This is a genomic window from Phytobacter cepae (genome assembly GCF_054165735.1).
Genome location: NZ_CM135107.1, coordinates 686506 through 744176, shown reverse-complemented (window position 1 = coordinate 744176; position 57671 = coordinate 686506). Strand labels below are relative to the sequence as shown.

44 protein-coding genes and 1 tRNA gene (1 of these 45 running past the window's edge) are annotated in these 57671 nt (G+C 51.1%); 22 read left to right on the top strand and 23 right to left on the bottom strand.

Annotated elements, in window-relative coordinates; genetic code table 11:
* Both ACUY4Q_RS03570 and ACUY4Q_RS03565 read left to right on the top strand, forming a co-directional pair.
* Nucleotides 1-39: the 3' portion of a TIGR04211 family SH3 domain-containing protein gene (locus ACUY4Q_RS03570; RefSeq protein WP_458045717.1), read on the top strand. Its footprint begins 582 nt before the window's first position; the window shows 39 of its 621 coding nt (coding positions 583-621); the start codon falls outside the window, past its left edge; its stop codon occupies nt 37-39.
* A gap of 113 nt (nt 40-152) precedes the next feature.
* On the top strand, nt 153-1394 hold the full coding sequence (locus tag ACUY4Q_RS03565) for a multifunctional CCA addition/repair protein (RefSeq protein ID WP_458045716.1): 1242 nt from the start codon (nt 153-155) through the stop codon (nt 1392-1394).
* Between the two features lie 11 nt (nt 1395-1405).
* Here ACUY4Q_RS03565 and bacA read toward each other — a convergent pair whose 3' ends face one another.
* The gene (bacA, locus tag ACUY4Q_RS03560) at nt 1406-2224 is read right to left on the bottom strand and encodes an undecaprenyl-diphosphate phosphatase (protein ID WP_458045715.1); all 819 of its coding nucleotides are present in this window, start codon (nt 2222-2224) and stop codon (nt 1406-1408) included.
* 101 nt (nt 2225-2325) lie between these two features.
* A complete protein-coding gene (gene folB, locus ACUY4Q_RS03555; protein WP_458045714.1) occupies nt 2326-2694 on the bottom strand; it encodes a bifunctional dihydroneopterin aldolase/7,8-dihydroneopterin epimerase in 369 nt (122 codons plus the stop codon).
* Nucleotides 2695-2801: 107 nt separating this feature from the next.
* Here folB and plsY point away from each other — a divergent pair, with 107 nt between their 5' ends.
* A complete protein-coding gene (plsY, locus tag ACUY4Q_RS03550; RefSeq protein WP_458045713.1) occupies nt 2802-3419 on the top strand; it encodes a glycerol-3-phosphate 1-O-acyltransferase PlsY in 618 nt (205 codons plus the stop codon).
* A 45-nt stretch (nt 3420-3464) separates the two neighbouring features.
* On the opposite strand, the gene tsaD is transcribed toward plsY, so the two are convergent.
* Complete coding sequence (gene tsaD, locus ACUY4Q_RS03545; protein WP_458045712.1) at nt 3465-4478, bottom strand: tRNA (adenosine(37)-N6)-threonylcarbamoyltransferase complex transferase subunit TsaD; 1014 nt, start codon at nt 4476-4478, stop codon at nt 3465-3467.
* 236 nt (nt 4479-4714) lie between these two features.
* Here tsaD and rpsU point away from each other — a divergent pair, with 236 nt between their 5' ends.
* The 8 genes from rpsU to ACUY4Q_RS03505 all read left to right on the top strand — a co-directional run bounded on the left by rpsU (nt 4715) and on the right by ACUY4Q_RS03505 (nt 16778).
* Nucleotides 4715-4930 carry a 30S ribosomal protein S21 gene (gene rpsU / locus ACUY4Q_RS03540; protein WP_001144069.1) on the top strand — a complete coding sequence of 72 codons (216 nt, stop codon included), beginning with the start codon at nt 4715-4717 and terminating at the stop codon, nt 4928-4930.
* A gap of 233 nt (nt 4931-5163) precedes the next feature.
* A complete protein-coding gene (gene dnaG / locus ACUY4Q_RS03535; RefSeq protein WP_458045711.1) occupies nt 5164-6909 on the top strand; it encodes a DNA primase in 1746 nt (581 codons plus the stop codon).
* Nucleotides 6910-7067: 158 nt separating this feature from the next.
* Nucleotides 7068-8906: an RNA polymerase sigma factor RpoD gene (gene rpoD / locus ACUY4Q_RS03530; RefSeq protein ID WP_458045710.1), complete on the top strand. Its 1839-nt coding sequence runs from the start codon at nt 7068-7070 to the stop codon at nt 8904-8906.
* Between the two features lie 568 nt (nt 8907-9474).
* Nucleotides 9475-10443, top strand: coding sequence for a KpsF/GutQ family sugar-phosphate isomerase (locus ACUY4Q_RS03525; RefSeq protein ID WP_248180742.1), 969 nt, complete (start codon nt 9475-9477; stop codon nt 10441-10443).
* 74 nt (nt 10444-10517) lie between these two features.
* Nucleotides 10518-11669: a capsule biosynthesis protein gene (locus ACUY4Q_RS03520; RefSeq protein WP_248180744.1), complete on the top strand. Its 1152-nt coding sequence runs from the start codon at nt 10518-10520 to the stop codon at nt 11667-11669.
* A gap of 33 nt (nt 11670-11702) precedes the next feature.
* Nucleotides 11703-13379, top strand: a complete 1677-nt coding sequence (locus ACUY4Q_RS03515) for a polysaccharide biosynthesis/export family protein (protein ID WP_458045709.1) — start codon at nt 11703-11705, stop codon at nt 13377-13379.
* 107 nt (nt 13380-13486) lie between these two features.
* Nucleotides 13487-15511 (top strand): capsule polysaccharide biogenesis protein, encoded by a 2025-nt coding sequence (locus tag ACUY4Q_RS03510; RefSeq protein ID WP_458047252.1) that lies wholly within the window; start codon nt 13487-13489, stop codon nt 15509-15511.
* Nucleotides 15512-15527: 16 nt separating this feature from the next.
* Complete coding sequence (locus tag ACUY4Q_RS03505) at nt 15528-16778, top strand: capsule polysaccharide biogenesis protein (RefSeq protein ID WP_458047251.1); 1251 nt, start codon at nt 15528-15530, stop codon at nt 16776-16778.
* A 16-nt stretch (nt 16779-16794) separates the two neighbouring features.
* On the opposite strand, the gene ACUY4Q_RS03500 is transcribed toward ACUY4Q_RS03505, so the two are convergent.
* The 5 genes from ACUY4Q_RS03500 to mug all read right to left on the bottom strand — a co-directional run bounded on the left by ACUY4Q_RS03500 (nt 16795) and on the right by mug (nt 23537).
* Nucleotides 16795-17460 (bottom strand): acyltransferase, encoded by a 666-nt coding sequence (locus ACUY4Q_RS03500; RefSeq protein WP_458045708.1) that lies wholly within the window; start codon nt 17458-17460, stop codon nt 16795-16797.
* Between the two features lie 14 nt (nt 17461-17474).
* Nucleotides 17475-20963, bottom strand: a complete 3489-nt coding sequence (locus tag ACUY4Q_RS03495) for an HAD family hydrolase (RefSeq protein ID WP_458045707.1) — start codon at nt 20961-20963, stop codon at nt 17475-17477.
* A 65-nt stretch (nt 20964-21028) separates the two neighbouring features.
* Nucleotides 21029-21703 (bottom strand): ABC transporter ATP-binding protein, encoded by a 675-nt coding sequence (locus ACUY4Q_RS03490; RefSeq protein WP_458045706.1) that lies wholly within the window; start codon nt 21701-21703, stop codon nt 21029-21031.
* Nucleotides 21700-22476, bottom strand: coding sequence for an ABC transporter permease (locus ACUY4Q_RS03485; protein WP_458047250.1), 777 nt, complete (start codon nt 22474-22476; stop codon nt 21700-21702). Before ACUY4Q_RS03485 ends, ACUY4Q_RS03490 begins: the two co-directional genes overlap by 4 nt.
* A 554-nt stretch (nt 22477-23030) precedes the next feature.
* Nucleotides 23031-23537 (bottom strand): G/U mismatch-specific DNA glycosylase, encoded by a 507-nt coding sequence (gene mug, locus ACUY4Q_RS03480; RefSeq protein WP_458045705.1) that lies wholly within the window; start codon nt 23535-23537, stop codon nt 23031-23033.
* 126 nt (nt 23538-23663) lie between these two features.
* On the opposite strand from mug, the gene ACUY4Q_RS03475 reads away from it, so the two are divergent.
* Nucleotides 23664-23739: transfer RNA gene (locus tag ACUY4Q_RS03475), tRNA-Ile, on the top strand.
* Nucleotides 23740-24109: 370 nt separating this feature from the next.
* Nucleotides 24110-24712, top strand: a complete 603-nt coding sequence (locus tag ACUY4Q_RS03470; protein ID WP_458045704.1) for an acyltransferase — start codon at nt 24110-24112, stop codon at nt 24710-24712.
* Nucleotides 24713-24868: 156 nt separating this feature from the next.
* On the opposite strand, the gene ACUY4Q_RS03465 is transcribed toward ACUY4Q_RS03470, so the two are convergent.
* Nucleotides 24869-27205 carry a peptidase G2 autoproteolytic cleavage domain-containing protein gene (locus ACUY4Q_RS03465; protein ID WP_458045703.1) on the bottom strand — a complete coding sequence of 779 codons (2337 nt, stop codon included), beginning with the start codon at nt 27203-27205 and terminating at the stop codon, nt 24869-24871.
* 582 nt (nt 27206-27787) lie between these two features.
* Here ACUY4Q_RS03465 and ACUY4Q_RS03460 point away from each other — a divergent pair.
* Entirely contained in the window at nt 27788-29440 is a 1653-nt protein-coding gene (locus tag ACUY4Q_RS03460) for a phosphoethanolamine transferase (RefSeq protein WP_458045702.1), read from the top strand.
* Between the two features lie 342 nt (nt 29441-29782).
* Complete coding sequence (locus ACUY4Q_RS03455) at nt 29783-30697, top strand: helix-turn-helix transcriptional regulator (protein ID WP_458047249.1); 915 nt, start codon at nt 29783-29785, stop codon at nt 30695-30697.
* 300 nt (nt 30698-30997) lie between these two features.
* Here the strand turns inward: ACUY4Q_RS03455 and ACUY4Q_RS03450 are convergent, their stop codons facing one another.
* The 4 genes from ACUY4Q_RS03450 to ACUY4Q_RS03435 form a co-directional block, all read right to left on the bottom strand.
* On the bottom strand, nt 30998-31321 hold the full coding sequence (locus ACUY4Q_RS03450; protein ID WP_458045701.1) for a DUF1889 family protein: 324 nt from the start codon (nt 31319-31321) through the stop codon (nt 30998-31000).
* A 203-nt stretch (nt 31322-31524) separates the two neighbouring features.
* Nucleotides 31525-31785, bottom strand: coding sequence for a SemiSWEET family transporter (locus ACUY4Q_RS03445; RefSeq protein ID WP_437432382.1), 261 nt, complete (start codon nt 31783-31785; stop codon nt 31525-31527).
* 11 nt (nt 31786-31796) lie between these two features.
* The gene (locus ACUY4Q_RS03440; RefSeq protein WP_458045700.1) at nt 31797-32816 is read right to left on the bottom strand and encodes a LacI family DNA-binding transcriptional regulator; all 1020 of its coding nucleotides are present in this window, start codon (nt 32814-32816) and stop codon (nt 31797-31799) included.
* Between the two features lie 153 nt (nt 32817-32969).
* A complete protein-coding gene (locus ACUY4Q_RS03435; RefSeq protein ID WP_458045699.1) occupies nt 32970-34856 on the bottom strand; it encodes a beta-glucoside-specific PTS transporter subunit IIABC in 1887 nt (628 codons plus the stop codon).
* Nucleotides 34857-35574: 718 nt separating this feature from the next.
* Here ACUY4Q_RS03435 and ACUY4Q_RS03430 point away from each other — a divergent pair.
* On the top strand, nt 35575-36744 hold the full coding sequence (locus ACUY4Q_RS03430) for a coiled-coil domain-containing protein (protein ID WP_458045698.1): 1170 nt from the start codon (nt 35575-35577) through the stop codon (nt 36742-36744).
* A 54-nt stretch (nt 36745-36798) separates the two neighbouring features.
* On the opposite strand, the gene ACUY4Q_RS03425 is transcribed toward ACUY4Q_RS03430, so the two are convergent.
* Nucleotides 36799-37563 (bottom strand): siderophore-interacting protein, encoded by a 765-nt coding sequence (locus ACUY4Q_RS03425; protein ID WP_458047248.1) that lies wholly within the window; start codon nt 37561-37563, stop codon nt 36799-36801.
* Nucleotides 37564-37808: 245 nt separating this feature from the next.
* Between ACUY4Q_RS03425 and ACUY4Q_RS03420 the strand changes: the two genes are divergently transcribed.
* Nucleotides 37809-38366 carry a PadR family transcriptional regulator gene (locus ACUY4Q_RS03420; protein ID WP_458045697.1) on the top strand — a complete coding sequence of 186 codons (558 nt, stop codon included), beginning with the start codon at nt 37809-37811 and terminating at the stop codon, nt 38364-38366.
* Here the strand turns inward: ACUY4Q_RS03420 and ACUY4Q_RS03415 are convergent.
* Nucleotides 38363-39925: a methyl-accepting chemotaxis protein gene (locus ACUY4Q_RS03415; protein ID WP_458045696.1), complete on the bottom strand. Its 1563-nt coding sequence runs from the start codon at nt 39923-39925 to the stop codon at nt 38363-38365. The genes ACUY4Q_RS03420 and ACUY4Q_RS03415 overlap by 4 nt on opposite strands.
* 434 nt (nt 39926-40359) lie before the next feature.
* A complete protein-coding gene (locus ACUY4Q_RS03410) occupies nt 40360-41880 on the bottom strand; it encodes a methyl-accepting chemotaxis protein (protein WP_458045695.1) in 1521 nt (506 codons plus the stop codon).
* A gap of 430 nt (nt 41881-42310) precedes the next feature.
* On the opposite strand from ACUY4Q_RS03410, the gene ygjG reads away from it, so the two are divergent.
* Complete coding sequence (gene ygjG / locus ACUY4Q_RS03405) at nt 42311-43690, top strand: putrescine aminotransferase (RefSeq protein WP_458045694.1); 1380 nt, start codon at nt 42311-42313, stop codon at nt 43688-43690.
* Nucleotides 43691-44335: 645 nt separating this feature from the next.
* Here ygjG and lsrG read toward each other — a convergent pair.
* From lsrG to lsrA, 6 genes are read right to left on the bottom strand one after another with little or no spacing between them, the layout of a single operon-like run.
* Nucleotides 44336-44629: a (4S)-4-hydroxy-5-phosphonooxypentane-2,3-dione isomerase gene (gene lsrG, locus ACUY4Q_RS03400; protein ID WP_458045693.1), complete on the bottom strand. Its 294-nt coding sequence runs from the start codon at nt 44627-44629 to the stop codon at nt 44336-44338.
* Nucleotides 44626-45513, bottom strand: a complete 888-nt coding sequence (gene lsrF / locus ACUY4Q_RS03395) for a 3-hydroxy-5-phosphonooxypentane-2,4-dione thiolase (protein WP_458045692.1) — start codon at nt 45511-45513, stop codon at nt 44626-44628. Before lsrF ends, lsrG begins: the two co-directional genes overlap by 4 nt.
* An 11-nt stretch (nt 45514-45524) precedes the next feature.
* Nucleotides 45525-46538, bottom strand: a complete 1014-nt coding sequence (lsrB, locus tag ACUY4Q_RS03390; RefSeq protein WP_458045691.1) for an autoinducer 2 ABC transporter substrate-binding protein LsrB — start codon at nt 46536-46538, stop codon at nt 45525-45527.
* Nucleotides 46539-46554: 16 nt separating this feature from the next.
* Nucleotides 46555-47532, bottom strand: a complete 978-nt coding sequence (gene lsrD, locus ACUY4Q_RS03385) for an autoinducer 2 ABC transporter permease LsrD (protein WP_458045690.1) — start codon at nt 47530-47532, stop codon at nt 46555-46557.
* On the bottom strand, nt 47533-48567 hold the full coding sequence (gene lsrC, locus ACUY4Q_RS03380; RefSeq protein WP_458045689.1) for an autoinducer 2 ABC transporter permease LsrC: 1035 nt from the start codon (nt 48565-48567) through the stop codon (nt 47533-47535).
* On the bottom strand, nt 48564-50054 hold the full coding sequence (gene lsrA, locus ACUY4Q_RS03375) for an autoinducer 2 ABC transporter ATP-binding protein LsrA (RefSeq protein WP_458045688.1): 1491 nt from the start codon (nt 50052-50054) through the stop codon (nt 48564-48566). The genes lsrC and lsrA overlap by 4 nt, the downstream gene beginning before the upstream one ends.
* 216 nt (nt 50055-50270) lie before the next feature.
* On the opposite strand from lsrA, the gene lsrR reads away from it, so the two are divergent.
* The 3 genes from lsrR (at nt 50271) to ACUY4Q_RS03360 (ending at nt 55151) form a co-directional block, all read left to right on the top strand.
* Nucleotides 50271-51242, top strand: a complete 972-nt coding sequence (gene lsrR / locus ACUY4Q_RS03370) for a transcriptional regulator LsrR (RefSeq protein ID WP_458045687.1) — start codon at nt 50271-50273, stop codon at nt 51240-51242.
* Between the two features lie 43 nt (nt 51243-51285).
* On the top strand, nt 51286-52878 hold the full coding sequence (gene lsrK, locus ACUY4Q_RS03365) for an autoinducer-2 kinase (protein ID WP_458045686.1): 1593 nt from the start codon (nt 51286-51288) through the stop codon (nt 52876-52878).
* 251 nt (nt 52879-53129) lie between these two features.
* Entirely contained in the window at nt 53130-55151 is a 2022-nt protein-coding gene (locus ACUY4Q_RS03360; protein WP_458045685.1) for an oxidoreductase, read from the top strand.
* A gap of 584 nt (nt 55152-55735) precedes the next feature.
* Here the strand turns inward: ACUY4Q_RS03360 and rlmG are convergent.
* Nucleotides 55736-56866, bottom strand: coding sequence for a 23S rRNA (guanine(1835)-N(2))-methyltransferase RlmG (gene rlmG, locus ACUY4Q_RS03355; RefSeq protein WP_458045684.1), 1131 nt, complete (start codon nt 56864-56866; stop codon nt 55736-55738).
* Between the two features lie 68 nt (nt 56867-56934).
* On the opposite strand from rlmG, the gene ACUY4Q_RS03350 reads away from it, so the two are divergent.
* Entirely contained in the window at nt 56935-57432 is a 498-nt protein-coding gene (locus ACUY4Q_RS03350; RefSeq protein ID WP_458045683.1) for a M48 metallopeptidase family protein, read from the top strand.
* The last annotated feature ends 239 nt before the right edge of the window (nt 57433-57671 follow it).

The following is a 57671-nucleotide window of genomic DNA, read 5'->3' as shown; positions in this document are numbered from 1 at the left end:
ATCCCCACTCGCAAGCGTAAAGATCGCTGGATGAACTAAGCTAATTAGCCATCTTCTATTCTCTTACGTATTATCTGTCGGCTAAATGAGAACCTGTCGCCATTGCGTGACAGGTTCAGTTAACGGTCAGACGGGGTGAGGAGCGAGACGGCGTGAAGAGTTATCTGGTCGGCGGGGCAGTACGCGATGCGTTATTAGGGCTGCCGGTCAAAGACAAAGATTGGGTGGTTGTTGGCGCAACCCCCGCAGAAATGCTCGACGCGGGCTACCAGCAGGTAGGCCGCGACTTTCCCGTGTTCCTCCATCCCCAAAGCCGTGAAGAGTATGCCCTCGCCCGCACTGAGCGAAAATCTGGCTTCGGCTATACCGGTTTTACCTGCTATGCGGCAGCGGACGTCACGCTTGAGCAAGATTTGCTGCGTCGTGATCTGACCGTCAATGCTCTCGCACAGGACAGCGATGGCCAGATTATCGACCCCTACGGCGGGCAGAGTGACCTGCACAACCGGCTGCTGCGTCATGTCTCTCCTGCTTTTGCTGAGGACCCCCTGCGCGTACTGCGTGTGGCTCGTTTTGCAGCCCGTTACGCCCATTTGAGTTTCCGCATTGCGGATGAAACCCTGACCCTGATGCGTGACATGACCGCCGCAGGCGAACTGGCGCATCTGACCCCAGAACGCGTCTGGAAAGAAATGGAGAATGCCCTCAGAAGCCACAATCCTCAGGTCTTTTTCCAGGTCCTGCGCGACTGCGGCGCGCTGAAGGTGCTCTTCCCGGAGGTGGATGTGCTGTTTGGCATTCCGGCACCGGCAAAATGGCACCCGGAAATTGACACCGGGGTGCATACGTTGATGACCGTCTCCATGGCCGCCATGCTCAGCCCGGACGTTGACGTGCGGTTTGCCACGCTGTGCCACGATCTGGGTAAAGGGCTCACGCCGCCTGAACTTTGGCCTCGTCATCACGGGCATGGGCCTGCCGGGGTCCGTCTGGTAGAGGGGGTTTGCCAGCGTTTTCGCGTCCCGAACGATATTCGCGATCTGGCGAAGCTGGTGGCTGAATTCCACGATCTCATTCATACCTTCCCTGTCCTGCAGCCCAAAACCATCGTCAAACTGTTTGATTCCATCGATGCCTGGCGCAAGCCGGAGCGCGTAGAGCAAATTGCGCTGACCAGCGAAGCCGATGTGCGCGGCCGTGCGGGTTTTGAAGCCTGTGACTACCCGCAGGGGCGTCTGTTACGTGAGGCCTGGGAAATCGCGCGCAATGTGCCAACCAAAGCGGTCATAGAGGCAGGTTTCAAAGGAATAGAAGTGCGGGAAGAGCTCACGCGTCGCCGCATTGCCGCGGTCGCCGCCTGGAAGGAACAGCGTTGCCCTCAGCCTAAAGACTGAGGGCATGGGCCTTACATGAAGACCATGTAAACAGCTGCAGCGACGATAAAGCGGTAGATCGCAAAAGGAATGAACGAAATACGTTTGATCAGTTGCAGGAAGGTTTTGATCGCCACCAGCGCAACGATGAACGCCGTGGCAAAACCGACGGCAAACATCGGGATATCACCCACGGTGAGGAACGCAATACTCTTATAGAGATCCAGCGCCGTCGCCCCCATCATCATCGGTACCGCCAGCAGGAACGAGAACTCCGACGCGGCATAACGGCTTACGCCCACCAGCATCCCGCCGGAGATGGTTGCCCCCGAACGCGAGAAACCGGGCCAGAGCGCCAGACACTGGAAGCAGCCAATCATAAAGGCCTGGCGGTAGGTCATATCATCCAGACCCGGCGCACGTGGCTCTTTCGGCTTCAGCACTTCTGCGGCAATCAGCAGAACACCACCGACGACCAGCGCATACATCACATTAATGGGATTAAAGAGCGATTTAATCGCGTCGTGGAGGAGCAGACCCAACACCACTGCCGGAATCATCCCTAACAGGATGTGGATAAGCGAAAGGCGTCCTTTACCTGTTCCTTCATGGGGAGGATGGCCGAAATGAATGCCAATCAATCCAAAAAGACGCCGCCAGAACATCACGACCACGGCCAAAATTGAACCTAACTGAATCACTACCTCAAAGGTCTTTGCCGTTTCTCCTTCAAATCCCAGCAGGTGCCCCACAATGATCATGTGGCCCGTACTGGAGACCGGCAAAAACTCCGTCAATCCCTCGACAACACCCAAAATTGCTGCCACCAGCAGCGAGTGCATATCGCTCATCAAAATCCCCTAAACATAAAAAACGGCTACCCCACCGGGAAGCCGAAAATCGGTCATCACGTATGACCAGAAGACTAACGTTTGGTTTAACGATTATGAATTTAAATAATTTTTTTCGGATTATTGCCACGCTCAATGATAACGCCGACATTTGCCGCACGCGCAACCGCGCCTGGTTTGCTCAGTTTGATTCGTACCCACGGTGAGTTAAAGCGGGTCAGCAGTAAGTCTGCGACCTCTTCTGCCACCCTTTCCACTAATGCGAACCGCGCACCTTCCACATGTTCCACGACCGTTTCGGCGATGTCGGCATAGCTCAGACAATCGCTGACATCATCGCTTTTCGCTGCCTGTCGGTTGTCCCACGCCATTTCGATATCGAACACCAGCTTTTGTTCGATAGTTTGTTCCCAGTCATACACACCAATAGTGGTGATTACCGAAAGTTGCTCTATAAATACAATGTCCATCACGCCCCGCCTGCTTTTTGGCTAACCTGGATACCACTTTCCACAAATTGTGCGTATTATCCACTGATGCAGATAATAAAACGACATTTTCACAATGGAACAGCGTTATGAGTGCAATCGCGCCTGGAATGATTCTCCTTGCGTACCTTTGTGGCTCAATATCCAGCGCCATTCTGGTCTGCCGCATCGCCGGTCTGCCCGACCCTCGCGAAAGTGGCTCCGGTAATCCCGGCGCGACCAACGTTTTAAGAATTGGCGGCAAGGGAGCAGCCGTAACGGTACTGATTTTCGACGTGCTTAAAGGCATGTTACCCGTCTGGGGCGCTTATGCTCTGGGCATCACCCCCTTCTGGCTGGGGCTTATCGCCATTGCGGCGTGTCTTGGTCATATCTGGCCCGTTTTCTTTCATTTTCGTGGCGGTAAAGGCGTGGCGACCGCATTTGGAGCCATTGCCCCTATCGGCTGGGATTTAACCGGCGTGATGGCGGGCACCTGGCTACTGTCGGTGCTGTTGAGTGGCTATTCATCGCTGGGTGCGATTGTCAGTGCGCTGATCGCTCCGTTCTACGTCTGGTGGTTTAAGCCGCAGTTTACCTTTCCGGTGGCGATGCTCTCCTGCCTGATACTCATCCGCCACCACGATAATATTCAGCGGCTCTGGCGACGTCAGGAAACCAAAATCTGGCACAAGCTGAAGAAGAAAAAAGAGGCAGATAAGCAGTAAGGCGAAGAACGAAGGCCCGGTAAGCAAATGCCACCGGGCAATCAGTCAGGCAGCTGGCAGTTCAGACAGCGGCCAGCGTGGACGCACCGTCACACCCAATCCCGCAGGTTCACCCACTTTCAGACGCACCATGCCAGCATAGGCAATCATCGCGCCGTTATCGGTACAAAACTCAGGGCGAGCATAGAACACTTCGCCGCGACGTTTTTTCATCATGTCAGCAAGCTTCGCGCGCAATGTACGGTTAGCACTGACGCCACCGGCCATCACCAGGCGGGAAAAACCGGTCTGATCCAGCGCACGCTTGCACTTAATCATCAACGTATCCACCACCGCATCTTCAAACGCGCGGGCGATATTGGCACGGGTCTGGTCGTCATTGCCGTTGTTACGAATGGTGTTGGCGGCAAAGGTTTTCAGACCGGAGAAGCTGAAATCCAGCCCCGGGCGATCGGTCATCGGACGCGGGAAAACATAGTGGCCCTCTTCACCCTGCGAAGCCAGTTTGGAAAGCATCGGGCCGCCGGGGTAATCCAGCCCTAACAGTTTTGCCGTTTTATCGAAGGCTTCACCGGCCGCATCATCAATAGATTCACCAAGCAGTTCATACTGACCAATGCCGGTCACGCTAATCAGTTGGGTATGGCCACCTGAAACCAGTAGCGCGACAAAGGGGAAATCAGGCGGATTCTTTTCCAGCATCGGTGCCAGCAGATGGCCTTCCATATGATGCACCGGAATGGCGGGTACGTTCCAGGCGAAGGCCAGTGAACGACCGACCGTCGCCCCTACCAGCAACGCACCGACCAGGCCAGGACCTGCGGTATAGGCGACCGCATCAATCTCTTTTGCCGTCAGGCCTGCTTCTTTAAGCGCCGCCTGAATCAGTGGCACGGTTTTGCGAACATGATCGCGGGAAGCCAGTTCCGGCACCACACCGCCGTAGTCAGCATGCAGTTTTACCTGACTATACAGTTGGTTGGCGATCAGCCCATTTTCGTCGTCATAAATCGCGATGCCAGTTTCATCGCAGGATGTTTCAATGCCCAATACACGCATGGCTATTTTTACCTCGCTTCAATGCCGCGCAGTGTAGGTCCAATGGGCCTTGTTGTAAAACTTTACTCTCCCCTTGAAAGGAGTTCGTGTATACTCCCCTCCCTTACAAAAGTCCCTTTCAAAAACGGTAGTGGTGCTTTACAAAGCAGCAACTGTTGAAGTAAAATTCCGCACCATTTTGAAATAAGCTGGCGTTGATGCCAGCGGCAAACCGAATTTATTAAGGTGAGAGTTACATGCCGGTAATTAAAGTACGTGAAAACGAGCCGTTCGACGTAGCACTGCGTCGCTTCAAACGTTCCTGCGAGAAAGCAGGTGTTCTGGCGGAAGTTCGTCGTCGTGAGTTCTATGAAAAACCGACTACCGAACGTAAACGCGCCAAAGCATCCGCAGTGAAACGTCACGCGAAGAAACTGGCTCGCGAAAACGCACGCCGTACTCGTCTGTACTAATTTCTTGAGGGCTTAAGCTCTCAGAACAGACCGAGTTGTAGTTGAAAGGCCGTGCTTCCGAAAGGAATGCGCGGCTTATTTTCGTTTATGAATTGGCATATACACAAAATCATTCGTGATGCATCACGGCGGCAAGGGAGTGAGCTCCGGAGCTTACATAAGTAAGTGACAGGGGTGAGCGAGCGTAGCCAACACCGAGGCAGCGTGAAGGATGAAGTGTATAAAAGGGGCCTATGGCTGGACGAATCCCACGCGTATTCATCAATGACCTGTTGGCGCGCACGGACATCATCGATCTGATCGATGCGCGTGTGAAGCTGAAAAAACAGGGCAAAAACTGGCACGCGTGCTGCCCTTTTCATAACGAAAAAAGCCCTTCCTTCACCGTAAACGGTGAAAAACAGTTTTATCACTGCTTCGGCTGTGGTGTGCACGGCAACGCTATTGATTTTCTCATGAACTACGACAAGCTCGAGTTTGTGGAGACAGTTGAAGAACTGGCGGCCATGCACAATCTGGAAGTGCCTTATGAGGCAGGCAGCGGGCCAAGTCAGATAGAGCGCCATCAGCGGCAAAGTCTTTATCAGTTGATGGATGGCCTGAATGCGTTTTATCAGCAATCTCTGACGCTCTCTGCGGCTGAACCGGCACGCCAGTATCTGGAAAAGCGCGGTTTAAGCAGCGATGTCATCGCCCGTTTTGCGATTGGTTTTGCCCCTCCCGGCTGGGACAACGTGTTAAAGCGTTTTGGTGGAAATCAAGAAAATCGTCAATCTCTGATTGATGCGGGCATGCTAGTCACTAACGATCAGGGACGCAGTTACGATCGCTTCCGCGAAAGGGTGATGTTCCCCATCCGCGATAAACGGGGTCGGGTGATAGGTTTTGGTGGCCGTGTATTGGGTAATGACACCCCCAAATACCTCAACTCACCGGAAACAGAGATTTTCCATAAGGGCCGTCAGCTATATGGCCTTTATGAAGCGCAGCAAAGCAGTGACGAACCTCAGAGGCTGCTGGTCGTTGAAGGTTATATGGACGTCGTCGCACTGGCGCAGTACGACATCAACTATGCGGTGGCGTCATTGGGCACCTCGACAACAGCGGATCATATCCAGCTGTTGTTCCGGGCGACCAAAAACGTCATCTGCTGTTATGACGGCGATCGCGCGGGGCGTGACGCTGCATGGCGTGCGCTGGAAACGGCGCTACCGTACATGAATGACGGCAGACAGCTGCGTTTTATGTTCCTGCCGGATGGCGAAGACCCAGATACGCTGGTGCGTAAAGAGGGCAAGGCGGCGTTTGAAGCGAGGATGGAGCAGGCTCTGCCGCTCTCCACGTTTTTGTTTAACAGCCTGCTGCCACAAGCGGATTTAAGCACACCAGATGGCACCACGCAGCTCGCTGCACTGGCATTACCGTTAATAGGCCAGGTACCCGGTGAAACACTGCGCATTCAGTTGCGTCAGCTGTTAGGAAACAAAATTGGCATTTTTGATGATGCGCAGCTTGATCGTTTAATGCCAAAACAGGCGGAAAATGCCGCGCCACGCCCCGGTCCTCAGCTAAAACGCACAACCATGCGTATACTGATAGGACTGTTGGTGCAGAGTCCGGAACTGGCTCCACTGGTGCCGTCATTGGCGGGTCTGGATGACTCAAAAATGCCCGGACTTGGCTTATTTGCAGAACTGGTCAACACTTGTTTGTCACAACCTGGTCTAACCACCGGGCAGCTCCTGGAGCAATATCGTGGCACAAAAGAAGCAGCGACCCTTGAAAAACTGGCCACGTGGGACGATATAGCAGATAAGGACATTGCAGAAAAAACGTTCACCGATGCGCTCAACCATATGTTTGACTCGATGCTTGAACGGCGGCAGGAAGAGTTGATAGCCCGCGACCGCACACACGGTTTAAGCAACGAAGAACGCCGGGAACTCTGGCAACTCAACCAGGAACTGGCGAAGAAATAAATTCAACGGCTTAAGTGCCGATAATCGTTCGGGAAGCGCCCGACAGCCGCACTGAGAGGCAGCGGCAAAAATATAAGTAAGCCCTCGTTACACCAAGTTGGCGGTTTCATTTCGCTGACCGACACCAACCCTCTTGAATTAAGTGTGGATACCGTCTTATGGAGCAAAACCCGCAGTCACAGCTGAAACTTCTTGTCCAACGTGGTAAGGAGCAAGGCTATCTGACCTATGCCGAGGTCAATGACCATCTGCCGGAAGATATCGTCGACTCCGATCAGATCGAAGACATCATCCAAATGATCAACGACATGGGCATTCAGGTGATGGAAGAAGCACCGGATGCCGATGATCTGCTGCTTGCCGAAACCTCCAACAACACTGATGAAGATGCAGAAGAAGCTGCTGCGCAGGTGCTTTCCAGTGTTGAATCTGAAATCGGTCGTACTACCGATCCGGTGCGCATGTACATGCGCGAAATGGGTACCGTTGAACTGTTGACCCGTGAAGGCGAAATCGACATCGCTAAACGTATCGAAGACGGGATCAATCAGGTTCAGTGTTCCGTTGCCGAGTACCCGGAAGCCATCACTTACCTGCTGGAACAGTACGATCGCGTAGAAGCAGAAGAAGCCCGTCTGTCTGACCTTATCACTGGCTTTGTCGATCCTAACGCCGAAGAAGATTTAGCGCCGACGGCAACACACGTCGGTTCTGAACTCTCCCAGGAAGAAAGGGATGATGACGAAGACGAAGATGAAGACGAAGAAGAAGAGGAAGACGACAACAGCATCGACCCTGAGCTGGCGCGTGAGAAATTTGGCGAACTGCGTACGCAGTACGAAAAAGCCCGCGACACCATTAAAGCGAAAGGCCGTAGCCATGCTGATGCCGCAGCCGAAATTCTGCAGCTTTCTGAAGTCTTCAAACAGTTCCGCCTGGTACCAAAGCAGTTTGATTACCTGGTAAACAGCATGCGTGTCATGATGGACCGCGTTCGTACCCAGGAACGTATCATCATGAAGCTGTGCGTTGAACAGTGCAAAATGCCGAAGAAAAACTTCATTACGCTTTTCACCGGCAACGAAACCAGCGAAACCTGGTTCAATGCGGCACTGGCAATGAACAAGCCATGGTCTGAAAAACTGCACGACGTAGCGGAAGATGTGCAGCGCGGCCTGCAGAAACTGCAGCAGATTGAAGAAGAGACCGGCCTGACCATCGAGCAGGTTAAAGATATCAACCGTCGTATGTCTATCGGTGAAGCGAAAGCGCGCCGTGCGAAGAAAGAGATGGTTGAAGCAAACTTGCGTCTGGTTATCTCTATCGCGAAAAAATACACCAACCGTGGTTTGCAGTTCCTGGATCTGATTCAGGAAGGCAACATCGGTCTGATGAAAGCGGTAGATAAGTTTGAATACCGTCGCGGTTACAAGTTCTCCACCTACGCAACCTGGTGGATCCGTCAGGCAATTACTCGCTCTATCGCAGACCAGGCGCGCACCATCCGTATTCCGGTGCATATGATTGAGACCATCAACAAGCTCAACCGTATTTCTCGCCAGATGCTGCAAGAGATGGGTCGCGAGCCGACGCCGGAAGAGCTGGCTGAGCGCATGCTGATGCCGGAAGACAAAATCCGCAAAGTGCTGAAAATCGCTAAAGAGCCTATCTCCATGGAAACACCAATCGGTGACGATGAAGATTCGCATCTGGGTGATTTCATCGAGGATACCACCCTCGAGCTGCCGCTGGATTCTGCCACCACCGAGAGCCTGCGTGCTGCAACGCACGACGTTCTGGCTGGCCTGACCGCCCGTGAAGCAAAAGTGCTACGTATGCGTTTCGGTATCGATATGAATACCGACCACACGCTGGAAGAAGTGGGTAAACAGTTTGATGTTACCCGTGAACGTATCCGTCAGATCGAAGCGAAGGCGTTGCGTAAACTGCGCCACCCAAGCCGCTCTGAAGTGCTGCGTAGCTTCCTCGACGATTAATCGTCCCTTGCTGAACGCATAACGCCACCCCCTGCGGTGGCGTTTTTTTTGCCCGAAGAAAGGCCCTGAGGCACTCTCATGCATAGTTTCAGCGCTAAACTATTGAATCTTTGTTCATGTATATAAATTTTCTATATATATAAATTTGATCAAGTAAAAGAAATAAACATTTAACATTGCCGAACATATTTAATTAAGTGGCTGTAATTACAGCGAAGATATTGAGAACAGTTATTCTCACCATTTCCAACGGTATTCATCCCTGCCCGTCAGGGCATTATCACTCCTGGAATAGTTACACAAGCTATTAATTCTGGTAACGCATATCTCGTTGAGGTTGTGTATAAATGCCGCTTGTGCTAAAAAGCATGGCAAATAGAAACAGTCCCCAATTTCCATAGCGTCAATGTACCCCAACAACGGTCACCCTCGGTGGCAGGGTATTTTTTTGCATTTCTTTAAAACGACTGGCAACTGATAAGTAGACTCTGAATCAGTTGTTGTGACGGCGCGCCTGTTAGCAGTGATTGGGTTACCGTCACGTTGAATAAATCAACAGGAAAAAAAGATGGATTTTAATGTGAAAACGGAAACAGGTGAGCAGGCGCTTATTGCCAGCGTTCGCAACACGTTAGCCGAACAAGGCAATGCGTTACGTCATCTTTCTGAGGTTATCGATGCGGAACAGTACAATACCGCATTGCGCCTGATGGTCGGTTGTAAAGGGCATGTCATCGTCTCCGGGATGGGTAAATCCGGGCACGTCGGGCGTAAAATGTCTGCCACCCTCGCCTCTACCGGCACTCCGAGCTTCTTTATACATCCGGCCGAAGCGTTTCACGGCGACCTGGGGATGATCACCCCTTACGATGTGCTGATCCTTATCTCGGCCAGCGGTGAAACCGATGAAGTGCTTAAATTAGTCCCTTCATTACAGAATTTCGGCAATAAAATCATTGCCATTACCAATAATGCGCACTCCACGCTGGCAAAACATGCCGATGCAACGCTTGAGCTGAATATGGCCAGCGAAACGTGCCCGAATAATCTGGCGCCGACCACCTCCACCACCTTAACGATGGCGATTGGTGATGCACTGGCGATTGCACTGATTCGCGAGCGTCATTTTAAACCCGATGACTTTGCTCGCTACCATCCTGGTGGTTCGCTGGGTCGCCGTTTGCTTACCCGAGTCACCGATGTGATGCAGGCGCATGTACCCAATGTGGACATTAACGCCACTTTCCGCCAGATCATTCAGGAATTGACCAGCGGTTGCCAGGGTATGGTAGCGGTAAAAGCAGAGGGCAGACTGGCCGGCATCATTACCGACGGCGACTTACGCCGGTACATGGAAAAATGCGAAGATTTTGTTAACGCAACCGCCGAAGCCATGATGACGCGTAATCCGATTACTCTGCAACAGAACGCGATGATCACCGAAGCTGAAGAGAAAATGACTAAACACCGTATCTCCACGCTGCTGATCACCGATGATAGCCAGGATGTGATTGGTTTAGTGCGAATTTTCGACTAATACACGCCTGATCATAAAGATCTAATCAGTACCCCCTGGCAGAGCTCTGCCGGGGGCTAAACGTTGAAAGTGACATGTCTACACAAAAAGTAAAGCTGCTGGCTTCCTCGTTACGTGCGCGCACAGCCAAAATTAACCTTGCCTGGATCCAGCAACACCTTGCCTGGATTGTGATTGGTGCCCCGATGGCGCTGTTAATCATCTATCTGGTGATCTTCAGTCAGCCCCGTTACATGAGTGAATCCAAGGTCGCCGTTAAGCGCCCCAGTGATATTGAAGGCGCAAGCCTGAACGTGGGCTTGCTGTTAGGTGCATCTAACCCCAGTTCTGCCGAGGACTCACTCTATTTAAAAGAGTACGTCAACTCAGCGGATATGCTGAAAGTGCTCGATAAGCAGCTTAATTTCCACGAAGCCTGGAGTAAAAGCGGGCTGGATTTTATCTATCATCTGCCCAAAGACACCACCGCAGAGCAGTACCTGAACTATTATCGCGATCGGATCTCCGTCACCTTTGATGACAAAACCGGTCTGCTGGCGATTCAGACACAGGGCTTTGATCCGGAATTTGCTCAGCGCTTTAACAAAGCGGTATTGAAAGAGTCCGAGCGTTTTATTAACGAACTTTCTCACAGTATTGCGCGCGATCAGCTGAATTTTGCCCAGGAAGAGCTGTTACAGGCCCGTGCCCGGCTGGATAAAAGCAAAAAAGAGTTACTGACCTACCAGAACCAGAACAACATTCTGGATCCAGAGGCCTCTGCAACGGCAGCAAGCTCATTGATTATGACCTTGCAGGGCAAGAAAATTGAGATGGAAGCTCAGTTGCGTAACCTGCTGAGCTATTTACGTGAAGATGCGCCTCAGGTGATCAGCACGCAAAACGCCATTAAAGCGTTGCAGGCACAGATCGATGCTGAACAGAGCAAAATCACCGCACCGGGTGAGAACAAACTCAACAGCATGGCGGCAGATTTTGAAGAAATAAAAGCCCGAGTTACCTTCGACACCGAGATGTACACCATGGCGATTAAAGCCATTGAGAAAACGCGTCTCGAAAGCGCCCGTAAGCTGAAAGTCCTGTCTGTCATCAGTTCACCGCAGCGCCCGGAAGAGTCCACCTTCCCGAATACAGGCTACCTGCTGGCAAGCTGGCTTTTAGTCTGCTGCTTACTCTTCGGCACCATTAAATTGCTGCTGGCTGTGATTGAAGATCATAAAGATTAATTTTGACGCATCATTGAGTTTACAGAGTTGAAAATGAAATTATTGAAATCGGTACTGCTCCTTTTGGCCTGCCAGGCAGCATATGCGGCTGGCCCAACTGACATCACCGCCGATCCAAGCCTGACCGGGGCCGCCCCGCTGCCATCGATCATCTCAGGAAAAACGGACGAGACGCCGGTCGCATCCGGTTTCGATGATACGCCGCCCCCTGTCGCGGTAGGTTTACCGAGCCGCATGTTTGGTGCTCAGCTGTTCACCTCTATCAGCGCCGCGTCTGGTGCTGGACTGGGCTTTAACCCAGGCTATGTGATCGGTCTTGGCGACACCATTCAGGTGCGTCTCTGGGGTGCGTTTGAGTACGATGGTGCACTGACCGTTGACCCGAAAGGCAACATCTTCCTGCCGAACATTGGTCCGCTGAAAGTCGCAGGGATGACCAACGCCCAGCTTAACAACGCCGTCACCACCCGCATCAAGCAGGTCTATACCTCCAACGTGAACGTCTATGCCTCGCTGCTTCAGGCACAACCGGTGAAGGTCTTTGTGACCGGCTACGTTCGCAGCCCTGGCCTTTATGGCGGCGTTGCTTCTGACTCCCTGCTCTCTTACCTGAGCAAAGCAGGCGGCGTTGACAGCGAACGTGGCAGCTACGTCGATATCACCGTGAAGCGTGGCAAGAGCGTACGCTCACGCGTGAACCTGTATGACTTCCTGCTTAACGGCCAGCTCGGGTTAACGCAGTTTGTGGATGGCGACACCATCGTTGTCGGCCCGCGCCAGCACACCTTCAGCGTGGAAGGCGATGTCTTCAACAGCTATGACTTTGAGTTTGCCAACAGCTCCATTCCGATCACCGAAGCGCTGAGCTGGGCTCGTCCGAAACCGGGTGCCACACACATGACGATTATTCGTCAGCAAGGCACCATGAAGCGCAGCGAATACTATCCGTTGAGCTCCGCACCGGGCCGCTCGCTGCAGGATGGCGACCGTTTGATCGTCAGCTCCGATCGCTACGCAGGGACGATTCAGGTACGTGTAGATGGTGCGCATTCAGGTGAACACGCTGTCGTGCTGCCGTATGGCTCCACCATGCGCCAGGTGCTGGCACAGATTCGCCCGAACAGCATGTCGCAGATGAACGCGATTCAACTGTACAGAACCTCGGTCGCGACTCGCCAGAAAGAGATGCTGAACCTGTCGCTGCAAAAACTTGAAGAAGCGTCGCTGTCAGCGCAATCATCCACTCAGGAAGAAGCCCGCTTACGTATCCAGGAAGCGCAACTGGTTAGCCGTTTCGTTGCTAAAGCGCGTACCGTGGTGCCGAAAGGTGAAGTGGTGCTCAACGAGAGCAACATTGATTCCGTACTGCTGGAAGATGGCGACGTCATCATGATTCCTGAGAAGACCTCGCTGGTTATGGTTCACGGCGAAGTTCTGTTCCCCAATGCCGTCAGCTGGCAGAAAGGGATGGATGCAGACGACTACATTAAGAAATGTGGTGGCCTGACGCAGAAGTCGGGTAATGCGAAAATCATCGTTATACGTCAGAACGGTGAATCGGTTGATGCAGATGATGCCGGTGATTTGCGTGCTGGCGATGAAATCATGGTTCTGCCGAAGTACGAATCGAAAAACATCGAAGTCACTCGCGGTATTTCCACCATTCTGTACCAACTGGCCGTTGCTGCCAAAGTTGTGCTGACGCTGTAATCACCAGACAACGCCCGCTTCCCCTGGGCACACCAGGGGAAGCCTGATAACCCAGCCTGGGTTATTTCCTGAAACGAAAAGACGAATAAATGGAGCGGATGAGCAGCGTGCTGGGCATTTTTTCTGGGGGTATCTGGCGCATTCCTTACCTGGGGAGTTTTCTGCCCGGTGAACGGGTGCGCTTATCGACGTTGAAGGCTATTCCTGAAAGTGTCAGTGCCGTTGCTGTCTGGGGTTATCGCCCTAGCGCAGAGAAGCCCGCCGCGCTGGCAGAAGCCGCTGGCGTGCCGGTTGTGCGTCTGGAGGATGGATTTATTCGTTCACTGGGCCTGGGCGTGCAGGGGTGCCCTCCTCTGTCGATGGTCATCGACCATTTGGGTATGTATTACGATGCCTCCACCCCCAGCACCCTTGAGCAACTGATTCAGGATAGCGCAGGCAATCAGGCCTTCTCAGACGAAGCGAAAGCCATGATGCGCGCCATCGTGGATGAGGATCTGTCGAAGTATAATCAGGCGCCTCCCTTTGTGGCTCCAGAACCAATGCCGAATGCCGTGCTGGTTGTGGATCAGACTTTTGGCGACGTCTCTGTGACCAAAGGAAATGCCAGCGCCGACAGTTTTCAGCAGATGCTGGAAGCCGCGAAGCGAGAAAACCCGCATGCTGAAGTCTGGGTAAAGGTCCATCCTGATGTGCTGTGCGGCAAAAAAAGCGGCTATTTCACCTCGATAAAAAATGACCCGCGGGTACGCTGGTTTGCCGAAGACGTCAGCCCTCAGTCGCTGCTGCGCCATATGCAAAAAGTGTATGTCGTGACGTCACAGTACGGTTTTGAAGCGCTGATGGCAGGTAAACCGGTGGTCACATTTGGTCAGCCCTGGTATGCCGGTTGGGGACTGACGGATGACCGCCATCCGCAGGCCGATGCGCTGGCGGCGCGCCGTCTGCATGCCTCGCTTGTCGATTTGTTCACTGCGGCTTATTTACGCTATACGCAGTACCGACACCCGGTTACCGGAGAACCTGCTTCCCTGGGCTGCGTGGTGGACTGGCTCAGCTTGCAACGCCGCCACACGCTTGCACGACATGGAACCCTGTGGGCGCCAGGTCTGAGTCTGTGGAAAACAGCGATCCTTAAGCCGTACCTGAAGACGTCAACCAACGAGGTTCGATTTGCCAGGAAATGCCCCCACGCCACCACCCTGATCGCCTGGGGAACGCGTGGAGAAGCGAAATGGCAGGCTCAGGCTAACGCGCAGGGCATTAATTTATGGCGCATGGAAGATGGATTTATCCGCTCTTCAGGACTAGGCTCAGATTTGCTCGCGCCGTTGTCACTGGTTCTCGACAAAAGCGGCATCTATTACGATGCGACACGCCCCAGTGACCTCGAAAATTTACTCAACGCAAGCCAGCTGTCAGAGCGACAGATTGCCCGTGCCAGTGCGCTACGTTTGCAACTGGTACGTAACAAAGTAAGCAAGTACAATCTCGGGCTTGACTGGCAACTCCCCACAGAGGCTGCAGGAAAGAAAGTCATTCTGGTCCCGGGTCAGGTTGAGGACGATGCCTCTATCGCCACCGGCGCGCTCTCGATTAATACCAACAGCGATTTGCTGCGTACGGTGCGCGAACGCAATCCAGACGCTTTTATTGTGTTCAAACCACACCCTGATGTTCTGGTGGGCAACCGTAAAGGTCAGATTCCTGCTGAAGATGCGGCTCGCTGGGCTGACTGCCAGGCGTTGGATGCTGACATTATCCAGTGCATTCAGCATGCAGACGAATTACATACCATGACCTCTTTGTCTGGTTTTGAAGCACTGATGCACGGTAAGAAAGTCTTTTGCTACGGCATGCCTTTTTATGCCGGCTGGGGATTAACGCAGGACGAGCACACCCTCTCCCGCCGTCATCGCCAGCTCAGCCTGGATGACCTGGTCTGGCAGACATTAATTGCCTACCCAACCTATATTCATCCGCAGCGTTTAACGCCAATGTCAGCCGAAGAAGCAGCACAATGGCTCAGTTCCGCCCCTCGCGGCGAAATGAAAATTACGAAAAAGAATATTGGCCGCTTAGCCAGGCAGTACCGTAAATTAAAAATGTTCTACAAAGTCAGATTTGGATAGGGCGCAACGGAAGATGATGCAAAATAACACCGTTAAGACATTGCTCGCAGGGAAGAAATATCTGCTGCTGCAGGGGCCAATGGGGCCTTTCTTTAATGATGTCGCTAACTGGCTGGAAACGCTTGAGCGCGAAGCGGTGAACGTCGTGTTTAACGGTGGGGATCGATTCTATTGCCGCAACCGCCCCTATCTAACCTATACCGAAACCCCGAAGGAATTTCCGGGCTGGCTGAAAGAGACCTGGAAAGACTACGCGTTCGATACGATTTTATGCTTTGGCGATTGCCGCCCGCTGCATCAGGCCGCCCGCGCCTGGGCTAAATCCAAAGGCATCCGCTTTTTGGCCTTTGAAGAGGGCTACTTGCGCCCACACTTTATTACTGTCGAAGAAGGTGGCGTTAACGCCTTTTCTCCGCTGCCGCGCGACCCGGAGTTTTATCGCAACCTACCGGAGATTCCTCCTGCAAATATTCAGGAACTGAAACCCTCAGCGCGTAAGCGTTATTTCCATGCTATCTGGTATTACCTGGTGGGCTGGAATTATCGGCATGAGTTTGCGAAATATCGCCACCATAAATCGTTCTCTCCGTGGTACGAGGGGAAATGTTGGGTGCGCGCATCGTGGCGTAAGTACTGGTATGGCTTTAAGCAACGTAATGTCCTGGAGACACTGCGTACCACCCTGGATCAACGTTACTACCTCGCTATTCTGCAGGTTTATAACGATAGCCAAATCCGCAACCATAGCCCTTATGCCGACGTGCGTGATTACATCAACGATGTGATGTTCTCTTTCTCACGTAAAGCGCCGCTGGGCCATGTTCTGGTGATTAAGCACCATCCGATGGATCGTGGTCACCGTCTTTACGGCCCTTTGATTAAGAAATTGGGTAAAAAGTATGGTATTAGCAGCCGCGTAATCTACGTGCATGACGTATCAATGCCTGAGCTTTTGACTCATGCCAAAGCGGTGGTGACGATTAATAGTACTGCGGGGATTTCAGCGCTGATTCACAACAAACCGCTGAAGGTGATGGGCAACGCCTTGTACGACATCAAGGGGATGACGTATCAAGGCCATTTGCACCAGTTCTGGACGGCGGATTTCGCACCGGATATGAAGTTATTCAAGAAGTTTCGTGGGTATTTGTTGGCAAATACCCAGATTAATGCGGTGTATTATGGGGATACGTTGTCTTACAGGAATCTTGTAACTAATCCTAATATCGACAATAAAAGTATTCAGGAGCTAGCTCATAGAAACTGAGCTAGTTTTGATTTCTTTATTCTGAAACAAACAAATAGTTTTTGATTAGTGCTTCAAAGTGACTTTCAGGGATTTCTTCGCTATGACTACGCCTGTCCCAAATAACATTTGATTTTACAATTTTCGCTGGTACACCAGCAATAATCGCATTGCCTTCAGTAAATGCTTTATTGACGTAGCTCCCCATTCCCACAATTGAATTCTGCTGGATGACAGCTCCTTTGCCAATATTTACTCCATACCCCATCCATACGTGCTTTCCAATACTGAGACTTTTGGGAGTATTAATTCTCTTCCCTGTAGATAAATCAATAATAGAATGGCTATCACCTGAGCGGATTACAATGTCTCTTGAAAACATACAATCCTCTCCAATCGAAATGGTAGTGCCATATTCACACTCTATTCTTGCTCCTCCGATTGTTGTGAATTTACCTATAGAAACGGTATTACCATTAGCTTTAGTTGATATATTACAGGTTAAAACACAGTTCTTGCCAATCAACACCCTATTATTATCACCCTGAATATCCAATATAAGCTTCTTTATTTGTACATTCGCACCAAAAACAATTTTGTTATTAGAACCTGAAATATTTACTTCAAATTTACCGTTAGCAATAGGAGGCGCATCCTCCTGGATGCGCACTATATTACCGCTACCTCGATCATTTAAATTCATATTATGATAACCAGTTAAACGTTAACTTTTCTTGTAGTAAAATTATACCAGCGAGAAAGAATCTTTTTATTAGAATCTAAAAAGAAACTATCACGGTCTTTGACATATTTATTAAATTTTTTCGGCGAAGAGAATTTTTTAAATACAAACCGCTCGATTTTTACGTAAAAACCAGGTACGACCTTAACTTCATTAACTAAAGAATGGTTAGCTACCGAAGCATGAACATCAACAGGTTTAGCTATAGGTCTTGATTTTTGTACCGCTTCATTTTTTCCAACTGGTTTTGATTTATCAGCAGAAGGGAAAATTACATTGGCTCCATTCATGAAAACAGATTGCTGCTCTTTTCTGTTACCAATGACAAATTTTTTACTAACCCCACCAAATGAATCTTCAAAAGCCTGACCAACGAGGAATGAAACATCTTGCTTTGTAGGCGAGTTAATAAAACTCGCAAGAACTTTTTCACCTAAGAAACAATCTGAATAAGCCTGTTCAGAAAGGGAGGAAAAACGTTTCTTAATATCTTGAGTAAATCCAATTACACCAGCATGGATTTCTTCAATCAACCGAACGCGATTGCTATGCATTGGTTCATCACGGAAGTGCTTAACTATACGCCCAGCATTATCCTTTGTCATACAAACCAAACTTCTGTCTGTGTGACATGTAAAGAATTCGATTAAATGTCGATTATGTACTGCACAACTTTTCGACTCAATAGTTAGGAAGTCTCCGGCAAACGCCTTAATAATTTGCCCTCGATCAAGCCACTTCTCTGCACCCTGTAACGTTGCATAGTAATAGCCATGGAACTTCTTATCTACCAGATCACCTAAAGATGCTTGCATATTTGCTTTCCAGCCGATATCAACAATACCATCTTTTTCTTGATCGAGAATGCCTACTTGCCCTAAGTACTCCATATAAGCAGCTCTTTCAACTTGGGCTTGCTGGAGAATTTCAGATGATAACAACTGACAAAGCTTAGAAAATTTTACTTTTGTGGCATTATTAGATTCTAAAACTTCATCTTTATTTTCAAAACCAGCCTTAATTACTACCTCTTCTGTGATGCTATGTTCAGCAACGCCAAACCTATAATTAAGTAGATTACTTAATGAAACTCCCGCAGAGAAAGGTTGAGAAGCAAGGTTAAGGATATCATTCAAACTCTTTATAGATGCAACGCGAACAGTTCGTCGTGAGCAATACAAATAAGTGCTAGGAACGCTGTTTGGATCATTATGGTTTAATAGATCATATACTTCTTTTAAAATCCAACCTTCACGTGAGAGAAAATAAATGCGTTTAAGACCATCGTTTTTAGCCTGTCGAGATACCCATTGAATGAATGAGGTAAGCATTGGTCCTAATGCTGCATAACCAAGATTATAAGGCTTACCCATAAAGAGGCTACTTTCACCCAACACCCCGACCGGGTTATCAAATAATTTTTGTGCTATTAACCCTGCAATGATGCTACGCGGCTTCTCACCAGCACCCTTCCTGGGATCAAATATTGTTCTATAAAATTTATTAGTCCGCATGCGATCTAATGCACGCACTATTCGGAATGTTAACATCCCTTTGGATGCAGGCATTCTTATATCTGCAGCAACATTGTCGCCAATATGTATAATTTTCTCAGGCGGAATTTTTAACTCATCTAAAACGATATCGAACAATCCACCCTCTTTTTTCCGAACACCATGAGTGCTTGATACAAACAAGTTAACATAACCTGAATAACCAGCTTTAACCAACATTGCTTCGATTACTTCTTGTGGTAGATACATATCTGAGATAATAGAAATCGGTTTGCCAGATCTTTTAGCTGCATCCCATAATCTTTTACCCGCAGGTCTTGTTTCTATAAGGGCTATTTCAAGCTCAATTTCTGCTTTCTTTATTTCTTCAGTAAGCTCTTCACTTAATTGATAATGCTCTCTGATATATTCATAGATCTCATCAAGTGTGATCTCACCTTTCGAACTATTATTACGTGTCTCAACCTCGGCGGTGAGTCTGATGCGATAAAAGTCCTCGGTTAAGCCACTACTAATTTTTAAAGCAATAGCCTCTAAAAATTTATATGCGTCTGCTGGGGTTTCCACAGGGCGATTAATTAAAGTATCGAAAACATCAAAAGTAACGTGCTCTAAATTTTCTCGCTTGATAATTCTTTCGAGTTTTAATGCATCTACGCTCTGTAAAGCCATTAATTCATCAGTTTTCTTTAAATCTTTCTCAGCTCTAACTATGTTAAATTCCTCTAACACATTTGAAGAATATTTTTCATCGATTGAATTAAAGTCAACAAATAAATCAACACCCTGTTTTCCTGCTTTTTTACGCGAAATCATTTCATCTAAAAGAGACTTTAAAAAAGCGCCATCTTTTACAACTTTACTTGCAAGTGGCTGTTGCTTATTAATTATAAAATCAAGAATTGAACTATAAACTTTGTCTTTCTCAAGTCCAGAACTTTCAATTGAATCAGAACTTAACTTCTTAATAAAGGTATCATGTGGGACGTGAACTTCTTTGTTCCATACAAGTCCCTGAATCGCTAAAGAAGAAGAACAACTGACAACTTCATCTACAAAAGGTAATAAATACTGAGAAACACTATTAATTCTATCAAATTTCTCATCAAAGACTACATTTGGCCATTTTGATTTAACAGCCTCTAGTACTTCAGAATTCAAAACCGTATCTTTTACTTTGGGAGTAACATATTGCGTAACTACAACTCCATTGTTTTCCGGGATGTTACTCAAAGAATCAACAAGATAATCTGCCTGAGAAATATAGGGCGTGTCAGCTAAGAAAGCATAGTGACCGCTTGTTTGCAGCGGTAGTAAAACCAATTTACCATACTTTTCATTGGGGTCTAATTCATTATAAGAAAATGGAGTAACTTGGTTAATAGAGTTTTTTACTGCAACTTTAAAATCGTTAACGATAGAGTTATTTACTTCAGTCGAACATGTAACGATTTCATCAAAATTACGATATAGAGATCCATGTTTATATAGACCTACTGGATCAAATGTTACCATATGTGGATATGGAGCGCGGCAGAATGCTCCTGGCATTTGATGAATAATTAATGCCTCTGGGAACAAATATTCTAAGAATGGTACTGGAGTTTCCCATAATAAAATAACATCATAATCAGATGCGATTTTTTGAGCTAAACCTTTAGCAATTTTTATTGCTAATTCCCCTTTAGGGTTTTCGTATAGCTCCTTTGAAGGGTCAGAAAGAATTCCGACCATATCAATAACTTCTTCAAAGTCAAGGTTAATGATATTGATATCTTTACTTAAATTTGAAACGCAATCCTTTATCAAGTCATGGGTGATGACATCCACATTATAATCGATACTATTAAGAAGGTTTGCTTGAGGCAATAAATGTTTTACAAAACAGTTTTTATAAAACAGCATATCACCCTGTGCAATCCAAGGTGAATTCCATATAAGAGCTTTCATTTTATTCATTCTCTAAATCTAGTTATCAACTTATAATCAAATCCAATTTGATTATATTCTTAATATTATTGATCGTGATTTTTCTCGTCTAACATATACTGTTCAACGGCTGTAGAAACATCATCAAAATAATAAACTTTTTGGTTTCTTCCCACATATAATGCGACGTCACAGTACTCTTTCAATGAGTTTAAGCTGTGAGAAACCATTAAAAAACTCGCTTCCTTATGTCTAGCATTAAACAGATCAGCACATTTTTTTTTGAATCGTGCATCCCCTACTGCCATAACCTCATCAACAAGATAGTAATCGAAGTTGAAAGCCATACTCAGACCAAAACCCAGCCGCGAGCGCATACCTGAAGAATAGGTTTTGATAGGCATATCAAAATATTTACCAAGCTCAGCGAAATCTTCGACAAAAGCTACTTTATCCGCAAGTTCTCCTGCTTTTGCATATAGTCTTGCCACAAATTTCACATTTTCTCGGCCAGTTAAACTGCCCTGAAAACCGCCAGCCAAACCAACGGGCCAAGAAATTGTTTGATCCGTAACTATTGCACCACAATCAGGTCTATCTATGCCGCCTATCATCCGCAATAGAGTTGATTTTCCTGCCCCATTCCGGCCAATTAATCCAACACTTTTACCAGTAGGAAGTTCAATATTTAAATCTTTGAAAACATAGTGTCGCCCTTTAGGAGTAACGTAGGACTTGGTCAGATTTTCAATCCGAATCATGACGTTAACATAGCCTCTTCACGTGTGCGATATAAAGCCAGACCTAAAAAGAGCACAACAAGAGCACATAGCGCCAGGTAATTTAAGCTAACACCCTCACTCACATACCCAGAAAATACAGCTTCGCGGCTTAGTTCAACAACATGTATCAAAGGATTCCATAGCAGATAAGGCCAGTATTCTTTAGGGATAGCATGAAGCGGAAACATGACGCAGGAAATAAAATATAATGGCTTTATTAAAATAGGTAAAAACTTCTCAGACTCTGGAAAGCTCCTTCCCAACACCATAAAGATTAGTCCGACCCCAAATGAAAAAATAATAAGTAATCCCCAAGTGGCAATTAGGTTAAGGATACTTGTAATTGTATACTCCTCACCAAACAATCGCACTACTAACATTAAAACTATGTAGACAGCACTATAAATTAAAGTTTCTAATAAAGCTCGTGAGATTATTGTATCAATGGGCTTAACGGGCCTATAATTAAACAAACCTAAATTCGATTCAATAGCGCTTATAGATCTAATTGCAATATTGCTAAACATGAAATATGGAATTAGGCCATTTAAAAGAAAAACTGGGAAGGAAATATCTGGCATAGTACGATGCATAATGAAGCCAAAAATAGTAAGAAGCACCATTAGATGTGCCGTTGGCTCCAATAGAGCCCATAAATAGCCCAGTCGATATTTACCGAACCGGGTTTTAATTTCGCGAAGAAACAAGGCCTTAACGGCTGCTTGTTGAACTTCTAAACCACTTCTGGCCATGAGTGCCATATCCCTAATTTTCAGACACGCTACCGCCCCTGGCTTTAGCTACCAGAGCGCTCGGTGCGTAAACATATAAAGCAAATCAAATAATTACATAGCTAATCACTTGATTTGCATAGTAATTTCGCCATTTTAAAATGGGTTGTTAGCAGTAAAGAGAAGCGGAAATCTTAAAAACAAGCGGAATCTTCCCGATTTAGTCTTTCCTGAACACTAATCGGCTATAAATGTAGCGAGGTATTAAGTCAAATCAAATAAGTTAAAACCTATCAATCCAGCAAGAAAAATCACTAAAAACTATCAATTAAACAATTTAACATCTCATAAATTTAAATTTTTATATTCAAAGGGTTATAAACATCAAAAGAGCATACTTATATTTACATGCTATACAAGATATCGTTAACCACTTACCATTTACTTTAAGGCTGGTTTTTATCATCCACCTTTCTGGTTTTCAATGATGAACATTCATTCCTCCCAAAAAAGGTAGCCTTTTTACGTCAACAGATGTATGCGATTGAGCAAGCCTGCAGAACATCAAACACGATTTACAACCCTTTTTTTATAAGCGCCTGATTCAGCTCTCTGTATGCCTCAGTTAAGTCATCCAGCTTTGCTCTATTCAGTCCGCTAGGGTTAGGAAGTACCCACAGTTGGGTCACTCCAATAGTAAAATCCTGTTTGCCCCATAAAGCGCTTCGTACATTAAACGCCTGCTCAAACGCTTTCTTACCTAAAATGGCGAGAGCTGCGGGTTGATAATCTTCTATCTTCTTAATTAACTCCCTGCCTCCAGTACGAAATTCATTCAGTCTCACTTCATTGGCCTGAACGGTTGGTCGCTCCACCAGCATAGTGATACCGCAGCGAGTGTCCAATAGGTGCCGCTCTTCTTCAGGACGAAGAAGGTGGTCTGTAAAACCCGCTTGGTGAATGACTTTCCAGAACCGATTGCCAGGGTGTGCGAAGTGAAAACCTGTATGTGCAGAGGATTTACCGGGATTGATGCCGCAGAACACAATTCGTAAGCCCGGCTCCAAGATATCTTGAATCATATTCATCTCCAGAGTGCAAAAATCAGACTCTAGTATAACGGATTGAAATTGCATTGATTATAAAACAAGCAGCTGAATGATTGGTGCTGGATCGCATAATGAAGTTACTTTATAATCGTCCGCCACGGCCCCTTAGCTCAGTGGTTAGAGCAGGCGACTCATAATCGCTTGGTCGCTGGTTCAAGTCCAGCAGGGGCCACCAGCTATTTTAGTTAAGTAGTTCTTCTTACTTTAAAGCATCTAACAACTAGAGATAGCTTTCCTGTCTGTACCCATTCGCCCTATTCATAAGGGTCTTCATTAAGTCCCCAGCGTTTTAGGCTCCATCCTCTGCTGCATAGTGTTCATTATCGTTTTGAAATCATCCTTTTTAGTCTAAAAATTCTTTTCCTCGTGCTCGATATTAATGCACTTAAGTCAAATATATCTTCCAGGCACAATCTTAATGGGTTTATGCCCAATAAATATTTCATGCCATGTATTTATTTCCTGTTAGCATTCATATAGATTATGAAAAATTCATGCCTTTGTAACCTTTACTTAACATGTGCATCTAATTTGAGGAGTATATAGTGAGCAACGATGTTTTTGACGTTTACCGAGATAATAATAATATTGATATACACTCTCCTGATGGAATCGGTGCAAATGTTAAAGTTAATATAAAAGGACACGACCACACTATAATTATCGAGGAAGGTGTACAATTAAGGAACTTCAGTATTGTAATATCAGGAGAACGTAACACCCTTCACATTAAGAAGAACAGTAACATGCGGGGTGGTGTTCATATCAGACATACAGGTTCAAAAATAATAATAGAAAAAGACTTCACTGCTGTCAATGTAACTATGTTCGCGTTAGAAGGGAAGTCTATTATTATCGGTGAAGATTGTATGTTCTCTAGTGGCGTAATACTTCGGACATCAGACGAACATCCTATTTTTGATATATTAACGGAAGAAAGAATTAACTTCGCTAAAGATATTATTATCGGTAAGCATGTATGGGTTGGAGAGGGCGTCACATTAAATAAAGCAACTAATATTCCTGATGGCTGCATTATAGGTGCAACCTCATTTGTTTCAAAAAAACTTAACCGGCCTTCGGCTGCGTATGCTGGAACCCCAGCTAAACTTGTGAGAGAGAATGTGTTATGGAAAAGAAAGCTATAATTTTTTTCTTTTAACCATTCAGAGAATAAATCAATAAAATTGCCGCATCTATAACGTATATAGATGCGGCAATTTTATTCGCAATAACGCTTGCTATTTAATTATTAAAATACCTATTCCTGCAACTATATATTTTCATTTGGGGAACTTAAAAATTTATATTTTTAAACATAAAGCCACGGCATATCCTTTATTCTTTTCAAATCTCTGTCGGATTTCCATACATCTTAATCCAGAATTCTCCTCTCCCTTAGTCCCTAATCCAGCGATACTTGATGGAATAACATAATCATCCACGTTAACAGTTGAATCTACCCGTGTGTGGACTTCACCAATTAAAGCTACTGGAGTCCATTCTGAAGTACGTTCGGACCTTGGGATCTGTTTTTTAGTACGATCAAACTGAGGATTTTCCAACGGAAGAGTTACTTTTTTCCGCACAGCCTTATTAGGCACCATAGGCGCAGGAGTTGTATTGGGGATAAATGGCGTGGACGATACGATGCGTTTGTACTGACCTAATGGAGTGCCTTTCTCATCATATAGAGGTATTAAATCATATTCCGGATGAGCCGGATTAGGAATTTCTCTGGGCCAATCAGGGTCAGGGATAGTTTCTTGCCAGTCAGGATCTGGTATCTCATGGTGAATAATTTGACCAAACTCATCACGCATCCATCGGTCAGACCACGTAAACTGGCTATCGCCAAGCAGTGTCGCATAAGTCCTTGAATGAACACTGAAAGTCTTATCACCGACTCTGGCAAGACGTATTTTACGTCCTTCCCAAGCGACAAGCGAACCCACGGCTATCTCTTGCCTTTCAAGATTTTCAAACATTTTAGCAATGTCAGTAAAAGTTTGGTTTTGAATTAACGCACCGGCAATTTCCATATTGCCGTTAGAGTGAAGATGCCATTTTCGATTGGAACTTGACGAATCGCCTGAGCTTGCATCCCCAAACGCAATAGAACGAGGTTCGTTATTAATAGTTCGACGCCCGAAGACTATAGAACCCACTTCTGTTGCATAGCTAAGCGTTCCACTAATGACCATAGATAAATCAGCAGTTGCGTTGCTTGCTCCAGATGCCAGCACCATTGATTTACGTCCTAAAGCATTCGATAATTCAGCACCTATAATTACTGAATTTACCCCAGTAGATTTACTACGCGTACTAGCAATGTTTCCAGAGCGATTACCTCGAGCCTCACAACCATTAGAGCCAAGGTTGAAGCTAATTTCGCCATAAGTAGTACAACCGTTTGCAGTCGCGATGTTTACTGAATACTCCCCTGAATCAACGACCGATGCTTGAACGACTTCATAAAGAGCATTTTTTTCAGTGCTATAACCAGCGCCAGATTTTGTAACAGTGACCTCAGTGACTTCACCCTTAGCATTGACGTTATAGGTTGCTTCTGCTTGAGTAGAAGGAGATTGCAAGCGGTCATATATTCTGAGAGTACCTTTATCGCTATAGCCTATGCCGCCATTGACAATTTTTACGGCTGCAATTGTCCCATTCTTCGCAACATCGACACTGAAAATAGCGCCTCTTCCACCACCAGCACTAGCATCCACACTTGCAATATTTACTGAGTGGTAACCAGTTGCCCACCCTCGGCGACTCCCAATATTGATTGCCGTTTCGCCAGTAGCATGGGAGGTAATTGATCCCAAGTTAACATTACGAAAACCTTGATCTGCACGACAATCTTCAGTGGCAATATTGACTGATTGGGGAACAGTGGCCCTTGATTGACGAGCACTATAATTTCCAGAGACATTTCCCGAAGCATAGCTATAAATGGATGCTACATTGACTGACCTCGATGGCCCGCCAGAACGAGAGTTTTGAGAAGCAATGAGTGCATGTAAGTCACGTGTGCTACGTCCCGAAGGTTGATAATCCCCTGTTAGGGGATTTTGATAACGCGCCTCATATTCTCCCGTATCTGATGTAGAAGAAGTAACGGCACCATTGTTTCCCATCGCAAGAGTCAGGCTTTTTCCATTATCCAGTGATGGGGTTACAAACATGCCATTCACGTAAACATTACCTGATGGTAAAGACGTAACGCTGTATTTTCTGAATCCTAATTCAACGATTCCGCCACTAACTGATGATTCAAGGGCTTCAAAAGCAGCACTATCATCACTTTTTCCATCGCCTTTCATGCCTGCAACATCCATAGCAGAGAGAGTATCAGCATTTTTATCATGCTGAGTTCTACGAGCCGCAAAAGAGTAGGGCTGTTTAACTGTAATGATAGAATCGCCCTCTGTTGTCCGATCACCCTTTAAGGCTGAAAGCAGAGCGGTAGTTTCGCGATTTACAACTGAACTATCAGTGGATGGTGGCGCAGCTTTATCTCCTATGGCTTCGGTCTTACTTTGAGGCGTTTTTGCTTGCAGTTTTGAACTGGTCAGTAAAGAAATGATGGTTGTAGGCAAAACAAAATTGATAAGCTTTCGACGTGATATGGACATGATAATTATCAAATTTAAACATGAGATTTAGATAAAATAGCAAGTGTTAGCGCCCTTCTCTAACAGGGAATTTCATCAATTTGTAACTTGAGTAAGCCGATAACAAGATTACTAAGTAACTCATTGTTTTAAATGGATTAATAATAATTTTCCTTTCAATACATTAACCACTACAGCAACAAGTTCACTTGGGGTCGGCTGCTTGAGTTTTACTAACGAGCTTGCAGCGACTGAGTAATAATTAAATAAGCTCTGCAGGCTGGTTCAAGTCCAGCAGGGGCCACCAAATTTGATGATGAAAATCATGCAGTTAAGCCACCTGGCAGCAGGTGGTTTTTTTGTTTTACCCTACCCCTTTCCTTTATTGTCACAAAATTTCTTCATCCTCCTTCCTTTCTCTAGCTCAGAAAGCCAGTAGAAAAGAATAATTGTCAGTACCTTCAAAATACGCAGGTCAAAAAACAAGCTTATTTAATATGAATTTTGCCAGGCATTAAGTTAACGCACGTTTGATGACGATTCGTTTAAAAAAGTCACGTAAAATAGCCCTCTTTTGAACATTAAATTTGCGTTAAGTTAAAAATGTCGATTATCGGAATGCATTCCCGCATACATAAAAAACGTCAGAATTACTCTTTTGTCCTATTTTTATTAGGCTCTGTCCTTATTCAGCTCTACCCTGTTTTATGCACACAACCAATAAGATTCGCCATACGTATATTTCTGTGTAATGTATTTCTGATCATGAGCGCAGCCGCAATATATCGTTACTGGGTAGGAAAATTCGTCTCTGTCGCCCTGCTCATGGCGCTCACCTTCAACTTTGCCATATCCTTCGCAACCTGGAAGGTTTACCAGAGCGAATTTAATACCGTTTTCGCAATGAGTATCTTCGCCACGGATGCCCGGGAAGTCGGCAGCATGTCAGGCCTGTATTTAAATTTACTCCCTTTTATTATCGGCTATGTCGCAATAACCTATCTTGCGATCAAAACGACATCTGAACATATTTCATCCCGCGTCAAACGCATATCCACTGCGCTATTGGGCCTCTTTTTTGCCATATGCCTTACCAACAACGTACTCAAAGAGCGTGCCGATCTTGAGGTGTATTATCCCCTGAGCTCAAGAGTACTGACCTGGACGCCGTTTTATGTTGGGTCTGAATTTATTATTGCGCAGCGCGATAATAAACTTGCTGACAATATTCATCGGGCTAATGTGGTGTATCCAGCGCTGGAAAGAAAAGAAACGGGCATTGAAAACTATGTCGTCATCGTTGGTGAATCAGCTCGTCGTAGCAACCTGAGACTTTACGGTTTCGGGCTCGATACCACCCCTGTTGCTTCCAGCATGCGTCAGAATATGCTGGTATTTGACCACGCCAGAGCGCCTGCCTCCGCCACGGTGTTTGCGGTGCCAATGATACTAAGCCGAGCCGATCCCGATCACTTCACTGAAGACAGGCTCGCCGACAACATTATTAATGTCGCCAATAAAACGGGTTTCAACACATCGTGGATCAGTGCTCAGGGGAACTCCGGGAAAAGTAACAACTACATCGTTGCCATCGCCTCTCTCAGCCAGCATGCACAATGGATTACTACGCATTACGATGACGAACTGCTGCCAGCCTTCGATAAAGCGCTGGCCGAACCAGGCCGTAAGCTCATTTTCCTGCATATTAATGGTAGCCATGAAGTCGCCTGTGACCGCTACCCTGCATCCGCCGCCTGGTTCCATACAAAGAATGAATATGAAGATTGTTATAACAATGCCATCCGTTATACCGATCACTTTATCGGTGAAGTGGCAAAGAGGCTAAACGGTAGCGCGTCATCGTTACTCTATTTTTCAGATCATGGGCTCGAAAAAAACCCTGAACTGGAGTCGATTTACATGCATGGCTCACGCGATCCGAGCAAAGAGGCTTTCGACGTTCCGCAATTCATTTGGTACAGCCCTTCTGCATTGGCTAACCTGAAACGCAAAACAGGCGATGTTAAAGAGCCTTTCTCAACCTCAAATAATTACGGCTTAATGCTGAGTTGGCTGGGTATCTCGACCGGTGAAGCGCATCCTGAGTCCCCTCTTGAATCCGATTATCAACCTGCATCCTCTTTCCCGGTTATTGATGGGGGAAGACACATTTTCGATTACAGTGAATTGCGCGATACATTTAGCTCGCCAAACTCGCATGCGCATTACCGTAAAACCACCAACGGCTCGCTGTAAGCATCCCAAAAATCATGCCGCTCCGTTTAAATGGGCGGCTTGAAAAAAGCCTGCACACAGGACTGCACTGCAAAAGTTGGACATCCGACTGAATAAAGCGCAGTTGCCATCCCCGCCCCACATTGCCCAGCAACGTGCCGTTGGCCCACCCCGTCAGTAACGTTCTTTTATGTCCACACGAAATATCAATCCCCTATTAAGCTCATATAATCATTAAGGTTTTACTCAAATCGGTCGTTATATATTGTTAATAAAAATATTGGCATGTTTGATGACTGGCTCGGAGTGTCATCGCCACAAATAAAATTCTGGCTACCGTGTCAAAAACAACAGGGAATAGCTATGGCTACTTCGGGAAAAAGTCGCTCGGCTGAGCGTTTAGTGGACATTTTGATCACCTTACATATGCATGGCGTTGTAGACCGACTTGCATTGATGAAGAAATTCGATATTACAGAACGCACGGTTTACCGGGATCTCAATACCCTTGCGCCGATCGTTGAACATTTCGGAAACGGGCAATATCGACTAATTGAGAGCGTCGCAAACCGCGCCGGACGCAACCTACATCATTCTCTGGCTAATCTGCTGAATGCCGACAATGTTTTCCCGGATCGCGGCATCGACTTCTGGCAAAAGCTGGATGGCAGACTGGAAGATAAAAATATCATTATTGGTGGAAACAACGCCGAACATACTGTTGCAACTGACGTGCGCCGTTACATGAATCTCATCGAGAAAGCGATTCAAAAACGCAGCATTTGCCAGCTCATTTATAAAGGCAAAACGCGAACCGTACACCCCTACCAGTTGCTGAATAAAAAGAACATCTGGTACTTACAAGCGACTGAAAATAGCAAATTAAAGTCCTTTGCCCTCAGTCAGATTCACTGGTTTGAAAGCAAACAACAAACCTTTAATGCCAGTGAAGAGACGCTGGCGCTGCTGGAGAAAACGCCAGATCCCTGGCTCAGTGAACACAACTTTCAGGTCAAACTATTTGTTAACCACACCGTATCGATGTATCTCAAGCGTCGTGATTTGTTGCCTTCTCAGAAAATTATTCACGAAGATGTACGAGGTATTACGCTGACTTGCCAGGCATCCCACGAAAACCAAATTATCCCGCTGATTTTTTACTGGCTGCCGAATATCGAGGTGCTCGCGCCTGCATGGTTAAAAGACAAAGTGATGAATACATTGCAAAATTACCTCACCACCGTGCACACCACTGAATGTGAACAGGAGCCGGGGTAATGACCTTGCATCAGTCTGATACGATTCCCTGAATCCCTGCGGGATTGCCAATGCGCTGAGTACGGCCCTGCTTATAGTGACCTTGCTGAACGGACAGACGCACTATGTCATCATCATGCTGGCATCACTTATCTCCATGCTGGCATGTCGATATGTTTTTAACGGTCGGGGGTTTATTCAGTTCGTGCTATATGGACGTACCCAGCGCATCGCTATGCTTTCTCGTGAGAGGCGAGCGAAACCAGGTCCTAAGATGCAGTAAAAAGACGCCTCCATAGGATATGAAAGCGCCCTGGTCGCTTAACTCGCCGGGTCAAACTCAACGTTCACCCGCGCCCGAAGTTCATCTTTCATGTAAGACGTGAAGTATTCCGGGTTCTTAATCACGACCCTATCTGTGGACTCGATTTTATCGGCCCATCCTGCGACTTTATTAATGAACTCAGGGTGCCATCCTTCCTGCTCACCGCGGGCAATAATGTCCCTTGAGCTCATCGGCACACCCAGTTTTTTTAAATAATTAAACATCCCCTTCGCTGTACTTTCATCCATGGAGTGCGGCGTTGGCGCTGACGTGTTCATACCACCAATGAAATCTAATGCTTTATCAATTACTGTTGGCATATTCGTATCCTTAACTTAACCATCGAATAATCACCTCTCCACTATGACCTGAAATTGCAAGGAGTCTGCAACTGATCGCTAAATCTGTTAACCAGGACATAAATCAGGTTTAGTTTTCTTCTCGGCAGAAAGGCAGGTGCCGGTTATGCACCTGCCAGAAGCAAAGGAACATGGGAGTCTAAAAGGGAAAGTTGAGGGGTAAACTACAACCCGGTACTAAAAGTAATCAAACCAAGCACAATGCCCGGCGAATTGGCGATAACAATCGGCCAGTTTTTCCTTTCACTCAGCAAACCATACGTTACCCATAATACGCAGTTCACGGCGGCAGCTAACGGCTGTAATGGATTGGTTTTCAGGCCGTTTAAGTTATCCAGAATCAGCGGAATATAGGAAATATACATAAAACAACACGCAATTGTGGCAATCCAGCCCACAACAAAATGCGCTCTTGAGTACAGCATCACGCTTCGCCTTATGACGTGCTTTCATTCACGCCGTCAACGCGCCGGGCTACGGAATCCCGGTTTACCAGCGTTCCCAGGTGAGAAACGACCCGCTCCTCATTTGGGTTCAACAGGATTTCGACCGCGTCACGGATCATGTCGTCCATGGGGACGTGCATCGTTGTCAGCGCAGGGGTGAAATACTTACCAATGACGGAATCATCAAACCCGGCGAGCGAGATATCGTCAGGAAGCGACTTTCCTGCTTCCTGAAACGCCTTGGCGAGACCAATGGCCATGTCGTCGTTGGCCGCCAGTACGCAGGTGAAAGGGATATTCTGCGCAAGAAGTTGCCGCCCGGCTTCATACCCACTCTCGGTGCTCCAGGCCCCGCGAATCACCAGATTCGGATCCGGGCTGATGCCCGCTTTTCGCAACGCATCGCGATACCCGCGTAAACGCCGCTCTCCGGTGGGTGAGCCGCAAATGCCCGCCACGAAAGCAATCTGGCGGTGCCCCTGGGCTACCAGGTGCGCCACCATCTCTTCACTGCTGCGCCGGTGGTCAATAAAGACGCACTGATTCCGGTTCCTGATAAGTTCCCGATTAATGACAACAATAGGGGTCTGGTTACCGTCAATGATGTCATCCAGCTCACTGACCGTCAGGTATTTGGGGTAGATCATGATGGCTTCGCAGCGAAGCTCGAGGAGTAAATCAATCGCGTTGCGCTCTTCCTGGGCACTGTGTTTACCGTCCGCGAGCACCAGCTGTCGGCTGTGGCTCTCACTGCAGGTGGCGGCATGGTAAATCATGCTGGAAAAAAACGGTCCGTTGTACAGCCCGTTGGTGATAACCAGCCCCACTGAATTGGTTTTACTGTTGGCAAGATTGCGCGCCAGCAGGTTTGGTCGATACCCGGTATCAGCAACGGCCTGCATTATTCTGGCCTTTACCTCTTCCCGCACGAACACCTTGCCATTCAGCGCGCGCGATACTGTCGCTTTCGACACGCCCGCCAGTCTGGCGACATCCAGTATCGTTACCATAATCAAACCTCAATCAAAAGGGTGGCTCACAACGCAGCAAGCCTGCCCGCAGGCAGACCCGATGCGTAAATACACGGCGAAAGATTTCACTCGTGAAGCCCACCGCGTCCTGCGGCGAGACTTCATGACACCATGACGTGTGCCCGTGTCTCTTTATGCGAGAGACATCAACGGCGACCCCATACCGATTGCGCCCTGAAGCTGATGCTTCGTCAGCGTAAAGTCCTCACTGTTCACCACCAGAACCGGGGTGGTCAGGTCATATCCTTCACGCTCAATGCTGGCTTGATCGAATTCAAGAAGAGGGGTGCCCGCTTTGACCACATCCCCTTCTTTCACCAGCGGACGGAAATGCTGTCCCTGCAAGTTGACGGTATTTAACCCGACATGGATCAATAACTCTGCACCATTATCGCACAATAACCCAATCGCATGATGTGAATCGATAAGCGTTGCGACCGTTGCGTCACAGGGTGCGACAACGCGCCCTTCCTGCGGCTTAATGGCAATCCCGTCACCTAATGCCTTTCCGGCGAAGGCTTCATCGGCAACGCTTTCCAGCGCGATCACTTCCCCTTTCAGCGGGCTGAGCATCTCAACGGCGCTCACCGCGGCGGTATTGGGTGTCGCCTGCGCTTTGACCGGCTCAGCAGGTTGGGTTTCTTCTTCGTTCGCCGGATCTTCAAAGCCGACAAACTGCACCATCACGATGGTCAGCACGATTGCTGTACCGGCCCCGACCAGCTCACCAATAAACGACATCGGCGCATCCGGGCTGATGGCATTCACCAGGGTAAATAGGCCCGGCAGCGCGGCATACGCGTAGTACAGGCTACCAAAGAGGCTCGCGACCACGGCACCGATTGCCCCACCGATACAGCCGCAAATAAACGGCTTTTTAAAACGCAGCGTCACGCCGTAGATGGCCGGTTCAGTGATACCGAAAATCGCCGTGATACCGGCAGACATGGAGGTCGCTTTCAATTGGGTATTGCGGGTCTTCAGGAACACGCCAAACACCGCCGCCATCTGGCCGATTACCGCAATGGTCTGGTAAGCCTGGAAGGAGTCGTAACCCTGAGTGTCAAAGTTCGCCATGATCACCGGCGTAATGCCCCAGTGCACGCCGAAGATAACGATAATCTGCCATACGCCGCCAATCACTGCTGCGGCCACGGCAGGTGCAGCATGGAACAGCGCGTTATAGCCATTTGCGACCCCCATTGCCGCCCAGGTCGTAATCGGGCCAATCACGATGAGCGTCAGCGGCACGATCACCACAAAACAGATCAGGGGAGTAAAGAGCGGGCTTACCACTTCCGGCATCCACTTCTCAACGCGACGCTCGAACCAGGAGAGCGCCCACACCAGGAACAACGGCGGTAACACCGATGAGGTGTAGACCGTTTTCGACAACGGGAAGAAGAGGAAGTTGATGCTCTCACCGCCGCCGATGCGCGCAGCCAGCGCCGCCCAGTCCGGGCTAATCAGCGCACAGCAGCAGAGTACGGCGATAAAGGGATTACATTTGAAATGGCGCGCTGCGGTAATGGCGATAAACACCGGCAGGAAGGCAAACGGCGTCCAGGACATAAAGTTCAGCACCGCGAAGGTGCCGGTGGTTTTGATATCCGCATCAATCAGGCCAAGAACAATCAACAGCCCCTGTAGGATCCCGGCCGCCGCCAGAATATAAACAATCGGCGCAAAGACGGCAGACATGGTGGCAATCACCGCGTCCAGCCAGCGCGTTTTTTTCTGAGCCGTTGGTGCAGAGCCGGTCTCTTTGACCAGCCCCGACATAGCGTTAAACACATCCGCCACATGCGTCCCGATCACAACCTGAAATTGCCCTCCGCTTTCCACGACCGCAATCACACCAGGCAAACTCTGCACCTGACGCTTTGCATCCGCAGGGGTGTCGTTCAGAACCAGACGTAAGCGGGTGGCGCAGCGGGAGAAGCTGTTGATGTTTTCTTCTCCCCCAACCTCCCGGAGGATGTCGCTTGCTAACTTGTTGTAATCCCGGATAACAGCCATGTTTTATCTACCTTTTTTTATCGGAAGTGTGTCATGTAACTGAGTGAAACCGGTTTCATGCTAACCTGGTCAAATGTGCGTGCAACCGGTTTCATGGAAATATGAGAGCTAAATCACTTCACGCGGTGAATAGGTAATGAACAAAAAAGGGAAGCTGTGAGCGAGTACAGGCAATGCGATCACCCGTAATATTACGTTTTACAGCGATAACGCAGCGTAATGGGAACACAACAGTTAAAGCGATGGTTGGGTGGTGGCGGTGACCCCCCCTGGCACGTTCACAGGTTCTGGAGCGATAGAAAAGCAAGGAACATAAGGTGAACGGAATTACCCTCAGAGCCGCATGTTTCCCCTCACCCTAACCCTCTCCCTCAGGGCAAGGGGACCGCTCGTGCTCGTATTATCTTGTGAGGATCCCTCAGCCCTCAAGGGAGAGGGGACCGCTCATGCTCGTATTATCTTGTGGGGATCCCTCAGCCCTGATGGTGAGAAAACCAACCGAGCGGCCTTCCCCTAAATAACGCATTTCTTTCACGAATACTAACGCACTGTAACCTGTCGCCTGTATTATGATTTCAGCCATATCAGCGTTCACGAACACATGGTAATCTGCCCGCGATCGCACGCGTTGTTATGCAGCTACGACGATGAGCTTATTTCACGTTTAGAAATCACAACTACCATTAACATCATCACTTAAGCGCCTTAGCGAAACGCCATGAACAAACCCATCAAACGGCTTGAGATCATTAAGTACGCCATTGAACTGGAAGATGACGGCATCATCCTCAGTCAGCTTCCGTTGTTGAAAACCGAAGCAACGGACGGTGAACTGGCGTACATCGTCTGGGCGCTTGAAGAGAAGAACTACAGTGACGCCCTACGCGCCATTACCCACTGGCTGCAAAATCAGCGTTCGGTGGTGTACTGGCAGGATCCGCAGGTGGCCGCCAGTAAGCTGGAACTGAAAGCGCTGGAAGAGCAGCTACGTGAGCTTATCGACAAACGCAACACCCGCATTCAGTTGCTGGATGAGTTCAACGATCTCTACCTCACGCGCCTCGGGCCGTTGATGACGCAGATTCTGCGCCTGCGCAAAATTCTTGCCGAAGCCGCCGTGCGTCGCCAGGAGGCCGAAGCGCGCAGCCGCGAAGCGGACTATCTGCGCTGCCAGCAGTATCTGGCGCAGGCAGTGGAGGTGCTGGTCACCCTCACCCAGCGCTGGCAAAGTTTTCCGCCGCAGTCTTCTCAGGCTGCCGAAGCCCGTAAACATCTTCAGCAGCAAAATGCGCTGATTAGCTCCCTGCTGGCCGAGGCGCAAGAGCTGGAACAGGGCCTGACCCGCGAAGATGAACCTGCCCGCCAGGCGCGCGATGAAGCACGTCAGGAGTATGAGGAGTACCAGGAGCAGCAGCACGACGCGGAAAAACGCTTTGGCTTTGAGCAGAAGATGTCGGCAGATGAGCGTTCAGAGCTGAAACGCCTGTGGCGTCAGGCCAGTAAGTTGTGCCACCCGGATCTGGTCGATGAGGGCTTTAAAGACGAAGCGCACGCGATGATGGTGGAGTTAAACCAGGCCCGTCAGCGTGGCGATCTGGTTGCCATCCGTTCTATTCTGACCCGCTTACAAAAAGGGCTGGAGCCGTTGATGGCAAGCGATCGCCTGAACGATTTGCAGCGCCTGCGCCAGCGTATTCTTGAGGTTAAACAGCACATCGCCAGCCTGATTGAAGAGCTCAATGCGCTGGAAAAAGAGGAATCCTGGCAGCTGGTTTCAACGCTTACCGACCAGGAGAGCTATTTCCGTCAGCAGGAGAAAGCGCTGGGTGAAATTCGCCAGACCCTTGAGCAGCAGGTTAACGACGCCGAGTACGAAGAGGTGGCGTAAGTGTTGATTGCCGGATGGCGCTCGCGCTTATCCGGCCTCCCCTTTCAACCGGATTTACTTCTTGTGCCAGTACGCCTGACCGCGTACCAGGTTCTGATCGACATCCTTGCTCTCAACCAGATCCAGCAACGATTTCACGACTGCCCCTTCACCGGTGAGCCAGATGTAATACTCGCCGTCCGGTATCTCTGACGCCGCCAGCGTTTCCGCCACCGCGTTTGAGCCGTGCCCAATCACCCACTCAATGTTGTAATGACTTAAGTGGGCCAGGTAATCCTGGTAAGCAGCATCGGCAATGGTCACCACCGCTTTCACCTGCGGGCGAACCGCCAGTGTATTCAGCGCTTCCAGGCGACGTCGCAGCGCCGGCATCCCGGACTCGTCGCACACATAAAACTGCCAGCCATAATCTTCCGGCACCACCAGTGAACCCCGCGGGCCGCCAATCGTCAGCGAATCCCCAACCTGCGCCTTCATCGCCCATTCACTGGCCACACCGCCTTCGTGAATAAAGAAATCGATCGCCAGTTCATGGCGGCTTTCATCGTACAAAGGGGTGTAATCCCGGGATGCCGGACGCGGCCCGTCCCCCCAGACGATCCCTTCATCGGTCACCTGTGGCGGGGTAAAGGTACTGCCAGACATGGGGAAAAATACTTTGGTGTGGTCGTCAAAGCCGCGTGAGGTGAAGCCTTCAAGCGCTTCACCGCCCAGCACGATGCGCTGGAAACCGGCACTGATGCGCTCAACGCGCAAAACGGTCAGTTCGCGAAAGCGCAGTTCATTGCGCACACGCGCGGGATAACGGTGTTGTGGAATAGTCATAATCGGCCTGCGTGAAGTGGAATACGATATATCTAAATTACGTTTAAATGATAATGATTGTTGTTTATACAGAACACAAGATCTTTTTTAGATACACTCTGACTTAAGCGCACGCGTTGCTAAAAAGCAAAATAATAGCCAATAAAAACAACAAAATAAAATATAAACCGCATTCACCATTGGCTTAATTGAATATTTAGATATAAATTAGATATATCAAATTAAACAAGGAGTACACCATGCGACATCATCATTCAGTCTGCGATGGCGAACATCATCACTGTTCAGAGCATGAACACGGCGAACACCGTCACGGGCGCGGCGGCGGTCGTCGTCAGCGTTTCTTCGGCCACGGCGAACTGCGTCTGGTCATACTGGACATCCTCACGCGTAACGCCAGTCATGGTTATGAGTTGATCAAAGAGATTGAAAGCCTGACCCAGGGCAACTACACGCCAAGTCCGGGCGTTATCTACCCGACCCTCGATTTTTTGCAGGATCAACAGCTAATTTCGATGAGCGAAGAGGAGGGTGGGCGCAAAAAAATTGCCATCACCGTGCAGGGCCAGGCCTGGATGGACGAGAACAAAGAGCATCTGGAGCATATTCATGCGCGTATCAACGCTCGCAGCGTGGGCTATCAGTTGCGTAAAGATCCACAAATGAAACGGGCGCTGGAAAACTTCAAAGCGGTGCTTGAGCTGAAGGTCAACCAAGGCGATATCAGTGCCGCGCAGCTTAAACAGATCGTGGGTGTTATCGACCGCGCAGCACTGGAAATATCACAACTCGATTAAGCTGGCTGCCTTTCGTTAGTCAGGCGGAAGACCTGCACCAGACCAAGCAGGTGCTCCGCCTGGTCGTTAAGGGCTGCTGCCGCTGCAACGGACTCTTCCACCAGGCTGGAGTTCTGCTGAGTCGTCGAGTCAATCAGGCCAATAGCGCTGTTAATCTGCGAAATGCCATCGGTTTGCTCACGGCTGGCCTGGCCAATTTCACGCAGGATGACGTCCATCTCCTGCACATTGCTGACCATGCCATTGATAAGATTGCCCGCCTTTTCAACCAGCGCCATCCCTTCACGGGTCTGACTGGTAGAGCTTTCAATCAGCTGACGAATATCGTTTGCCGACGAGGCGCTTTTTTGCGCCAGTTGGCGAACTTCTCCGGCAACCACCGCGAAACCACGCCCATGCTCACCGGCGCGCGCCGCTTCCACCGCCGCGTTCAGCGCGAGGATATTGGTCTGGAAGGCGATGGCATCAATCAGGTTGATGATGTCGGACATGCGGTTGGAGGTGTCGTTGATCACCCGCATTTTCTCGGTGACCTGTTTCATCATCTCGCCGTTGTGTTTCACCACGGTCGCCGCATCCGCTGAGAGCGTGGTCGCCTCATGGGTATGATCCGCCGTGTTTTTCACCGTCGCGGTGATCTGTTCCATCGACGAGGCGGTCTGTTCGACCGAGCTGGCCTGCTCCTCGGTCCGCGCCGCCAGGTCCTGGTTGCCGGCCATAATCTGCGCCGCCGCGCTGGAGATGTTCTGTGAGCCGAACTGAACTTCCTGGACAATATCCACCAGTCGGGTCTTCATCTCCATCAGTGAGCGCAGCAACACGCCGGTCTCATCGCGGGAATCAGAATGAATCGATCCGGTCAGGTCGCCACCGGCAATCGCCCCGGCAAAATCCACCGCTTCACGCAGCGGGCGGGTGATCATCCGCACGATATACCAGCCCAACAGGGTGCCCATACCAATGCTGAACACCGCCAGCAGCACCAGCAGCAGACGGTTGGTGCTGAAATCCCCCTGCACCTGCTCCCCGGCGTTACGCATTTGCGCATCGCGAATGGCAATCAGCGCCAGCACGTTATCTTTGTACGCCTTCTGAATCGGCACCATTTTGGTCATCATTTCGGTAATGGCCGCAGACTGGTCATTGTTTTTAACCGCTTCAAGGATGCGAAAACGCGAATCAAGATACTGCTGACGAACGTCTCTGATGTCCGCAAGAATTTTCTGCGATTCCGGGTCAGGCAGATTTTTATTGAGGTCTTCAAGAAGGACGGTAATGCGGGCACTAATATCACTCAACTGCTTCTGGGATTGTTCACGCCATTTCCCGTCAGTGTCCAGCAGCATCATCTGTTGCGTACTCACAAACGTCTGGAACTGATCGATAAGCTGATTCGCTTTCACCGTGGTCGGATAATCGTTGTGAACAATATTTTGCATCCCATTATTCGCGCGGTTGAGGCTGAAAAGCGAGAGACAAGAGCTGGCGACCATTAAGACGATAAAAAACCCAAACGCCAGAAATAATTTGGTGCCAATTTTTACATCATGTAAAAACATATATTCCCCATGTATCTGATTATAGTACTGATAAAAACGTACGCACTCACAATGAGTTAGAAGAGAAAACGCGATAGAGCTGATTAAATTATCGTCTCTGATGGAAGTTATCGGTAACGTTGCGACTAACTTTATGAGATTGATCGTTTTTTTGTTTTACTATTTATTATTCTGATAGTTACAAGCTATTAATTTAGATCTATCGATCGTTATATTCAGCCAGATGAAAGTTGCGCAACTAATATTAATGGGGCTTAACTCTAATTTAATAGAAATTAAAACTGATAATAATAAGGCTATTATTTGGTGAGAAATTGATCGGTATTTAATATTATTTTAACAAATATAGCTTAATTAAATTACATATTAATTCAACAGAGAAATTAAGGGTATTTCCCTCTCTCTCCTTTCAGACAGAGAGGGAAATAAACCGCTTAGTGAAGCACTGAGACCGCATCCTGCAGGCGGCTGGCGCGGTGCTTGACCATCGCCGACACGCTGGCGCTCTCTTCAACCAGTCCGGCATTTTTCTGGGTGATGGATTCCAGTTCCGCCACCGCACGGGTGAGCTCATTCAGCCCCTGTGCTTGCTCGGTGGTCGACAGGCTGATCTGCCCAATCAGGGAGGTCACGTTCTGCACCTGGGCCACAATGTTATCCATGGTGTGCCCGGCTGCATGCACCTGATCGTAGCCTGATTGCACTTTGCTGGCGCTGGCATCGATCAGCTTGCGGATGTCATTGGCGGCACTGGCGCTGCGGCTCGCCAGATGACGCACCTCGCCCGCTACCACCGCAAAGCCTTTGCCCTGCTCTCCTGCTCTTGCGGCTTCCACCGCGGCATTGAGGGCCAGAATATTGGTCTGGAAGGCGATGTCATTAATAAGCTTGGTGATGGAACCGATGCGCTGGGTGCTGTCGGCAATCTCATCCATGGTTTTCACCACGGTTTCCATTGCATCGCCACCCTGCGCCGCTGCATTGCTGGCGGCGCTGGAGAGTTTGTCTGCCGCTGAGGCAGTCTCAGAATTGTTCTGTACCGACGCGGCCATCTGGCTCATGGTCGCCACGGTCTGCTGCACATTAACCACCGTCTGGCGGGTGCGTTCGTTCAGCGCATCATTGCCCTTCGCCAGCGTCTCACTGCCGCTACGCACGCTACTGACCTGGCAGGAGACATCATTGATCAGCCAACGACACATTAACCCCAACTGACCGACAGCACGCAATGTCAGCCCCAGTTCATCGCTGCGATTAAGGTGATCCACGCTGTTGCGCTCGCCCGTCGCCACGCTCAGCGCCTGGCGCGCGACCTGCTCTACCGGGCGCACAATCTGCCACTCATAGCAGGCGCACCCTAAAAGCATCACCAGCGCGCTGAGCGCCATTGGCCCAGCGCCGCTGTTCATCGCCCACAATCCTGCGGCCTGTACCAGCCACATCAGCACCATGACACTGCGTGCCCGCCAGCGCAGCGGCAATGACGCAAGCTTGCCCCGCCAGCCACGACTGACCACCAGGCCTTTATGGATGCGCTTTTTCGCGCGCCCTTCCTGTAACGCCTGATAAAGCGGCGTCACGGCTGCGATCTCCTCCGGGGTGGCGCGGGTGCGGATAGACATATAGCCGGTCACTTTTCCGTTACGCACCATCGGCGCGGCGTTAGCACGGACCCAATAGTGGTCACCGTTCTGACGACGGTTTTTCACAATACCGCTCCAGGGCTCTCCCTGTTTTAAGGTGAACCACATGTCCGCAAACGCCGCTTTGGGCATATCCGGGTGGCGAACAAGATTATGCGGCTGGCCCATGAGTTCTTGCAGACTAAAACCACTTACCTGAGAGAAGTTGTCATTGGCGTGGGTGATATAGCTTTGCAGGTCGGTTGTCGACATGAGAGTGGTGTCATCGTCAAGGGTGTACTCCCGTTGCGTGACCATTGGAGGAGAAGCCATGTTAGCGTCCTATGCAGGTTATTTAACTGTTAAATTGAGGGCGAATGTTATTTCGGCGCTAAGAAATTTATCTTTAGTTGTTAAATTTGATTTAGATCGCAAATCACCAAAAAACCGCATTTTTTGTATGTCATATAACTTACTGATTTATATAGTCCCGCGATGAAATTAATTAGTTCCCTGCAATACTGCCGCCTTATTACGGGGCACAACATGCACCATTGTGACGCATTCTTCGCGCTCCCTACCGCTGAACTGTCTATTTTTTCACCATTACTGCCTGCGCAAAAGCGGGGTTTTCGGGATCTCCTGCCATGTATTCGGCGTAATCCCAGGCGTTTATCCCGATTTAGCGTTGCGGCTTCGATGTGGCGCAATCCCTGCAATACTTAAATCAGTATCATGTGATACGCCCCGCCAGGAGCTTATTTTGAACAGGTTACCTTCCAGCGCATCGGCTTTAGCGTGCAGCGCTCACGCACTGAATCTCATTGAAAAGCGAACGCTTGATAGCGACGAGATGAAGGAGCTGAACCGAGAGGTCAGAGAGTATTTTAAAGAACATGTGAACCCGGGATTTTTAGAGTATCGAAAATCTGTCACCGCAGGCGGGGATTACGGGGCCGTAGAATGGCAAGCGGGCAGTCTGAATACGCTTGTCGACACTCAGGGGCAGGAGTTTTTAGATTGCCTGGGTGGGTTTGGCATCTTCAATGTGGGGCACCGTAATCCAGTTGTTGTCTCCGCCGTACAGAATCAACTCGCAAAACAACCCCTTCACAGTCAGGAACTTCTCGACCCATTGCGGGCGATGCTGGCAAAAACGCTGGCGGCACTGACCCCAGGCAAACTGAAGTACAGCTTTTTCAGTAATAGCGGTACTGAGTCCGTCGAAGCGGCGCTGAAACTTGCCAAAGCGTACCAGTCGCCACGGGGAAAATTCACCTTCGTTGCCACCAGCGGCGCGTTCCATGGCAAATCGTTAGGCGCGCTTTCCGCCACCGCGAAATCGACCTTCCGTAAGCCGTTTATGCCACTGCTGCCGGGCTTCCGTCATGTACCTTTTGGGGACATCGACGCGATGCGCATGCTGCTGAGCGAATGCCACAACACCGGTGACGATGTGGCTGCCGTGATCCTTGAGCCGATTCAGGGTGAAGGGGGCGTTATTCTGCCACCGCAGGGCTACCTGCCAGCCGTGCGTAAACTATGTGATGAATTTGGCGCACTGCTGATTTTTGATGAAGTGCAGACCGGCATGGGCCGCACGGGCAGAATGTTCGCCTGCGAGCATGAGAACGTCACGCCAGACATTTTATGTCTCGCGAAAGCCCTCGGCGGCGGCGTCATGCCGATTGGCGCAACCATCGCCACCGAAGAGGTCTTCTCCGTTCTGTTCGATAATCCTTTCCTGCACACCACGACCTTTGGCGGTAATCCGTTGGCCTGTGCGGCAGCGCTGGCGACCATCAACGTGCTGTTGGAAGAGAACCTACCGGCACAGGCGGAGCAGAAAGGCGACATGCTGCTGGACGGCTTCCGTCTGCTGGCACGCGAGTACCCGGATATGGTGCAGGACGCGCGCGGCAGAGGCATGCTGATGGCCATTGAGTTTGTCGACAATGAAATCGGCTACACCTTCGCGAGCGAAATGTTCCGCCAGCGCGTGCTGGTCGCCGGGACGCTCAACAATGCGAAAACTATTCGTATCGAACCGCCGTTAACGCTGACCATTGAGCAGTGTGAGCAGGTGCTAAAAGCGGCCCGCACCGCGCTGGCGGCAATGCGCGTAGCGGTAGAAGAAGCGTAAAGACGGCGCGGCCTTCTCCCCCTCACCCCTGCCCTCTCCCTCAAGGACTGAGGGATCCGCAGTAATCTTACGTTTTGCAGCGATAATATTGCGCAATAAGAACACAACAGTTAAAGCGATGACTGGGTCCGGCTGAAAATCGACGAAGCGTATCCGTAAGGCCGGGGCGACGCGCAGGGATGCGCGACGAGGGCGACTTTACAGGGACGTTACCTTCGCCCGTCCCCGATAAGCCTGAAGGAATGCGCTGACAAAATTGCCGGGAGCAATTTTGAATAGCGCTTGCGCTAGCCCTGAAAGGGTGAGCCCCAGGGATGGGGCGAATAGTGAACCGCGCCAGCGGCGATTTTCCTGGCCGGGAGCCCGGGTCGCCAGGGGGGTGGCGGTGAACCACCCTGGCACGTTCACGGGTTCTGGCGTGACAGAAAAGCAAGGAACATAAGGTGAACGGAATGCCCCTCAGAGCCGCATGTTTCCCCGCACCCTAACCCTCTCCCCGGTGGGGCGAGGGGACTGTCCGTGCTCGTATTATTTTGTGGGGATCCCTCAGCCCTCAAGGGAGAGGGTGAAAAACAGCCCCAACCTACTTGACCGGATACCTCAACCCTTTGGGATGAGGGGAACACCGCGCACCAGACCAAACCGCTATTCCGGCATCAGCCCCACAAACGTCCGCTTCTTACGTGGCTCCGACATCAACGCCTCCAGCTTCTCTACGCAGGCGAGATAGTGCGGCGTCTCTTTGTGGGCCAGAACCGCAGCCTCATCCTTGTACGCCTCATAGATAAAAAACCGCGTTTTCACTTTGCTGTCCTGCAACACATCAAAACGCAGATTTCCCGGCTCCTGAATTGCGCCCTCGTGATTGGCGCGAAACACCTCAAGAAACTCATCCACTTTGTCCGGCTTAATGTTGATCTCCACCAGCGTCACATTCATTTCTGTTCTCCCTGTTTCTCTTCCTGCCAGAACTGATACGCCTCACGTGCGCTTATGTTCTCATGAACCACTTTCTTCACGGCTTTAAGCATGGCGAGCGGCGCGCTGGACTGGAAAATATTGCGCCCCATGTCCACGCCGGACGCCCCCTGGTCGATGGCGCGAAAACACATCTCTAATGCCTCAAGCTCTGGTAACTTCTTGCCGCCGGCGATGACAATCGGCACCGGGCAACTGGCGGTCACCTTCTCAAACCCCTCTTCCACAAAATAGGTTTTCACAAACTGCGCCCCCATTTCGGCGGCGATACGGCTGGCCAGCGAAAAATAGCGCGCATCCCTCGCCATCTCTTTTCCTACCCCGGTAACCGCCAGCGTCGGCACGCCATAGCGATTACCGGCATCCACCAGCTTAATGATGTTATTAATTGACTGATGTTCATGCTCGCTGCCGATATAGACCTGGGCCGCCACCGCACAAACGTTCAGGCGCAGCGCATCCTCCATGGCCACCGCCACGCACTCGTTCGACAGCTCAGTCAGAATAGAGTTACCGCCTGATGCCCGCAGTACCACTGGCTTATTGGTCGCGGGCGGCACCTGGCTACGCAGCACCCCACGGGTACACATCAGCACATCCGTTTCACCATACAGCGGCGCAATAGAGAGGTCGATGCGCTCAAGCCCGGTGGTCGGCCCCTGGAAGTAGCCGTGGTCAAACGCCAGCATCACCGTGCGGTTGCTCTGCGGATTAAAAATCCGTGAGAGGCGCGACTGCATGCCCCAGTCCAGCGCCCCGCAGCCTTTCAGCGTGTAAGGTACGTTCTTTTGCGGCGTCTCAAACCCGAAATCTTTGCCGTCTTTAATGTCATCTAAATCCGCCATCGTTTCCCCCGTCAGAAGTCGTATTTACCAATGTTCTCTTTGGTGAACACCACGCGCTCCGGCAGCAGCACAATGCCATTGCCTTTCGCCTCATACTGATAGCCCTGCACGCTGTTAGGCTCTACTTTCAGCGTCCCAAGATCTTTCACCTCAACGCTGTCACCCACGTTCAAATCGCCTTTTTTGAGCATATGCTCAGCCACGTTCACCGAAATTTTGCCCTGTTGCACCACATCCCACAGACCAAAGGCTTTCACCGTGCCGCGCTCTACATAAGGACGCATCACGTTCGGCGTACTAAAGCCGACGATCGCTACCCCTTCCCGTTTCAGGTTCTCCGCCGCCTGCGCCGCCGCGGGCAGTGCGTTGGCATCCGGAGCGATGATCGCATCCAGATCCGGGTACGCTTTTAAGATCCCTTCTGCGGTTTGCAGCGATTTAGTGGCGTCGTTATAACCAAACTGGGTGGTGACGATTTGCCACTGCGGATGATCTTTCTCGATTTTGGCTTTCGCCTCCTTCACCCACTGGTTCTGGTCGGTCACCGTTGGGCTGGAGTAGAAGAAAGCGACTTTGGCATCGGGTTTGGTGACCTGCTTGCCGGCCATCTCGACCAGCAGTCCGCCGAGCTGTTCCGGCGTCCCCTGGTTGATGTAAATGCTGCGGCACTCCGGCTTGGTATCGGAATCCCAGGTCAGAATTTTGACGCCGCGCTGCATCGCGCGTTTCAGCGCCGGGCAGAGGCCATCCGGTGAGACTGCCGAGACGATAATCGCCTTGTAGCCCTGGTTGACGAAGTTGTTAATAAGCTGAACCTGGCCGGAGACGCTGGGTTCCGTCGGGCCGTCATAGGTCACATCGACCCCGAGATCTTTGCCCGCCTCTTTCGCGCCGTTGCCGCCGCTGGTAAAGAAGCCCACGCCGACCAGCTTGGGAATAAAGGCGATGCGGTCTGCCGCCTGGGCGGCCATCACGCTACCGGCCAGTGCCAGCGCGCTCAGTTGCACTATCAGTTTTGTCTTCATCTCATGCTCCAAAAAATTAACGCGAGAGAACCCGACGCCAGGTCATACGCACCCATTCCCGGTGCAGACTCAGCGAACGCCCCATCACCACCACCACCAACAGCGCCCCTGACAACGCGCTCGACACCTGGTTGGGGATGCCGATCATTTGTAACCCCTGCTGCAAATACCCCACCAGCAACGCCGCCAGCGCAGTACCTAACACCGAACCCGAACCGCCATAGATGTTGGCGCCGCCAAGCACGGCAGCGGTCAGCGCGGGCATTAACAGATCGCGTCCCAAATCGGAACGCGCTGAACCGAAATAAGAGACCAGCACCACGGCGGCGATGGCCGACGCCAGTCCCACCAGGCCATACAATGCGTAGGGCATGCCGTTAACCGACAGCGCGGCATACCGCGCCGCACGCGGGTTTTGACCGAGCAAAAAGAGGTGGCGACCAAAGCGACCACGGTGGGTAATCAGCCAGAAAAAAAGGGTAATGAACGCAAACAGCACCAGCGGAACGGGCAGGCCCAGAACGGTCAGGTTGGCAAAGGCGGTGAAGCTGTCCGGGAACCCGCTGATGCCTTCATAGCCCGTCGCCCCAGCCATGCCGGAGAGCAGTAGCGCCCCGCCGCCGTAGAGATAGAGCGTGCCGAGGGTAATAACCAACGGACTGATGCCGGTGTAGTGAATCAACGCCGCGTTGAGCAGGCCGCAGAGCAGCCCCAGCAGCAGAGTGAGCGGTATGGCGAGACTCATCGGCCAGCCCGCCTGCATCATGACCCCCAGCGCAATGGCGCACAGGCCAATGGTTGAGCCGAGCGAGATATCAATCCCGCCGCTGATGATCACCAGCGTCAACGGCAGCGCCACAATGCCAATGCAGATAAAGTCGCTGGTGCTGAACAGCAACATATTGATATCCAGCATGCGTGGATTAAGGGCGCCGAAGAAGAGGATTTCCAGCACCAGTATCAGCAGCAGCGCGCTTTCCCAGTTGAGCTTCATTTACGCCACCTCTTTATTTTTGCGTTTCGGAAAGCGGGCAACGTTTTTGCCCCCCTTGTTACCGGGCATAAAGCGACTGTATTTGAGCTGTCGCTGATGGCGGGCCAGCGCCTGACGCAAGCGACCATCAAGCACCAGCACCCCGAGCAGCACGAGGCCGGCGATAAAGTCGTTCCACCAGGCCGGGAGCCTGAATAACACCAGCACGGTATCTATCTGAGTCAGGAAGAAGGCACCGAGGAAAGCGCCCACCAGCGTGCCGGTTCCACCGAGCAGCGAAATGCCCCCCAGCACGCAGGCGGCGATGGCTTTCATCTCCAGCCCGCTACCGGTCTGGTTGGGCACAAAACCAATTTGTGAGGCGAAGACAATCCCGGCACAGGCCGCCAGCACGCCATTAAGCGTAAACGCGGTCATGCGCGTGCGGTTCACCGCCACCCCCAACTGACGCGCAGCGGCGAGGTTATCCCCCACGGCGTAAAAGTCGCGACCCAACGCCGTGCGCGCCAGCACCCAGGTCCCTGCCCCCAGCACCAGCAAAACCAGCCAGCCGAGGGGGGAAATACCGATGAAACCGGAGACAGAGAGCGATTTCAGGCTGGCGGGCAGTCCTTCAATCCATTTCCCATCGGTCCATAGCAGCATCGCTCCGCGGTAGAGGCCGAGCGTGCCGAGCGTCGCCACGATCGCCGGGATCTTCAGCCCCACCACCAGCACGCCGTTAAAGGCGCCGGCCAGCGCCCCGATCGCCAGAGAAAAAAGGATCGCCACCGGCAGGCTGTAACCGCTGTTGAGCGCCACGCCAACGGCAATGGCGCACAGCCCCACCGTCGATCCCACCGACACATCAATGTTGCGGGTCAGCATCACCAGTGCAGCCCCCATCGCCAGCAGCATCAGGATCTGGCTACTGGCGAAGATCATGCTGACGGTTTGCAGGCTAAAGAAAGCAGGGTTTAGCCCCACCAGTACAATGAAGAGGGCGAGGATCGCCAGCAAGGCGCTCAGTTCGCGATTTTTCAGTAGGGTTTTCATGCCTGTCCTCCGCCAAACGCCAGGGTCATCATGCGATCCACACTGACCGCATGGCGCGACAGTTCACCGCTCAGCCGTCCCTGATGCATCACCAGCACCCTGTCCGCCAGTCCCGGAAACTCATCCAGATCGCTTGAGATCATCAGCACCGCCACGTTTTGCGCCGCCACGCTTTTGATCAACTGGTAGATATCCGCCCTGGCTGCCACATCTACGCCGCGCGTCGGTTCATCCACGATCAGCAGCAGCGGGTTCGCCTCCATGCAGCGTGCCAGCAGCACTTTTTGCTGGTTGCCGCCAGAAAGGGTGCGCACGATTTGGTCCGCATGATTAAGCTTGATGCCCAGCGCCCGGTGATACCGCTCCACCACCGCCGCCTCACGCTTGCGCTGCTGCCAGAGGGAGGGTTCGTTCAACGCCACGGTGTTCCAGCGTACCGGGGCATCGAGGAACAGCCCGGACACCTGCCGGTCTTCCGGCAGATAGACCAGCCCGCGATCCAGGCGCGCGCGGGTGGAGTCACCGTTAATGTAGCGGTTTTCCAGCCAGATCCGTCCGGCGCGTACTGGGCGCAGGCCATACAAGGTCTCCGCAAATTCGGTGCGGCCGGACCCGACCAGTCCTGCCAGGCCGACAATCTCTCCGGCGTGGATCTCAAGATTAAGATCGATAAAGCCTTCGCCGGTCAGGTCATCGACCCGCAGCACCGGAAAATCCTGCGGCTGGGTGCGACGATTGCCCGGCAGAGACAGCCACAGCTTTTGCGTATCGCTGAGGCCACGCTCGCGACTGGCCGGGGTCATGGCGCTTATCAGCGCGTTGTCATTAAGGTTTTCGATGGCGTCACTGAGCACCACTGCCCCGTCGCGCATCACCGAAACATGGCTGGCGAGAGTGCGAATTTCTGGCAGCTTGTGGGAAATAAACACGATGCCGACCCCCAGTGCCTGTAATGCCTGAATCTGGCGGAACAGACGTTCGGTTTCGCCCGGCGTGAGCGAGGCGGTGGGTTCGTCGAGGATCAGGATTTTCGCATCGCGCATCAGGCCACGGAGGATCTCCACCATCTGCTGATCCGCTACTTCCAGGGTGCTGGCGGCCGCCTGCAGATTAAGCTGGCAGTTAAGCTGTTGCAGTTTTTCCGCCAGTAATGCGTCCTGCGCACCGTTACGCGGCAGGCGAAACAGAATGTTCTCTCGCACGGTCAGGTTGGGAAACAGCATCGGCTCCTGCGGCACCAGATAGATGCCCAGCTGATGCGCCTGATTCGGCTTAAGGCGCGCAAATGCCTTTCCGCAGACGAAAAGTTCTCCGCTATCGGGGGTTTCTACCCCGGCGATGATTTTCATCAGCGTCGATTTCCCGGCGCCGTTGCCCCCCATCAGGGCGTGAACCTGGCCTGCGTGCAGGGTGAAATCAATCGCTTTCAACACGCTCACGCCTGAAAACTGTTTGGTGATGCCCCGCGCTTCAATCAGTGGATTCATTCTCGCCCCGCTATTGAACAAATGATTTTTTGATTCAATAATGTTCAAAAGCGTAGACGGTGAACTATATTTACAACCGTGCAGTGATCACATTTTTATGCATTTGGATCTCTTTATTCCTACAGCGACATCAAAAGATCGGTTTTGCCGGATGGCTCACATTTTCAACTCCGGCAATGTCGAACATATGATCTAAATTTTTATAAGAGTTCACTTATGAGCGAAAAAAAAGCACTGGAAGAAGGACGCTTTGCAGGACTGGCGCTGGCAGAGGAAGAACTGGTCGCTCGCGTGGCCTGGTGCTACTACCACGACGGCCTGACGCAAAACGATATTGGCGAACGGCTTGGCTTGCCGCGACTGAAGATCTCCCGCCTGCTGGAAAAAGGGCGGCAGTCCGGGGTGATCCGCGTCCAGATCAACTCCCGCTATGAGGGATGCCTGGCGCTGGAGACCGAGCTGCAACGGGTATTTGGTTTGCGGATAGCACGGGTGCTGCCCGCGCTGAACACGCCGCCGATGAACGCACGCCTGGGCGTGGGCGCGGCACAAACCCTGATGGGGGTGCTGGAACCCGGCCAACTGCTGGCGGTGGGTTTTGGCGAGGCGACGATGAGCTGCATTCAGCACCTGAGCGGCTTCATCAGCTCGCAACAGGTGCGGCTGGTGACCCTGTCCGGCGGCGTGGGGCCCTACATGACCGGGATTGGTCAGTTGGATGCCGCCTGTAGCATCAGCATGATCCCTGCCCCCTTACGGGTTTCATCCCCGGAAGTGGCAGAGATCCTGAAAAAAGAGTCGAGCGTGCGGGATGTGATCCTCGCCGCCAGCGCCGCAGATGTGGCGGTCGTGGGCATTGGATCGGTAAATCAGAAACGCGATGCCACCATTTTGCGCTCAGGGTATATCAGCGAAGGCGAGCAGCTGATGTTCGCCCGCAAAGGGGCCGTAGGCGACATCCTTGGCTACTTTTTGCAGGCCAATGGCGAACGTGTGGAAGGGCTGGAAATCCACCGGGAATTACTCGGCGTCACGCTCGATGAACTGGCGCAGCTGCCCACCATCATTGGTGTGGCGGGCGGAACGGAAAAAGCAGATGCGATTTATGCCGCACTCAAAGGTTGCCGTATCAATGGCCTGGTGACGGAAGAGACGACAGCACGCGCGGTTCTGGCGCTGGCGCAATAATGCGCCTCAGGCGTTGCCGCGTGGATAACAGCGAGGCAAGCCCATGAGTTACCTTTTAGCGTTAGATGCAGGGACCGGCAGCATTCGTGCAGTGATCTTCGACTTATCCGGGCGGCAAATCGCCGTCGGCCAGGCGGAATGGAAACACCTCAGCGTGGAAAACGTCCCCGGATCGATGGAGTTCGATCTCGCCACCAACTGGCAGCTGGCCTGTCAGTGCATTCGTCAGGCGCTGGCGAATGCAGGATTAAACGGCGCTGATATCAAGTCGATTGCCTGCTGCTCGATGCGCGAAGGCATCGTCCTCTACGACCGCAACGGCGAGGCGATCTGGGCCTGCGCCAACGTTGACGCCCGCGCCAGTCGCGAAGTGGCTGAGCTAAAAGAGATCCATGAGGACCAGTTTGAGTCACAAGTGTATGAAGTCTCCGGTCAGACGCTGGCGCTGAGCGCCATGCCCCGTCTGCTGTGGCTGGCCCACCATCGCCCGGACATTTACCGCAACGCGGCGACGATCACCATGATCAGCGACTGGCTGGCCGCCCGACTCTCCGGCTGGCTGGCGGTCGATCCTTCCAACGCGGGCACCACCGGTATGCTCGATCTCTTTACCCGCGACTGGCGTCCTTCCCTGCTCGACATGGCCGGGCTGCGCGCCGATATCCTCTCTCCGGTAAAAGAGACCGGCAGCGTATTGGGTGAGGTGACAAGGCAGGCGGCGCAGGAGAGCGGCCTGCGGGAAGGTACCCCCGTGGTGATGGGCGGCGGCGACGTGCAGTTGGGCTGTCTGGGCCTTGGCGTGGTGCGTCCAGGGCAGACGGCGGTGCTCGGCGGCACTTTCTGGCAGCAGGTGGTCAATCTGCCGCAGGTGCGTACCGATCCGGAGATGAATATTCGCGTGAATCCGCATGTGATTGCGGGTATGGCGCAGGCTGAATCCATCAGCTTCTTCACCGGTCTGACCATGCGCTGGTTCCGCGATGCCTTTTGCGCGGAAGAAAAATTGATTGCCGAACGCATGGGGATGGATGCCTATTCTCTGCTGGAAGAGATGGCGGCACGCGTACCTGCGGGCTCGCACGGCGTGATGCCGATTTTCTCCGACGCTATGCACTTCAGGCAGTGGTATCACGCCGCGCCGTCGTTTATTAACCTCTCCATCGATCCGGAAAAGTGTAATAAGGCAACGCTGTTCCGAGCCCTCGAAGAGAATGCGGCCATTGTTTCCGCCTGTAATCTGGCGCAGATCTCCCGCTTCTCAGGGGTGAAATTTGACAGTCTGGTGTTTGCCGGCGGCGGGGCAAAAGGTGCGCTGTGGAGTCAGATCCTCAGTGACGTCACCGGCCTGGCGGTGCGTGTGCCGGAGGTGAAAGAGGCAACCGCGCTGGGTTGTGCCATTGCCGCGGGAGTCGGTGCCGGGCTGTACGACGATATGGCGGCGACGGGCGAACGGCTGGTGAAATGGAGCCGGGAGTTTACTCCCAATCCTGCGCACCGGGAGCTTTACGACGGCATGATGCAAAAATGGCAGGCGGTCTACGCCGACCAGCTCGGGCTGGTCGACAGCGGTCTGACAACATCCATGTGGCAGGCTCCGGGGCTGGTACGTTCCCCCTCACCCCGGCCCTCTCCCTGAGGGAGAGGGAGAAAAGCCAGACCCTGCCTGCTCAATCGATCCCCTCTCCACGTGCGAGAGAGATCCCCACAAATAAACGCGAGCACGAGCGGTCCCCTCTCCCCGTGGGAGAGGGCAAGGGTGAGGGCATCAGGCCGCACCATTCTTTGAATTCCATCACAATCACCACATTCCCGTTTTCCACTTTCCCCAGCAACAGCTAAATTACAACTCATCCGACCACATAACAATAATTTTACATTGGAAGCCCTATGAGCCACTACCCGTCGTTATTTGCCCCGCTCGATCTGGGGTTTACCACTTTAAAAAACCGCGTACTGATGGGGTCAATGCATACCGGATTAGAGGAACACCCTGACGGTGCAGCCCGGCTGGCGGCTTTTTATGCCGAGCGCGCACGGCACGGTGTGGCGCTGATTGTCACCGGCGGCGTGGCCCCGGCGCTCTCAGGCGTCACTATGCAGGGCGGCGCGGTGCTCAACGATGAAATCCAGCTTCCGCATCATCGCCTGATTACCGATGCGGTACATCAGGAAGGGGGCAAAATTGCGCTGCAAATTCTGCATACCGGGCGCTACAGCTACCAGCCTGCGCTGGTCGCCCCCTCGGCTATTCAGGCTCCCATTAACCGCTTTACGCCTCACGAGCTTAGCCATGATGAAATTCTGACGCTCATTGACGATTTTGCCCGCTGCGCTGAGCTGGCCAAACGGGCCGGTTACGATGGCGTAGAAGTGATGGGCTCTGAGGGCTATCTGATTAATGAATTTCTCGCCGCGCGCACCAACCAGCGTGAGGACGAATGGGGGGGCGATTATGCCCGCCGCATGCGCTTTGCCGTGGACGTGGTGCGGGCGGTACGTGAACGGGTCGGAAGCGATTTTATCATTATCTACCGCCTGTCGATGCTCGACCTGGTCGAGGGTGGCGGTGTCTTTGAAGAGACCGTGCAACTGGCCAACGCCATTGAAACCGCGGGGGCGACGATCATCAACACCGGCATTGGCTGGCATGAGGCGCGCATTCCCACCATCGCGACCGCCGTTCCGCGCGCGGCCTTTAGCTGGGTCACCCGCAAGCTCAAAGGCAAGGTAAACGTGCCGCTCATCACCACCAACCGCATTAACGATCCAGGGGTTGCGGATGCGCTGCTGGCGCGTGGCGACGCCGATATGGTGTCGATGGCACGCCCCTTTCTGGCCGATGCGGAGATCCTCTCCAAAGCACAAAGCGGCCGGGCGGATGAGATAAACACCTGCATTGGCTGTAATCAGGCCTGCCTCGATCGGATCTTCGTCGGCAAAATCACCTCCTGCCTGGTGAACCCTCGTGCCTGCCACGAAACCAAAATGCCGCTTACCCCTGCCGTGCAGATAAAAACGCTGGCGGTGATCGGGGCTGGACCGGCGGGGCTGGCCTTTGCGGTTAATGCCGCGATGCGCGGGCACCGCGTGACGCTGTTTGATGCCGCCGCAGAGATCGGCGGGCAATTTAATATCGCCAAACAGATCCCCGGCAAAGAGGAGTTCTATGAAACGCTGCGCTATTACCGGCGAATGATCGAAATAACAGGTGTTGATCTTCAGCTCAATCAGTTTGTGCTTCCCGCCATGCTGACACGCTTTGATGAGGTGATCCTCGCCAGCGGCATTGCGCCGCGCATGCCAGAGATCGCGGGGATCGCGCATCCTAAGGTACTGAGCTATCTGGACGTGCTGCGCGATAAGGTGCCGGTTGGCGAAAAGGTAGCGATCATTGGTTGCGGGGGGATCGGCTTTGATACAGCGATGTACCTCAGCCAACCCGGTGAGCCGACCAGCCAAAATATTGCGGAGTTCTGCGTTGAGTGGGGCATCGACACCAGCCTGAATCAGGTGGGCGGCCTGCGCCCGGAGGGCCCGCAATTGCCAAAAAGCCCGCGCAACATCGTCATGTTGCAGCGTAAAGCCTCTAAACCCGGTGAAGGTCTGGGCAAGACAACAGGCTGGATCCACCGCACGACATTACTTTCCAGAGGCGTGAAAATGATCCCTTCCGTGAGCTACCAGAAGATCGACGACGACGGCCTGCATGTGCTGATTGGCGGCGAGCCACAGGTTTTTGACGTCGACAATGTGGTGCTGTGCGCAGGCCAGGAGCCACGCCGTGAGCTACTCGACCCCCTGAGGGCAACGGGGAAACCGGTGCATCTGATTGGCGGGTGTGATGTGGCAATGGAACTGGACGCCCGTCGCGCCATTGCGCAGGGCACAAAGCTGGCGCTGGAGATCTGATTTATCGTCTCGTTTGAGGAAAATGGAGGTGGGGAGATTGAGCCATGCTGCACTTTTCTCCCCCCTCAGCCCTGCCCTCTCCCTCAGGGCTGAGGGATCCCCACAAAATAATACGAGCACGGACAGTCCCCTCTCCCTTGAGGGAGAGGGTTAGGGTGAGGGGAAAATGCGGCTCTGAGGGTCATTCCGTTCACCTTATGTTCCTTGCTTTTCTATAGCGACAGAACCCGTGAACGTGCCAGGGTGGCTCACCGCCACCACCCTGGCGACCCGGGCTCCCGGCCAGGAAAATCGCCGCTTGCGCGGTCCACTTAGCGTATTCCTTCAGGCTTATCGGGGACGGGCGAAGGTAACGTCCGTGTAAAGTCGCCCTCGCCGCGCATCCCTGCGCGTCGCCCCGGCCTTACGGATACGCTTCGTCGATTTTCAGCCGGACCCAGTCATCGCGGTGACTGTTGTGTTCTCATGGCGAAGTGTTATCGCTGTAAAACGTAATATTACTGGAGATTCCTCTCCCCACTGGCAGAGGGAGAAAACCATTGCCCAGCCGTAGGCCGGATAAGCGCAGCGCCATCCGGCGAAACTTAGCGCTGTTTACGCGTTTTCACCGCTTTTAACACGGCAAACTTCCCTGACGCGCCCACATTGCTGCAGTTGCCGAAGATCTTCTTCAATTTACGGAAGTAATCCAGGTGACGGTTACCCACCACAATCAGCTCACCGCCGTATTTCAGCCCGCGACGAGCGTCATGGAACATCTCCCAGGCAATATGGTCGGTGATGGTGCTCTGCTGATGGAACGGCGGGTTACATAAAATGACATCAAAACGATCGTGTTCCGTACCGGCCAGACCGTTATTGACCATAAACTCACTGCGCTCCAGTGCGTCCGGCATGTTGCGTTCCACGTTTAAATAGCTGGACGCCACCGCCATATGTGATTCATCGGTGAAGAGCACACGGGCGTTCGGGTTTTGCGCCAGCAGCTGCAGACCAATCACGCCGTTACCGCAGCCGAGATCCACCATTTCGCCCTCAACATTAGAAGGCAGATGTTTCAGGAACAGGCGTGCGCCAATGTCCAGGCCGCTGCGGGAGAAGACGTTCGCGTGGTTATGGATAGTCCAGTCGGTGCCTTCCAGTTTCCAGTCGTATGTCTCAGGTACCTCAGCCACTTCCGGGCCTGTAAAGGTACAGTTAATCAGGCGCGCCTTTTTCCACGCCAGCGTGGTGGTGGTCGGCCCGAGGATCTTCTCAAACAATGCGATGGTCGAGTTGTGAATATCGCGGGTTTTAGCCCCGGCAATAATTTGGGTTTCCGGCGTCACGACACGACGCAGCGCATGCAACTGCTGCTCCAGCAGCGCAAGCTGTTTCGGGATCTTAATCAGAACACGCGCAGGGGAAGCCGGCAACTCGCTAAGGCAGTCCATAAAGACGACGGCATCTTCATCCAGACCATTCAGGTTCAGGTTGTGAATCGTGGCCTGTTCAGCGATAAAGGAGTCGGTAACGCTAACCGGTCGACAGTCTGCCAGTGCGCAGGCAAGTGCGCCAAAGCTGTCATTGAAAATGAGCGTGACGCCCTCGGCATCGTTTAACTGATGCAATAAATACTCATCTGCCGCGTCCCACGCCTGTAATGACGCTTCTTCGGCATTAGGTGGAAAACGCTCTAATGCAAATGACTGTCCGATTAACTCAACCTGGCCCATCGCCCCTCCGGAATGCTAGAATTCGCGCGTTTTATCGCTTAATTATCCGGAGAAGTAAACCCCTGACTATGACAACGCTGACTTATTTACAGGGCTATCCCGAATCACTGCTGAACCAGGTCCAGACGCTGATTACGCAGAACCGGCTTGGCGAGGTGATACAGACAAGGTATCCGGACACGCATAGTATCACCACCGACAAAGCCCTGTACCAGTACACCCAGGATTTCAAAAACCAGTTTTTGCGTAACGCACCGCAAATCAACAAGGTCGCCTACGACAGTAAAATCCACGTACTGAAAAACGCGCTTGGCCTGCACACCGCGGTCTCCCGCGTACAGGGCGGTAAGCTAAAAGCGAAAGCGGAAATCCGCGTCGCCACCGTGTTTCGTCAGGCACCTGAGGCATTTTTGCGAATGATTGTGGTGCATGAGCTGGCGCACCTGAAAGAGAAAGATCACAACAAAGCGTTCTATCAGTTGTGCTGCCATATGGAGCCGCACTATCACCAACTGGAGTTTGATATGCGTCTTTGGCTTATTTGCAAAGAGGAAGGTTGGCTCTAAATTCTCTTCTCTCTCCCCTTCTCTTCTCGCTTTGTTTACTTTTTTGAATCCTATGATTCAACTTTTGAATTGGACGCAATGCGCCCGTAAAACCATCATAGGGTCATATTTCTACGGAAGACGTGGAAGTATTCTCGAAGCATTTAGATGATGGGTTTATTTCCGCGTTTGCACTCGGGCAATGCTATGTCAGCAAAAAAGGAAATAACCCTTTACTCACCCTGTATCCCTGGTGGGAT

Excerpts from the sequence above, each read along its gene's own strand:
- bacA (WP_458045715.1), bottom strand. The coding sequence starts at position 2,224 with ATGAGCGATATGCACTCGCTGCTGGTGGCAGCAATTTTGGGTGTTGTC.
- folB (WP_458045714.1), bottom strand. The coding sequence starts at position 2,694 with ATGGACATTGTATTTATAGAGCAACTTTCGGTAATCACCACTATTGGT.
- plsY (WP_458045713.1), top strand. The coding sequence starts at position 2,802 with ATGAGTGCAATCGCGCCTGGAATGATTCTCCTTGCGTACCTTTGTGGC.
- tsaD (WP_458045712.1), bottom strand. The coding sequence starts at position 4,478 with ATGCGTGTATTGGGCATTGAAACATCCTGCGATGAAACTGGCATCGCG.
- rpsU (WP_001144069.1), top strand. The coding sequence starts at position 4,715 with ATGCCGGTAATTAAAGTACGTGAAAACGAGCCGTTCGACGTAGCACTG.
- dnaG (WP_458045711.1), top strand. The coding sequence starts at position 5,164 with ATGGCTGGACGAATCCCACGCGTATTCATCAATGACCTGTTGGCGCGC.
- rpoD (WP_458045710.1), top strand. The coding sequence starts at position 7,068 with ATGGAGCAAAACCCGCAGTCACAGCTGAAACTTCTTGTCCAACGTGGT.
- ACUY4Q_RS03525 (WP_248180742.1), top strand. The coding sequence starts at position 9,475 with ATGGATTTTAATGTGAAAACGGAAACAGGTGAGCAGGCGCTTATTGCC.
- ACUY4Q_RS03520 (WP_248180744.1), top strand. The coding sequence starts at position 10,518 with ATGTCTACACAAAAAGTAAAGCTGCTGGCTTCCTCGTTACGTGCGCGC.
- ACUY4Q_RS03515 (WP_458045709.1), top strand. The coding sequence starts at position 11,703 with ATGAAATTATTGAAATCGGTACTGCTCCTTTTGGCCTGCCAGGCAGCA.
- ACUY4Q_RS03505 (WP_458047251.1), top strand. The coding sequence starts at position 15,528 with ATGCAAAATAACACCGTTAAGACATTGCTCGCAGGGAAGAAATATCTG.
- ACUY4Q_RS03500 (WP_458045708.1), bottom strand. The coding sequence starts at position 17,460 with ATGAATTTAAATGATCGAGGTAGCGGTAATATAGTGCGCATCCAGGAG.
- ACUY4Q_RS03495 (WP_458045707.1), bottom strand. The coding sequence starts at position 20,963 with ATGAAAGCTCTTATATGGAATTCACCTTGGATTGCACAGGGTGATATG.
- ACUY4Q_RS03490 (WP_458045706.1), bottom strand. The coding sequence starts at position 21,703 with ATGATTCGGATTGAAAATCTGACCAAGTCCTACGTTACTCCTAAAGGG.
- ACUY4Q_RS03485 (WP_458047250.1), bottom strand. The coding sequence starts at position 22,476 with ATGGCCAGAAGTGGTTTAGAAGTTCAACAAGCAGCCGTTAAGGCCTTG.
- mug (WP_458045705.1), bottom strand. The coding sequence starts at position 23,537 with ATGATTCAAGATATCTTGGAGCCGGGCTTACGAATTGTGTTCTGCGGC.
- ACUY4Q_RS03465 (WP_458045703.1), bottom strand. The coding sequence starts at position 27,205 with ATGTCCATATCACGTCGAAAGCTTATCAATTTTGTTTTGCCTACAACC.
- ACUY4Q_RS03460 (WP_458045702.1), top strand. The coding sequence starts at position 27,788 with ATGTCGATTATCGGAATGCATTCCCGCATACATAAAAAACGTCAGAAT.
- ACUY4Q_RS03455 (WP_458047249.1), top strand. The coding sequence starts at position 29,783 with ATGGCTACTTCGGGAAAAAGTCGCTCGGCTGAGCGTTTAGTGGACATT.
- ACUY4Q_RS03450 (WP_458045701.1), bottom strand. The coding sequence starts at position 31,321 with ATGCCAACAGTAATTGATAAAGCATTAGATTTCATTGGTGGTATGAAC.
- ACUY4Q_RS03445 (WP_437432382.1), bottom strand. The coding sequence starts at position 31,785 with ATGCTGTACTCAAGAGCGCATTTTGTTGTGGGCTGGATTGCCACAATT.
- ACUY4Q_RS03440 (WP_458045700.1), bottom strand. The coding sequence starts at position 32,816 with ATGGTAACGATACTGGATGTCGCCAGACTGGCGGGCGTGTCGAAAGCG.
- ACUY4Q_RS03435 (WP_458045699.1), bottom strand. The coding sequence starts at position 34,856 with ATGGCTGTTATCCGGGATTACAACAAGTTAGCAAGCGACATCCTCCGG.
- ACUY4Q_RS03430 (WP_458045698.1), top strand. The coding sequence starts at position 35,575 with ATGAACAAACCCATCAAACGGCTTGAGATCATTAAGTACGCCATTGAA.
- ACUY4Q_RS03420 (WP_458045697.1), top strand. The coding sequence starts at position 37,809 with ATGCGACATCATCATTCAGTCTGCGATGGCGAACATCATCACTGTTCA.
- ACUY4Q_RS03415 (WP_458045696.1), bottom strand. The coding sequence starts at position 39,925 with ATGTTTTTACATGATGTAAAAATTGGCACCAAATTATTTCTGGCGTTT.
- ACUY4Q_RS03410 (WP_458045695.1), bottom strand. The coding sequence starts at position 41,880 with ATGGCTTCTCCTCCAATGGTCACGCAACGGGAGTACACCCTTGACGAT.
- lsrG (WP_458045693.1), bottom strand. The coding sequence starts at position 44,629 with ATGAATGTGACGCTGGTGGAGATCAACATTAAGCCGGACAAAGTGGAT.
- lsrF (WP_458045692.1), bottom strand. The coding sequence starts at position 45,513 with ATGGCGGATTTAGATGACATTAAAGACGGCAAAGATTTCGGGTTTGAG.
- lsrB (WP_458045691.1), bottom strand. The coding sequence starts at position 46,538 with ATGAAGACAAAACTGATAGTGCAACTGAGCGCGCTGGCACTGGCCGGT.
- lsrD (WP_458045690.1), bottom strand. The coding sequence starts at position 47,532 with ATGAAGCTCAACTGGGAAAGCGCGCTGCTGCTGATACTGGTGCTGGAA.
- lsrC (WP_458045689.1), bottom strand. The coding sequence starts at position 48,567 with ATGAAAACCCTACTGAAAAATCGCGAACTGAGCGCCTTGCTGGCGATC.
- lsrA (WP_458045688.1), bottom strand. The coding sequence starts at position 50,054 with ATGAATCCACTGATTGAAGCGCGGGGCATCACCAAACAGTTTTCAGGC.
- lsrR (WP_458045687.1), top strand. The coding sequence starts at position 50,271 with ATGAGCGAAAAAAAAGCACTGGAAGAAGGACGCTTTGCAGGACTGGCG.
- lsrK (WP_458045686.1), top strand. The coding sequence starts at position 51,286 with ATGAGTTACCTTTTAGCGTTAGATGCAGGGACCGGCAGCATTCGTGCA.
- ACUY4Q_RS03360 (WP_458045685.1), top strand. The coding sequence starts at position 53,130 with ATGAGCCACTACCCGTCGTTATTTGCCCCGCTCGATCTGGGGTTTACC.
- rlmG (WP_458045684.1), bottom strand. The coding sequence starts at position 56,866 with ATGGGCCAGGTTGAGTTAATCGGACAGTCATTTGCATTAGAGCGTTTT.
- ACUY4Q_RS03350 (WP_458045683.1), top strand. The coding sequence starts at position 56,935 with ATGACAACGCTGACTTATTTACAGGGCTATCCCGAATCACTGCTGAAC.